The sequence below is a fragment of the Streptomyces sp. NPDC054887 genome, assembly GCF_053610585.1.
The window spans coordinates 1-56,897 of sequence record NZ_JBSGYQ010000004.1; the positions used below are offsets into that span (position 1 = coordinate 1).

Annotated in this window: 50 protein-coding genes (1 of these 50 running past the window's edge); 22 read left to right on the forward strand and 28 right to left on the reverse strand. The window is 70.5% G+C overall.

Features of this window, described 5'->3' with window-relative positions; translation table 11 throughout:
- Positions 1–125 precede the first annotated feature (125 nt).
- From ACWGH0_RS03285 to ACWGH0_RS03295, 3 genes are all read left to right on the forward strand, one after another.
- Complete coding sequence (locus ACWGH0_RS03285) at positions 126–272, forward strand: ion channel (RefSeq protein WP_453402401.1); 147 nt, start codon at positions 126–128, stop codon at positions 270–272.
- A 117-nt stretch (positions 273–389) separates the two neighbouring features.
- Positions 390–1,769, forward strand: coding sequence for a chloride channel protein (locus ACWGH0_RS03290; RefSeq protein WP_453402402.1), 1,380 nt, complete (start codon positions 390–392; stop codon positions 1,767–1,769).
- Between the two features lie 378 nt (positions 1,770–2,147).
- Positions 2,148–2,561, forward strand: coding sequence for a DUF7144 family membrane protein (locus ACWGH0_RS03295; RefSeq protein ID WP_453402403.1), 414 nt, complete (start codon positions 2,148–2,150; stop codon positions 2,559–2,561).
- Between the two features lie 311 nt (positions 2,562–2,872).
- Here ACWGH0_RS03295 and ACWGH0_RS03300 read toward each other — a convergent pair whose 3' ends face one another.
- Positions 2,873–4,924 (reverse strand): pectinesterase family protein, encoded by a 2,052-nt coding sequence (locus ACWGH0_RS03300; RefSeq protein WP_453402404.1) that lies wholly within the window; start codon positions 4,922–4,924, stop codon positions 2,873–2,875.
- Between the two features lie 1,045 nt (positions 4,925–5,969).
- On the opposite strand from ACWGH0_RS03300, the gene ACWGH0_RS03305 reads away from it, so the two are divergent.
- The 3 genes from ACWGH0_RS03305 (at position 5,970) to ACWGH0_RS03315 (ending at position 9,410) form a co-directional block, all read left to right on the forward strand.
- Positions 5,970–6,491: a DUF485 domain-containing protein gene (locus tag ACWGH0_RS03305; protein ID WP_453402405.1), complete on the forward strand. Its 522-nt coding sequence runs from the start codon at positions 5,970–5,972 to the stop codon at positions 6,489–6,491.
- A complete protein-coding gene (locus ACWGH0_RS03310) occupies positions 6,488–8,107 on the forward strand; it encodes a sodium/solute symporter (RefSeq protein WP_453402406.1) in 1,620 nt (539 codons plus the stop codon). The genes ACWGH0_RS03305 and ACWGH0_RS03310 overlap by 4 nt, the downstream gene beginning before the upstream one ends.
- A gap of 259 nt (positions 8,108–8,366) precedes the next feature.
- On the forward strand, positions 8,367–9,410 hold the full coding sequence (locus ACWGH0_RS03315) for a PP2C family protein-serine/threonine phosphatase (RefSeq protein ID WP_453402407.1): 1,044 nt from the start codon (positions 8,367–8,369) through the stop codon (positions 9,408–9,410).
- A gap of 65 nt (positions 9,411–9,475) precedes the next feature.
- Here ACWGH0_RS03315 and ACWGH0_RS03320 read toward each other — a convergent pair whose 3' ends face one another.
- Positions 9,476–10,741, reverse strand: a complete 1,266-nt coding sequence (locus ACWGH0_RS03320) for an MFS transporter (RefSeq protein WP_453402408.1) — start codon at positions 10,739–10,741, stop codon at positions 9,476–9,478.
- Between the two features lie 440 nt (positions 10,742–11,181).
- On the opposite strand from ACWGH0_RS03320, the gene ACWGH0_RS03325 reads away from it, so the two are divergent.
- The 6 genes from ACWGH0_RS03325 (at position 11,182) to ACWGH0_RS03350 (ending at position 18,041) form a co-directional block, all read left to right on the forward strand.
- Positions 11,182–12,801, forward strand: coding sequence for a SpoIIE family protein phosphatase (locus tag ACWGH0_RS03325; protein ID WP_453402409.1), 1,620 nt, complete (start codon positions 11,182–11,184; stop codon positions 12,799–12,801).
- Positions 12,798–13,931, forward strand: coding sequence for a cobalamin B12-binding domain-containing protein (locus ACWGH0_RS03330; protein WP_453402410.1), 1,134 nt, complete (start codon positions 12,798–12,800; stop codon positions 13,929–13,931). The genes ACWGH0_RS03325 and ACWGH0_RS03330 overlap by 4 nt, the downstream gene beginning before the upstream one ends.
- The gene (locus tag ACWGH0_RS03335; protein WP_453402411.1) at positions 13,928–14,287 is read left to right on the forward strand and encodes an STAS domain-containing protein; all 360 of its coding nucleotides are present in this window, start codon (positions 13,928–13,930) and stop codon (positions 14,285–14,287) included. Before ACWGH0_RS03330 ends, ACWGH0_RS03335 begins: the two co-directional genes overlap by 4 nt.
- Positions 14,288–14,524: 237 nt before the next feature.
- Positions 14,525–15,670, forward strand: coding sequence for a S1 family peptidase (locus ACWGH0_RS03340; protein WP_453402412.1), 1,146 nt, complete (start codon positions 14,525–14,527; stop codon positions 15,668–15,670).
- 326 nt (positions 15,671–15,996) lie between these two features.
- A complete protein-coding gene (locus tag ACWGH0_RS03345; protein ID WP_453402558.1) occupies positions 15,997–17,262 on the forward strand; it encodes a PP2C family protein-serine/threonine phosphatase in 1,266 nt (421 codons plus the stop codon).
- Between the two features lie 365 nt (positions 17,263–17,627).
- Positions 17,628–18,041 carry a hypothetical protein gene (locus ACWGH0_RS03350; RefSeq protein WP_453402413.1) on the forward strand — a complete coding sequence of 138 codons (414 nt, stop codon included), beginning with the start codon at positions 17,628–17,630 and terminating at the stop codon, positions 18,039–18,041.
- Positions 18,042–18,204: 163 nt separating this feature from the next.
- Here the strand turns inward: ACWGH0_RS03350 and ACWGH0_RS03355 are convergent, their stop codons facing one another.
- The 15 genes from ACWGH0_RS03355 to ACWGH0_RS03425 all read right to left on the reverse strand — a co-directional run bounded on the left by ACWGH0_RS03355 (position 18,205) and on the right by ACWGH0_RS03425 (position 33,548).
- Positions 18,205–18,954, reverse strand: coding sequence for a phosphodiesterase (locus ACWGH0_RS03355; protein WP_453402414.1), 750 nt, complete (start codon positions 18,952–18,954; stop codon positions 18,205–18,207).
- Entirely contained in the window at positions 18,951–19,937 is a 987-nt protein-coding gene (locus tag ACWGH0_RS03360; RefSeq protein ID WP_453402415.1) for an EamA/RhaT family transporter, read from the reverse strand. Before ACWGH0_RS03360 ends, ACWGH0_RS03355 begins: the two co-directional genes overlap by 4 nt.
- Entirely contained in the window at positions 19,927–21,186 is a 1,260-nt protein-coding gene (locus tag ACWGH0_RS03365) for an ATP-grasp domain-containing protein (RefSeq protein ID WP_453402416.1), read from the reverse strand. The genes ACWGH0_RS03360 and ACWGH0_RS03365 overlap by 11 nt, the downstream gene beginning before the upstream one ends.
- A gap of 124 nt (positions 21,187–21,310) precedes the next feature.
- Positions 21,311–22,657 carry a cation:proton antiporter gene (locus ACWGH0_RS03370; RefSeq protein ID WP_453402417.1) on the reverse strand — a complete coding sequence of 449 codons (1,347 nt, stop codon included), beginning with the start codon at positions 22,655–22,657 and terminating at the stop codon, positions 21,311–21,313.
- Complete coding sequence (locus ACWGH0_RS03375) at positions 22,644–23,171, reverse strand: dCTP deaminase (protein ID WP_453402418.1); 528 nt, start codon at positions 23,169–23,171, stop codon at positions 22,644–22,646. Before ACWGH0_RS03375 ends, ACWGH0_RS03370 begins: the two co-directional genes overlap by 14 nt.
- Positions 23,168–23,728: a hypothetical protein gene (locus ACWGH0_RS03380; protein WP_453402419.1), complete on the reverse strand. Its 561-nt coding sequence runs from the start codon at positions 23,726–23,728 to the stop codon at positions 23,168–23,170. The genes ACWGH0_RS03375 and ACWGH0_RS03380 overlap by 4 nt, the downstream gene beginning before the upstream one ends.
- Positions 23,725–24,819, reverse strand: a complete 1,095-nt coding sequence (locus tag ACWGH0_RS03385) for a hypothetical protein (protein WP_453402420.1) — start codon at positions 24,817–24,819, stop codon at positions 23,725–23,727. The genes ACWGH0_RS03380 and ACWGH0_RS03385 overlap by 4 nt, the downstream gene beginning before the upstream one ends.
- 17 nt (positions 24,820–24,836) lie before the next feature.
- A complete protein-coding gene (locus ACWGH0_RS03390) occupies positions 24,837–25,271 on the reverse strand; it encodes a type II toxin-antitoxin system RatA family toxin (protein WP_453402421.1) in 435 nt (144 codons plus the stop codon).
- Between the two features lie 19 nt (positions 25,272–25,290).
- Positions 25,291–25,890: a DUF6031 family protein gene (locus ACWGH0_RS03395; protein ID WP_453402422.1), complete on the reverse strand. Its 600-nt coding sequence runs from the start codon at positions 25,888–25,890 to the stop codon at positions 25,291–25,293.
- Positions 25,887–26,996: a DUF6001 family protein gene (locus tag ACWGH0_RS03400; RefSeq protein WP_453402423.1), complete on the reverse strand. Its 1,110-nt coding sequence runs from the start codon at positions 26,994–26,996 to the stop codon at positions 25,887–25,889. The genes ACWGH0_RS03395 and ACWGH0_RS03400 overlap by 4 nt, the downstream gene beginning before the upstream one ends.
- A 2-nt stretch (positions 26,997–26,998) precedes the next feature.
- Positions 26,999–28,675, reverse strand: coding sequence for an alkaline phosphatase family protein (locus ACWGH0_RS03405; RefSeq protein ID WP_453402424.1), 1,677 nt, complete (start codon positions 28,673–28,675; stop codon positions 26,999–27,001).
- A complete protein-coding gene (locus ACWGH0_RS03410; RefSeq protein WP_453402425.1) occupies positions 28,672–29,454 on the reverse strand; it encodes an HAD-IIA family hydrolase in 783 nt (260 codons plus the stop codon). Before ACWGH0_RS03410 ends, ACWGH0_RS03405 begins: the two co-directional genes overlap by 4 nt.
- Positions 29,451–30,704 carry a hypothetical protein gene (locus ACWGH0_RS03415; RefSeq protein ID WP_453402426.1) on the reverse strand — a complete coding sequence of 418 codons (1,254 nt, stop codon included), beginning with the start codon at positions 30,702–30,704 and terminating at the stop codon, positions 29,451–29,453. Before ACWGH0_RS03415 ends, ACWGH0_RS03410 begins: the two co-directional genes overlap by 4 nt.
- Positions 30,705–30,706: 2 nt before the next feature.
- Positions 30,707–33,208, reverse strand: a complete 2,502-nt coding sequence (locus tag ACWGH0_RS03420) for a dCTP deaminase domain-containing protein (protein WP_453402427.1) — start codon at positions 33,206–33,208, stop codon at positions 30,707–30,709.
- A gap of 202 nt (positions 33,209–33,410) precedes the next feature.
- The gene (locus tag ACWGH0_RS03425) at positions 33,411–33,548 is read right to left on the reverse strand and encodes a hypothetical protein (RefSeq protein ID WP_453402428.1); all 138 of its coding nucleotides are present in this window, start codon (positions 33,546–33,548) and stop codon (positions 33,411–33,413) included.
- Between the two features lie 228 nt (positions 33,549–33,776).
- On the opposite strand from ACWGH0_RS03425, the gene ACWGH0_RS03430 reads away from it, so the two are divergent.
- Positions 33,777–34,724: a LuxR C-terminal-related transcriptional regulator gene (locus ACWGH0_RS03430; protein ID WP_453402429.1), complete on the forward strand. Its 948-nt coding sequence runs from the start codon at positions 33,777–33,779 to the stop codon at positions 34,722–34,724.
- Positions 34,725–34,872: 148 nt separating this feature from the next.
- Here ACWGH0_RS03430 and ACWGH0_RS03435 read toward each other — a convergent pair whose 3' ends face one another.
- Together ACWGH0_RS03435 and ACWGH0_RS03440 are read right to left on the reverse strand one after the other, a co-directional pair.
- On the reverse strand, positions 34,873–35,289 hold the full coding sequence (locus ACWGH0_RS03435) for a carbohydrate-binding module family 20 domain-containing protein (RefSeq protein ID WP_453402430.1): 417 nt from the start codon (positions 35,287–35,289) through the stop codon (positions 34,873–34,875).
- A gap of 381 nt (positions 35,290–35,670) precedes the next feature.
- Positions 35,671–35,811 (reverse strand): hypothetical protein, encoded by a 141-nt coding sequence (locus ACWGH0_RS03440; RefSeq protein WP_453402431.1) that lies wholly within the window; start codon positions 35,809–35,811, stop codon positions 35,671–35,673.
- Positions 35,812–36,128: 317 nt separating this feature from the next.
- On the opposite strand from ACWGH0_RS03440, the gene ACWGH0_RS03445 reads away from it, so the two are divergent.
- On the forward strand, positions 36,129–36,773 hold the full coding sequence (locus ACWGH0_RS03445; protein WP_453402432.1) for a dihydrofolate reductase family protein: 645 nt from the start codon (positions 36,129–36,131) through the stop codon (positions 36,771–36,773).
- Between the two features lie 159 nt (positions 36,774–36,932).
- Here ACWGH0_RS03445 and ACWGH0_RS03450 read toward each other — a convergent pair whose 3' ends face one another.
- The gene (locus ACWGH0_RS03450; protein WP_453402433.1) at positions 36,933–37,907 is read right to left on the reverse strand and encodes a threonine/serine dehydratase; all 975 of its coding nucleotides are present in this window, start codon (positions 37,905–37,907) and stop codon (positions 36,933–36,935) included.
- 361 nt (positions 37,908–38,268) lie between these two features.
- On the opposite strand from ACWGH0_RS03450, the gene ACWGH0_RS03455 reads away from it, so the two are divergent.
- Positions 38,269–39,294 (forward strand): LacI family DNA-binding transcriptional regulator, encoded by a 1,026-nt coding sequence (locus tag ACWGH0_RS03455; protein WP_453402434.1) that lies wholly within the window; start codon positions 38,269–38,271, stop codon positions 39,292–39,294.
- Here ACWGH0_RS03455 and ACWGH0_RS03460 read toward each other — a convergent pair.
- Positions 39,249–39,800 carry a hypothetical protein gene (locus tag ACWGH0_RS03460; protein WP_453402435.1) on the reverse strand — a complete coding sequence of 184 codons (552 nt, stop codon included), beginning with the start codon at positions 39,798–39,800 and terminating at the stop codon, positions 39,249–39,251. The two genes, ACWGH0_RS03455 and ACWGH0_RS03460, sit on opposite strands and share 46 nt — an antisense overlap.
- A 70-nt stretch (positions 39,801–39,870) precedes the next feature.
- On the reverse strand, positions 39,871–40,587 hold the full coding sequence (locus ACWGH0_RS03465) for a hypothetical protein (RefSeq protein WP_453402436.1): 717 nt from the start codon (positions 40,585–40,587) through the stop codon (positions 39,871–39,873).
- Between the two features lie 689 nt (positions 40,588–41,276).
- On the opposite strand from ACWGH0_RS03465, the gene ACWGH0_RS03470 reads away from it, so the two are divergent.
- Positions 41,277–42,410, forward strand: a complete 1,134-nt coding sequence (locus tag ACWGH0_RS03470) for a GH12 family glycosyl hydrolase domain-containing protein (RefSeq protein WP_453402437.1) — start codon at positions 41,277–41,279, stop codon at positions 42,408–42,410.
- Positions 42,411–43,809: 1,399 nt separating this feature from the next.
- Here ACWGH0_RS03470 and ACWGH0_RS03475 read toward each other — a convergent pair.
- The 3 genes from ACWGH0_RS03475 to ACWGH0_RS03485 form a co-directional block, all read right to left on the reverse strand.
- On the reverse strand, positions 43,810–44,349 hold the full coding sequence (locus tag ACWGH0_RS03475) for a hypothetical protein (RefSeq protein ID WP_453402438.1): 540 nt from the start codon (positions 44,347–44,349) through the stop codon (positions 43,810–43,812).
- A gap of 202 nt (positions 44,350–44,551) precedes the next feature.
- Positions 44,552–45,556 (reverse strand): NADP-dependent oxidoreductase, encoded by a 1,005-nt coding sequence (locus ACWGH0_RS03480; protein WP_453402439.1) that lies wholly within the window; start codon positions 45,554–45,556, stop codon positions 44,552–44,554.
- A gap of 299 nt (positions 45,557–45,855) precedes the next feature.
- The gene (locus tag ACWGH0_RS03485) at positions 45,856–46,542 is read right to left on the reverse strand and encodes an SDR family oxidoreductase (RefSeq protein ID WP_453402440.1); all 687 of its coding nucleotides are present in this window, start codon (positions 46,540–46,542) and stop codon (positions 45,856–45,858) included.
- A 107-nt stretch (positions 46,543–46,649) separates the two neighbouring features.
- On the opposite strand from ACWGH0_RS03485, the gene ACWGH0_RS03490 reads away from it, so the two are divergent.
- From ACWGH0_RS03490 to ACWGH0_RS03510, 5 genes are all read left to right on the forward strand, one after another.
- Entirely contained in the window at positions 46,650–47,210 is a 561-nt protein-coding gene (locus ACWGH0_RS03490) for a TetR/AcrR family transcriptional regulator (RefSeq protein WP_453402441.1), read from the forward strand.
- Between the two features lie 403 nt (positions 47,211–47,613).
- Positions 47,614–48,675 carry a PP2C family protein-serine/threonine phosphatase gene (locus ACWGH0_RS03495; RefSeq protein ID WP_453402442.1) on the forward strand — a complete coding sequence of 354 codons (1,062 nt, stop codon included), beginning with the start codon at positions 47,614–47,616 and terminating at the stop codon, positions 48,673–48,675.
- 96 nt (positions 48,676–48,771) lie between these two features.
- The gene (locus tag ACWGH0_RS03500; protein WP_453402443.1) at positions 48,772–51,171 is read left to right on the forward strand and encodes a bifunctional serine/threonine-protein kinase/ABC transporter substrate-binding protein; all 2,400 of its coding nucleotides are present in this window, start codon (positions 48,772–48,774) and stop codon (positions 51,169–51,171) included.
- A 731-nt stretch (positions 51,172–51,902) separates the two neighbouring features.
- Entirely contained in the window at positions 51,903–52,490 is a 588-nt protein-coding gene (locus tag ACWGH0_RS03505; RefSeq protein WP_453402444.1) for a TetR/AcrR family transcriptional regulator, read from the forward strand.
- Positions 52,487–52,864: a hypothetical protein gene (locus tag ACWGH0_RS03510; protein ID WP_453402445.1), complete on the forward strand. Its 378-nt coding sequence runs from the start codon at positions 52,487–52,489 to the stop codon at positions 52,862–52,864. Before ACWGH0_RS03505 ends, ACWGH0_RS03510 begins: the two co-directional genes overlap by 4 nt.
- 80 nt (positions 52,865–52,944) lie before the next feature.
- Here the strand turns inward: ACWGH0_RS03510 and ACWGH0_RS03515 are convergent, their stop codons facing one another.
- The gene (locus ACWGH0_RS03515) at positions 52,945–53,559 is read right to left on the reverse strand and encodes a helix-turn-helix domain-containing protein (protein WP_453402446.1); all 615 of its coding nucleotides are present in this window, start codon (positions 53,557–53,559) and stop codon (positions 52,945–52,947) included.
- A gap of 95 nt (positions 53,560–53,654) precedes the next feature.
- Here ACWGH0_RS03515 and ACWGH0_RS03520 point away from each other — a divergent pair, with 95 nt between their 5' ends.
- Positions 53,655–55,064, forward strand: coding sequence for an MFS transporter (locus ACWGH0_RS03520; protein WP_453402447.1), 1,410 nt, complete (start codon positions 53,655–53,657; stop codon positions 55,062–55,064).
- A gap of 130 nt (positions 55,065–55,194) precedes the next feature.
- Here ACWGH0_RS03520 and ACWGH0_RS03525 read toward each other — a convergent pair whose 3' ends face one another.
- Both ACWGH0_RS03525 and ACWGH0_RS03530 read right to left on the reverse strand, forming a co-directional pair.
- Positions 55,195–56,619 carry a cellulose binding domain-containing protein gene (locus tag ACWGH0_RS03525; protein ID WP_453402448.1) on the reverse strand — a complete coding sequence of 475 codons (1,425 nt, stop codon included), beginning with the start codon at positions 56,617–56,619 and terminating at the stop codon, positions 55,195–55,197.
- On the reverse strand, positions 56,616–56,897 hold the final stretch of the coding sequence (locus ACWGH0_RS03530) for a beta-N-acetylhexosaminidase (RefSeq protein ID WP_453402449.1). It continues 1,233 nt past the right edge of the window; only the last 282 of its 1,515 coding nucleotides appear in the window; its start codon lies beyond the right edge, outside the window — the gene reads right to left on this strand; the stop codon is at positions 56,616–56,618. The genes ACWGH0_RS03525 and ACWGH0_RS03530 overlap by 4 nt, the downstream gene beginning before the upstream one ends.

Sequence of the window (56,897 nt, forward strand, 5' to 3'; positions counted from 1 at the left end):
GTGGTCCGCCTGCGCCCCAGGCGCGGTGGACCACACCGTCACCCGTGGCACGACGGGCGTACGCGGTGTGGCGTGGCTCGGGTCGCGGGACCCGTACGGAACGCCTTTCATGGACTGACGGCGGGGTGCTCCGCCGCCCGCAGCCACTGAGTAGGAACGACGCCCTGTGCTTCACGGTGACCGTCTTCGCCACCGTCGCTTTCGGTGACATGGTGCCGGTCCCGCAGACCGCGCGCTGCGCATGGTTGCCAACCTCGTCCTGGTGGGGCTGAGCGCGAAGGTCATGGTCGCAGTGGTACGGCTCGGACTGGAGCGGCGTCAGACCACTGCGGCGCCGGAAGAGCCTGAACCGTGATGCCTTCGTCGACGGCCCGGAAGGACTGCACCGGATGACTCCGCCGAAAGCCCGCCCGGCCCCGGCCCCCACGGCTGAGGAACCCGACGAGGCCGCACGGCTGCGGGCTCTGCTGCGCACCCCCGCGTACCGCAAGGTCCTGGTCTTCAGCGCGCTGATCGGTGTCCCGATCTCCCTTGCCTCGTTCTGGTTCCTCGTCGCCCTGCACGAGCTGGAGCACGTGCTGTGGGCGGACCTGCCGCAGGCACTCGGCTGGGACACCCCGCCGGCCTGGTGGCCGCTGCCCCTGCTCGCCGTGGCCGGCGTCGTCGTGGGACTGGTGGCGACCCGTCTGCCCGGCGCGGGCGGTCACATTCCGGCGTACGGGCTGCACGCGGTAGCGCCCTCTGCGGTCGCTCTGCCCGGGGTGATCATCGCTGCGACCGCCAGCCTGCCGCTCGGTGCCGTTCTCGGCCCGGAAGCGCCCCTGATCGCGCTCGGCGGCGGTCTGGCCCTGCTCTTCGGGCGCCTGGTCCGGGCGCCCGCCACCGCGCAGAGCACCGCGCTGCTGGGCGCGGCCGGCGCGGCGGCGGCGATCGCCGCCGTCTTCGGCAATCCGCTCATCGGCGCCGTACTGCTGATCGAAGTGGCCGGCGTGGGCGGTCCGCAGCTGTTCGTCATCATGCTCCCCGCGCTGCTGTCGAGCGGTGTGGGAGCTGTGGTGTTCACCGGTTTCGGACGCTGGACCGGCCTCCGGACGGGCAGTCTCCACGTGCACTTCCCCACGTCGCCGCCGCGTCTGGACACCGGCGACGTGGTGTGGTCGGTCGTGCTGGCCGTGGGCGTCGGCGCGCTGGTGCACCTGGTGATCGTCGGCGGTCGGCTGACCGCCGCCTTCGTGGCGTACTCGCCATTCGTCCGAACGGTGGTGTTCGCGGTGGCAGCCGGAGGCTGCGCCGTCCTCTACGCGCTGATCACGGGCCGCGACCCCGCCGAAGTCGCCTCGTCCGGCCAGGCGACACTGGGCGGACTCGCCGCCGATCCGCACGCCTGGGGCGCGGGCGCCCTGCTGGCCGTCCTGCTGTGCAAAGCCGTCGGGTACGCCCTGTGCCTGGGCAGCCTCCGCGGTGGCCTGGTGTTCCCCGCACTCTTCCTGGGCGCGGCGGCAGGTGTGCTGCTCGCACCGCTGCCCGGTCTCGGTGTGATCCCCGGCGCTGCCGCGGGCATGGCCGCGGCAGCGGCGGCCGCTCTGCGACTGCCGGTCAGCAGCGTGGCGCTGGTGGTCCTCGTACTCGGTAACGCGGAGACGATTCCGGTGGTGATCCTGGCGGCCGTGACGGCCTTCGTCACCGCCGAGCTGCTGCCACCGGGCCCGTCGGCCGCGCCGCCGCCCGCGCGCGAGAAAGCCGCGGGCGGTGCCAGCCGTGAGGACTGACCGGGCACGGCGAGCGGGGTCCCGCCGTCAGTAGCCGTCGTCCGCCGAGCGGTTCCGCTGCACCCAGCCGCGTATCCGGGTCCGGACGCCCGGCGGCGTCCATGAATGGGTGACGGCCGTCTGGCCCGTCAGACCGGCAGCCAACTGAGCCGCCGAAGCACATCGGCCCACGCCGCAGGCGTATCGGCGGCGGAACACTGCCCGAGTGGCCAGGCGGGCGCAATGGGTGTATGCGCGCCGTGGCTTTCCGCGTCGCGGCGCGGTGCGGCTCGTACGGCCGAAGTGGCGCCGGGGAGTGGCTCGGGTCAAATTGGAGGTATCCGACTCACCGGACGGAAACGCCTCGGCGGGCAGGCCAACGAACTGAAGGAACCTGTCATGACAGCACACGTGAGCGAATCCGGCCCGCGAAGGGCTACGCACGGCACCGGCTGGCTGGTGTTCGCCGCCGTCATCATGATCTTCAGTGGCATCATGACGCTGCTCGGAGGCATCTCGGCCATCGCCGAGGACGATGTCTTCCTCGCCACGCGCAACTACGTCTACGAGCTCGATCTCACCGGGTGGGGATGGATCCACCTCATCCTGGGCATCGTGATCACGCTCACCGGTTTCGCGTTGCTCAGGGGGGCCACCTGGGCCAGGGTGGTCGGTGTGGTGCTGGCCGGACTCAGCATGATCGCGAACTTCATGTGGCTGCCCCACACGCCCTGGTGGGCGGTGCTGATCATCGCGATCGACGCCTTCATCATCTGGGGGCTGTGTGTCGCTCCCTCGCCGTCGGACAGGTGAGTGCGGGACTGCCGGGAGACAGCGGTCGGTGACATGTAGAAGCCGACCTGCTGTCTCCGGCATGTCCAGCGGTACGAACTTCCCACGCCGGAGCGCCTCCGTGAGCACACCCCGGTTCGACGACACCACGGACTTCGAAAGCGCGGACCGCGGCTTCGTCGCGGCGCTGTGGTCCTCACCGACGAGGGACGTCGGCGGGACTCAAGCTGACCCTCACCAAGCCCCAGCTGATCGGCCTTCTCGCGGGTCAGGGCGTCGACGCGGTCGAGCACACCGGTGAACTGAATCTGCTCGGGCGCCTGTTCTCGCGCTTACGGGGTCCAGTCGCCCAGCCAGTCCGAGACGTCCTGGGCCGCGGCCTGGGTGTCGGTCAGATGGGGCCGGTCGATGCTCTTCGGGCCGGCGCCCGGACCGGTGTTCATGTACTCGGCGAAGCGGTCGTCCTTCCAGGAGAAACCGCCCATGTCGGTCCAGGGAGTCCGCTTGATCGCGGCGCTGAGGGTGGAGTTGCGGACGGTGACCTGCGGGTCGGCCGTGGTATCGCCGCCCGGATGCCAGTTCCGGCCGAGATGGAACGAGGACGCGGTCACGTCACCGTTGACCGTTGAGCGGTTGATGAGGATGCCGTTGCGGCCCGCGGGCGTGCTCGGGGCGGTGATGTAACCGGCCGAGGTGCCGTTCCACCGCTTCTTGAGGGTGATGACCGACCGGTCGATCACAGCGGTGGCTCGGCCGAAGAGGAAGTCGACGTTGCCGACGATGTAGGAGTTGGTCACGTAGACGCGGCCGGGCTTGTCCTTCGCCGCGGTCTCCAGCTCCAGGGTGTCCTGGTCGCCGGTGACGATGAGGCCGTCCAGCACGATCTTGTCCGCGGTCGTCAGCAGGGCGACCGCCTGATGACCGTTCAGGGACTGGTTCGCGGCCTCGTCGAAGTCGTTGGAGACGGTGAGGTTGCGGAGCCGGGAGTCGTCCGACCGGACGGCGACCGTGGCGCTGCCCGGAGTGCCGTACGTGCCCGAACCGTCCGGTTTCCGCATGCCGGCCGCGTTGCCGTACACGATGACCGTGTCCTTGCGGCCGGCGCCCGAGCCCTGGATGGTGACGTGCGGCTTGTTCGCCGGAACGTCCACGGTCTCGCGGTAGGTACCCGGCTTGACGGAGACGACGACGCGGGACGGGTTGCCGATGGGTACGGCGTCCACCGCCGCCTGGACCGTCCGGTACTGGCCGGTGCCGTCCTTGGCGACGGTGAGGGTCCGGGTGGCGGCAGCGGCGGTCGCGGTCGCCGTACCCAGGGCGGCCCGTGGGCCGGCTTCGGACTTCACCAGTGCCGGCACGCCGCGGGTGGCGTCCAGGCTGTAGCCGTAGTACTTCTTCGGGTCGAAGGCCGTGCCGCCGCTCTCGTTGCGTCCGCTCGTGCCGGAGAAGATGTTGCCGCGCTGGGCGAGAGCGGCGGTCGCGTCCCTGATCACGGGGTTGTTCATGCCCTGGAAGTAGGAGTTCTCCAGCAGCATCCGCGTCCTGCCGCGTGCGTAGTTGCCGTAGGCGGACGTGATGGACGTGCCCGGTGTGTCTTCCATGAAGTTGTTGTAGAGGTGCGCGTGTGCGGCGTTGTCCGTGGACGGGTTGCGCTGCTCCGTCTCCCGCATCCAGTTGTGGTGGATCGTGATGTCGGTGACGAGATTCTGCGTCCATCCGATGCCGAAGGCCTTGTTGGCGTTGCTCAGCCTGTTCCAGGACACCGTCACGTACGTGCTGTCCTTGCGGACGTCGATCAGCCCGTCGGCGGTGTGCCGCAGGTCGTTGTGGTCGATCCACACATGGTGGGCGCCGTCCATCTGGACGGCGTCGAAGTCGTGCTCCTTGTCGTTCCACAGGCCCTGGTACGAGTCGCGGATCGTCAGGTTGCGGATGATCACGTTGTGCACACCCTGGCCGAGGAAGAAGCCGCCGCCGACGATGTGCCCCCGGGTCCCGGAGCCGATGATCGTCTTGTCCGAAGCGACCTTGATCTCCTTGCCGACGGGGGCCATGTTGATCGTGCCTGCGACGACGACGACGTACGGCTCCGAGGCCGTGACGTACTTCTCGAGGTCGGCGAGCGTCTTGACGGTGACGGTCCTGCCGCCCCGGCCGCCGTACGTACCGTTCTGCCCGAGAGCGTCGACCGAGGCGAACCCGTCGGCGGCGGCAGTCGCCCAGGCCGGAGCCTCCGCCGCTGCGGCCCTCCGCGCTTCCCCGGGCCCCAGCCCGAACACGGACCCGTACGCCAGGACTCCGGAAGCGGCGAGCGCCAGCGGAACGCCGATGGCCAGGCCCTTGCGTTGTCTGCGGTGACGGGCCGTGCGGCTGGTTGCACTCATGCGGGGTTCCGTTCCGTGAAGTGAAGTCTGTGAAGGGGCGATCGATGCAGGGTTGCCGCTGCCGGCGAAAGGGTTGCCGTGCCCGTCGGGAAAAGGACGAGAGGTGCCTGCCGTCCGCCGGCGACAGGCGTCGTGGAACGAGGCCATTTGTGCGGCCGTCGCTGTTCGAGTCCGATTACCTCACTGTCGAACACGCGAAAATCTATGGTGACTGGAGTAGACATTGGTCTGTGGTGTGGTTACTGTTTCTCTCGTAACCCAGAGAGACCGCAGGGCCCGGCAGAGAAGAACTGCCGGGCGCAGTACCGCAGTTGCAGGTCGGTACGGTGGTGGAGTTTCGGAGCCAGGGCTGTTGCAGGACGGCGACGGGACTGACGACCGGACCGGGTGGCCCGCAGTGATCAGGGGCCGCCGCGAGCAGTACCGCAGTTGACGCGGTGGCAGTGCCCCGCTTGGTAAGAAGTTGAGAACCGAGGGAAGGAACGGAGGGACCGAGCGCCATCAGGATCGCCCGGGCGGAAGTCATGGGCCCGGGTACCGCAGGACATCGACAGTGAGGTGGTCTCCGGTCAAGCAACCGCGATCCCCGCGCCCCCGACGCAATCCCGGTCGGGTACGCGGACACAAGAGGCCGGCGCAGTGCGAGGGCCGGCAGATGGTGTAGCAGTTCCTTCGGGGCCCTGGTGCCGTACGGCGCCAGGGCCCTCCATGTGTGCGCCCGCCGCGACATCACACTCGACATCCCGCTCGTACAGCCCCGGCGCCTGGGTGCCCGGGAGCTGTCGTCCCGTGTCTCCAAGCGGATGGTCCACCGCGCGCCGACGGTCACCTTTGCGGGCGGTACGGACACTTCGGGCACCGCGGCCCAGATGGCCGAGAACCGGAAACGGCCGCCTCCGCGCTCGCTCCTCGCCGCCCGCCGGCCTCCGTCGGCCTGCCATCCAGTCCGTGGAACGTGTCTTACCCCATGGCTCTACCGATGAGTAACATGCGCGCACCACCCAGCACCACACACCGCCTCCCCCCGGCGGCAAGGAGCAAGTCGATGTCGTACCAACGCCCCTTCCCGGACCCCCCTCCGCCGCGCGGCGCCTGGAGTGACGGGCCCGTACAGACCTGGGACACACCGCTGCCGGCTGCCGGCCGGGAGGAGCGGTCGCACCCGCACACCCCGCGCGGGGACCTCGACGCGCTGCGCTCCGGGTACCGCAGACTGCGCCGCGTCTCGACGTTCACGGCACTCGCGTACTTCGTCCTCTTTCTCATACTGTCGGCGTTCGCGCCCGATATGATGACGAGCCAGATCACCGGCGGGCTCACCGTCGGCCTGGTGCTGGGTCTCTGCCAGTTGCCGGTGGCGCTCGGGGCGATCGCCCTGTACGAGCGCATCGCGCGCAACCGCATCGACCCCCTGTCTGCCACCATCCACGAGCAGATCCTGCGAGTGGCACAGGAGCCCCGCAGCACCCGGGCCCGCCGCGGCCCCCGCGGGGACGCGCCCGCGCACCCCGTGGGGCAAGAGCAGTGGCAGTGGCCGGACGGATCCGCGGGAGGTGCCCGGTCATGACCGAATTCAGCTCCGGCGCTCAGACGATGTCCCTCATCGCGTTCATCGCGGTCATCACGGTCACACTGCTGGTCTGCGTGACGACCGGACCCGATCACGACGACCTCGGCGAGTTCTACACCGGCTACCGCTCGTTGTCGCCCATCCAGAGTGGCCTCGCCATCGCCGGTGACTACATCTCGGCCGGCACCGTGCTCGGCACCATCGGCATCATCGCGCTCCTCGGCTTCGACGGCATCACGCTCACCCTCAGTACCGTGCTCTCACTGGTTCTGATGATGTTCCTGCTCGCCGAACCTCTGCGGAACGCCAGCCGGTTCACGATGGGCGATGTCTTCACCCACCGCGCACCCGGTTCCCTCGTGCGGATCACGGCGTCCATCGTCACCCTGGCCGCGCTGCTGCCGCTGGTCATCTTCCAGCTCGCCGGCGCGGGCGACCTGCTGTCCGTCGTCCTCGGCTTCGACTCCGACGGCTTCAAGACCGGAGCGATCGTCTTCCTCGGTCTCCTGATGATCGTGTACGCGGCCATCGGCGGCATGAAGGGCACCGCCTTCATCCAGATCGTCAAGACCGTCGTCCTGCTCGGCGCGGCCACCGCCGTCGCGGTGCTCGTTCTCAAGCGGTTCGACTTCAGCCTGCCCGCGCTGCTGGACGCCGCCAAGGAGGGGAGCGGCGCCGGGGACGCGTACCTCGCCTCCGGCCTCCAGTTCGGAGGTGACGACTTCGACATGATCGGCACCCAGCTGACAGTCGTGCTGGGCGCGGCGGTGCTGCCGCACATCACCATGCGCATGTTCAGCTCGCGCAGCGCGACCGCCGTGCGGCGGTCGCTGTCCTGGGCCGTCTCCACCGTCGTCGTGACCTGTCTGCTGCTCGCCGTCATCGGCTTCGGCGCGGCCGCCGTCGTCGGGCACGAAGGTCTCGTCGCCGGAGACCCGCAGGGCCAAACGGCGTTCCTGATGGTCAGCCAGGCTCTCAGCGGTACGGACCCGAACACGGTCGAGACACTGCTGTTCACGGCGGTGGCCACGGCGGTCTTCCTCACCCTGCTCGCCTCGGTCGCCGGGATCACCCTCGCCTGTGCCAACACCCTGGCGCACGACCTCATCGCGCACGGTCTGCGGCGCAAGGCCGCTCTGAAGCACTCCACGGAGATGGCGGTGGCCCGTACCGCGGCGGCCGGAGTGGGGCTCGTCGCGATCTCGTTCGCTGCCGCCGCCCGGCACCTGAACCTCCAGGCGCTGCTGACCCTCTCCTTTTGCGTCGGCGCGTCCGCGATAGCCCCCGCGCTCGTCTACAGCCTCTTCTGGCGCCGCTACACCCGCGCGGGCCTGATCGCCACCCTCGTCGTGGGCACGGCGGCAAGCATCGTGCTGACCATCGGCAGCAAACTGGTGTCCGGATCGCCGCAGTCGGTCTTCCCCGACCACGACTTCAACTGGTTCCCGTTCACGACGAGCGGCATCGTCTCCGTCCCGCTCGGCTTCCTGGCCGGCTGGCTCACCACAGTCCTCTTCGACCGCGACGCGGCCGACCAGCGACGCCGGTACGAAGAGCTGGAGCCGACGATCCTGGCAGGCACTCCGGCAACGGCGGGCGACAGAACCTCCTGACCGCGACAGCCCCACCGGAAGCGGACGCCCGGCAGGTCAGGAGCCGGGCGTCCGCCCTCCAGCGCGTGACGAGTGCGCGCGGGGAGGGCCTTTGCTGTGGACGGTCCGCGGCGAGCGCGGACGGCGAACCGTATGACCGATTGGGGTGCTAGATGTTCCATCTGCTCCCGATATGATGCGCTTCGTGATCACTTCAAGGCAGCTTCGGCGCCGTCGTCCTCACCACGGCGGCGGGTGGGACGCTGCCTTGCTGTCACCGGTGATCCTTACGATCCTCATCGCCGGGCTGGCGTTCTCCACCCCGAGAGAAATCGCCTTCAGCCGCCTGCTGCCCGCCGCGCCCGCCCTGGCCGCCGCGATGTGGCCCGTTCTCCCCACGATCCTGCTGGGGGCGTTCTGCCTGCTGGTCATGATCGGCCTCAGCTTCGCCTACACCGACCTGGGGACTCCGTACACGGCCGCCGCGATCATCACAGTGACATTGGCGGCCGCGTACGCGAGCCATGTCCGGCTCCAGCGGGAGGAGGCGTTCATCCGCCTCCGACTCGTCGCCGACGCGGCCCAGAAGGTGCTGCTGCGGCCCCTGCCGAGCCGCATCGGGGGAGTGGGGATCGAGTCGCTGTATCTGGCGGCCCAGGAGCAGGCCCGGATCGGCGGCGACTTCTACGAGGCCGCCGACACACCGTACGGAGTCCGGCTGCTCATCGGCGACGTACGCGGCAAGGGCCTGTCCGCGGTGGGCGCGGCCTCGGCGGTGATCAACTCCTTCAGGGAGGCGGCGTACGACGAACCGGATCTCAGGGGCATCATCCAGCGACTGGAGATCAGCATCACGCGTTACAGCGCGGCCTTCCCCGCCCAGGATCTGCCCGAGCGCTTCGCCACCGCCGTACTCGCCGAAATCCCCCACGGCGGCGGCCAGGTCAGGCTGCTCAACTGCGGCCACCCGCCACCGCTGCTCGTGCACGGCGGTGAGGTGCGCGTCGTGGATCCCACCACCGTCTCGCCGCCGCTCAACCTCGCGACACTCCTCGGCAACCAGTACTGCGTGGACACCGTCGCCTTCGTCCCCGGCGACCAGCTGCTGCTCTACACGGACGGCGTGACGGAGACCCGGGACCGCACAGGCGAGTTCTTCCCGCTCCCTGACTGGATGCGCCGCCAGGGCCCGACGCCGCCCCGAGAGGTGCTCGACCGGCTGCACCGGGACCTGCTCGCCTACAGCGGCGGTAACCTCGACGACGACATCGCGGCCCTCGCCGTACAGTCCTCACGCCCCTGGGTCCAGGAGCATCTCGCGTAGTCCGGCGTCGGCGTCTGAGCACGGGCCCCGAACGAATGGGGCGACCTGGAGCAAGACGCTCGGCTTCACGGCGGCCCGGCCCCTGCGGCAGTGCGGGCCTCACCACCGCCGCTCGCAGTCGCCGACACGTGCGCCGGGAGGCGGCGTACGGACGGCACGCAGAGAAGCGCCAGAGCGGCGGGGACCGCGACGAGCGTCATCGCGTACAGAGTGGGCCGCACACCGACGGACTCGGACACCGGACCGGCGAGCGCCAGGCCCAGCGGCATGAGTCCTGCCGACAGCAGGTAGTCGTACGAACTCACCCGGGACAGGGCCGTTTCCGGCACGTGCGTCTGCAACGCCGTCTCCCACAGGACGAAGAAGAGGGAAACGGCGACGCCGGTGACCGCTTCGAGAATCGCGATCCAGACGAGCGGGGCGCCGGATCCGATGACGACCGCCTGGCAGGAGGCCATGGCGAGCGCTGCCGCGGCCACGGCCATGGGCCGCGCGACCTTGAGCCGGTAGGCGCACACGTCACCGGCGATCGAGCCGACGCCGAAGGCGGCGACCACTACCGCCCAGCCTGCCGCACCGCCCCACTCGCGCTCGGCGAGGACGGGGCCCAGCACGAAGACGGACGGCAGCACCACGACGTGATAGACCGCCATGGCAGCCATGCCCGACCTCAGCCAGCTCCGGCCGCGCACCTGCGCCCAGCCTTCGCGCAGATCCCTCCAGAACGTCTCCCCACCCGTGACCTTCCGTGTCCCGGGGGGCGTCTCGCGCGGTCTCAGCCGTGCCAGGAACGCGGCACTGACCGCGAACGTCAGGGCGTCCAGGGCCAGGGCGCCCCCCGGGCCGGCCAACGCGACCAGGCCACCGGCCAGCGCCGGACCCAGCACCAGCCCGGACGACTGGACGAACCCGCGCAGGGCATTGGCCTCCCGCAGCCGGCCGGGCGCGACGACGAGGGGCATCAGCCCCGTGGCGGCGGGCATGAAGAACGCGTCCGCCGTGCCGAAGAGAATCATCAGCAGGGCCAGATGAGGCACCTCGGCGACGCCGGTCAGCAGCAGCACGGCGATGAGCCCCTGCACCACGCACCGCACCACGTCGGAGACCAGCATGATGCGGTGCCGGCGGAAGCGGTCCGCCCACACCCCGCCCACCAGGGTGAACAGGAGCATGGGCAGCAGACCGGCGGCCGCCACAAGCCCGACATCGGCGGCTGACCCGCCCACCGAGAGCACCGCGAAGGGCACGGCCACGAACGACACACGGTCGCCCAGCACCGACAGCGACTGTCCGGCGAACAGGCGGGCGAACTGCGGCTCATCACGCAACACGCCAGGGACCAGGGATTTCATGCGGTCGCCGTTCAGGGCCGGGAGAGCGGGATGTGCAGCCGCCCGATGGTAGAGAAGGGCGTCCTCGCCAGTCACCTGGATTTCCTCCGGGCCGGAGCCCGTCAGGCATTCTCGTCCGGGAAGTCCGGCGCGACCCGGACCCGGACCGGCGCTCGCCGTGGGAGGCCGCATCACCGGTCAGGTGACCGGGACGTGGGCGTGGTGTGGACGGTGTGTGAATCTTCGTGCGGTCCGGCGGTGCTCGTCGAGCGGGCACAGCCCTCGTTCTCCGGTGGCAGCCACGGTTCTCCGGGGGCCCCTCGCCGGGCTCGTGGCGGACGGGCTGGTTGCACGATGTCCGCCGACTGCGGGACTGTTGTCATCCGACATCTGTTTTCTTCGCTGAGTGAGGTGAGGGTCACGCGTAGGGGCCCCGTTGCATGACTTCGACCCCCGCCGGTCCCCGTACCGGTACTGCCGGCACGGTGAGCGCTGCGAACGCCCCCTACCCGGTAGTGGTGATGGACGCGGACGGGCGCGTGACGGACCTCAACGACGCGGCCCGTCAACTCTTCCCCGCCGCGCGCACCGGATGGCTCCTGCCATCACCTTCCTGGCTCGCCTCCGCCGGCAGGCGTCCTGAGCCGATGCCCGTGAGCGGCGCGGTGGGCGGGCGCTCCTTCTCGGCGCACCCGTCCGTCCTGGCCGGCGGCGCCACGGCGTGGTGGCTCGTGGACGAGACCGACTACACGTCGGCGATGGGGGAGTTGGAGGCGGAACGCCGGCGCACACGGTTCCTCACCGAGGCGTCCGGTGCCCTGCTGGCCTCGCTGAACCTGCACCGGTGCATGGAAGTCACCGCGCGTCTGGCCACGGAACACCTCGCCGACGCCGCGCTGGTCATCGCGCCCACCCCCGCCAGGCAGATGCCGGTGGTCGTCTGCGACCACCGGGGCGAGATCATCCACGACACGGTCTCCGAGGCGCCGGACACCGTGCCGGGCCTGGCCGAGGCGCTGCGGGGCTTCCCACCGGTGCCGTCACGGTGGATAGACCCCGCCACTGCCCCCGACTGGATGGTCCCGGCGGGATTCGGCGAGGTCGGATCGCTGGCGATCACGCCCCTGCCCGGCCACGGCGTACCGGCCGGAGCGCTGATCCTGCTGCGCCGCGCGCAGCAGGCCGCCTTCAGCGACGCGGAAGAGGCGCTGGCCGGGCTGTTCGCCGCCCGGGCCGGCGCGGCGATGTCGGCAGCCCGCCTCTACGCCGAGCAGAACGCCATCTCCGACACCCTGATGCGGGAACTTCTTCCCCCCGCCCTCCGGCAGGTCGAGGGCGTCGAGTTCGCCGGCGGCTACCGGCCCAGCGTCGACGCCGAGCGCATCGGCGGCGACTTCTACGACGTCCACCCGCCCGGCGAGGACTGCCCCGAAACCCTCGCCGTGCTCGGGGACGTGGCCGGCAAGGGTCTGGAAGCCGCGGTGCTCACCGGCAAGATCCGTAACACACTGCACGCCCTGCTGCCCATGGCCGACGACCACGCCAAGATGCTGCGCCTGCTGAACAACGCCCTGCGCAACAGCCACCACACCCGCTTCGCGACCCTCGTGTTGGCCTCCGTACGCCGTGAGGGACACGACGTCGTGCTGCGGCTGACCTCGGCGGGGCACCCCGCGCCGCTGCTCGTGCGCCGCGACGGAACCGTGGAGGAGGCGGACACCCGCGGGACACTGATCGGCGTACTGCCGACCCTCACCTCCCGTACCGCGCACGTCCGACTCGCGCCGGGAGAGACCTGCCTGCTCTTCACCGACGGCGTCACCGAAGCCAAGGGCGGCCCGCTGGGCGACACCATGTTCGGGGACCAGCGCCTCAAGCGCGCGGCGGCCGAGTGTGCGGGCATGCCGGCCGCGGCCGTCGTCGAGCGGATCCAGATGGTCGCCTCCCAGTGGATCGGCGACGGACGCCACGACGACATCGCCGTTGTCGCCATCACCGCACCTCGCGGTACTCACCTCAGTGCCGTGGACGGGACGACCCGGGGCAGGTTCACGGCATGACCACCCACATCACCGACCTCGGCAAAGAGCCGGACCGGCTCAGATCCGGCGCCCGCCCCACCACGCCGCACCGTGACGAGACCGCCCTTCCATGGGCGGACAGACTCTGGGTCGCCGTCCGCGCGGGCGACGAGTACGCGGCCGTGAACACTGTCACCGACGCCGTGCGGGCCGGCCTCGATCCCGAGGCGGTGCTGCTCGACGTGATCGGCGCGGTCCAGCGCAAGGTCGGCACCGAATGGGCCGCCAACCGCATGAGCGTGGCCGACGAGCACGCCGCCACCGCCATCAACGACCGTGTCATCGCCACCCTGCCCATCCGCCGGCCCGACGCGGCGTGCGGAAGAGTGACGGTCGCCTGCGTGGACCAGGAGTGGCACGCCCTGCCCGCCCGCCTGGTGGCCGAGACGCTGCGGCTGCGCGGCTGGCAGGTGGACTACCTCGGCGCGCAGGTGCCCACCGCTCACCTGATCAGCCACATACACCGCACCGGACCGTCCGCGGTGTGCCTGTCCAGCTCGCTGCCCACCCGCCTGCCGCTGGCCCACGCCGCCATCACCGCGTGTCAGGCCACCGGCACCCCCGTCATGGCCGGCGGTCTCGCCTTCGGGGCCGACGGCCGCTACGCCCGCCTGCTGGGCGCCGACGCCTGGGCGCCCGACGCGCGCGCGGCGGCGGACCGGCTCGCCGCCGGCCCGCTGCCCAAGCCGTCGGTCGCCCACCGGGCGATCGACGACCTGCCGCACTTGACCGACCAGGAGTACACCATGGTCGCCAAGTCCTCCAGGCACCTGGTGCGCGACACCTTCCAGCGCCTGGAACAACGCTTCCCGGCCATGAGGCACTACAGCGACGAACAGCGCGAACGCACCGCGGAAGACCTGGCCCACATCGTCGACTTCCTGACCGCCGCCCTGTACGTCGACGCCACGGAGGTCTTCACCGGCTTCCTCACCTGGACCGCGGAAGTACTCACCGCCCGCGAAGTGCCCGCCCACTCCGTCCTGGCGGGCCTGGACCTGCTCGAAGAACAACTGCGCGACTTCCCACGTGCCCGCCGCCTCCTCGAAGCCGGGCGTACCGCGCTCGCTTCCCACCCCCGGCCCCGAGACGCCGGACAGAATCCGTGACCACCCCGCCCGACGCGAACTCCGTCGTGCCCCAGTCGCCCGCCGGTCCGCGCACCGTGCACCTCGCCCTCACCGGCGACCTGGACTACGACACGTGCGGCGAACTGCTCCTGCAGGTACGAGCGGCCCTCCACGACTGCGAGGAGGCCGAGAACCTTCGCATGGACTGCCAGGAGCTCGGGGTGGTCGACTCCATGGGGCTGTCGACACTCCTGCAGATCCACCGTTCCGCCTGCGGGAAGGGCATCAGCTTCCACCTGCTCAACATCGGCCCAGCACTGGAACGCCTGCTCCGGCTCACCGGAACCTTTGACCACCTGACCGCGCCCGGGCCGGTTCCCCCACCGCTCGCTTGACGATCCCAGCCCGGGGCCGCACTGCCTGAACCGTCTACGGCCGTGCGGCTGGGCCCGTCAATCCGCCTAGGGCGAGGCCGAGTTGTTGGCAGTGCGCGCCGACCGACCTCGCGGCGCCACATGGTATGGACCTGACAATCGTCGACGGCTACGCTGACCGGACTCGCACCTGAGAGCGCTCTCAGACATCGTCGCCGTACCCGCGACCACCATCCACCGCCTCTTCCCGGAGGAACCATGAGACGCCTTCCCGTCCTGCGTGCCGCCTTGTCGGCGTTACTGATCACCGCTGCTCTGAGCACAACCGGTGCCGGAGCCGCAGCCGTTGCCCCCGCGGAAGGGCACCGCCAGTCCGCGTCCGCGGGCCTCCTCGACGCCATGCGCGAGGACTTGGGCCTGACACGGCAACAGGCCGAGCAGCGCCTCGCGGCGGAGCGTGCGGCGGTGCGGACCGAGCGCAAGGCCGAAAAGATCGCCGGACCCGCCTACGGCGGCTCGTGGTTCGAGCCGGCGAGGGGTCGGCTCGTCGTGGCCGTCACGGACGAGAAGCGGGCCGCCGGGGTACGCGCGCTGGGCGCCGACACCCGACTCGTCCGCCACAGCGCGGCGCTCCTCGACCGGGCGAAGAGCCGTGTCGACGCCTTGGACGCGCCCGCCGGGGTGGCCGGCTGGCACGTCGATCCCCGGGCGAACCGGGTGGTCGTCACGCTGGTGCGCGCCGACCGGCACAGCCGGGCCGTACGGGCCTTCGTGGACCGGGCCCGTCGCGCCGGGCCCGTCGTCGTCGCCGAGACGCAGCGGGCCCCGGTCACCTACGCGGCGGGCACGGTCGGCGGCGACCCGTACTACACCGGAAACGTCCGTTGCTCGATCGGTTTCTCCGTGCACGGCGGGTTCGTCACCGCCGGCCACTGCGGCCGTGCCGGAGCCGCTGTGCGCGGCTGGGACGGGAGCGCGATGGGAACGTTCCAGGGCTCGTCCTTCCCCGGCGACGACTACGCGTACGTCAGCATTCACAGCGGATGGTGGACGGTCCCGGTGGTACTCGGCTGGGGCACCGTGCCGGACCGGCTGGTGCGGGGCTCCGCGGAGGCGCCCGTCGGCGCCTCCGTCTGCCGCTCGGGCTCGACGACGCGGTGGCACTGCGGCACCGTCCTGGCGAAGAACGAGACCGTCAACTACAGCCAGGGCGCCGTCCACCAGATGACGAAGACCAGCGTGTGCGCCGAGGGCGGTGACTCCGGAGGCTCCTTCATCAGCGGGGACCAGGCCCAGGGCGTCACCTCTGGCGGATGGGGCAACTGCTCCACCGGTGGCCAGACGTGGTTCCAGCCCGTCAACGAGATCCTCGGACGCTACGGCCTCACCCTCCACACCGCCTGACGCGCACCGCACGGCCCCGATGCCGTAGCCCGGTGTCGCCGCTCCGGCGGCGGCACCGGCATCTCCACAGGCGCACGCCGTGGCCCGACCGCGTCCCGGAGGACCGCCCACCCCGAGCCCTCGCTAAGCGGGAAACGTACGCTCTCCTGGATGATCGCGGCGGCGCGGGAGGGCGGAGACGATACGCGGTCTGCAAGGATGTTCCACATGGATGTGACACCGGGAACTCGGCTGATCACGCTGAACGCGACGGGACAACGCGCCCGGCTCACAGCTCCGCAGGGGACCGCAGCGGCGATCGCCGCTCGCACCGGAGCGGCCGGATGATGTGCGGGACCAGCGACGAAGAAGATGGCCGCGCGGACGAACACCACGGGCCGCAGGACGAGCACGCCCGATTCTCCTCATTGCTGGAGGACAGCGCAGAGGACCTGTACGAGCACGCGCCCTGCGGCTACCTGTCCACCCTGATGGACGGCCGGATCGCGAAGGTCAACGCCACACTGCTGGACTGGCTCGGCTTCGAGCGCGGTGACCTGGTGGGCCGCAGGCACTTCTCCGATCTGCTGACCGTCGGAGGCCGGCTGTACTACGAGACACACTTCGCCCCTCTGCTGCAGATGCAGGGCGAGATCAGCGGCATCGCCCTGGAACTCAAGGCTGCCGACGGCTCGCGCCTGCCGGTCCTGATCACCTCCACGGTCCGCACGGGCAGCGACGGGCAGCCGCTGCTGATCCGCACCACCGTCTTCGACGCCCGCGACCGCCGCGCCTACGAGGCCGAGCTGCTGCGCGCCCGCAAGGAGGCCGACGAGGAACGCGACCGGCTGCAGCGCCTGAACGCGACCCTGCAGAAGACGCTGCTGCCGCCGGCGCTGGCGAACGTTCCGGGCCTGGACGTGGCCGCGCACTACCACATCGCCTCCGTCGACGAGGTCGGCGGCGACTTCTACGACCTGTTCCCTCTCGCGGCCGGCACCTGGGGGCTGTTCCTCGGCGACGTGTCCGGCAAGGGCGCCGCCGCCGCGGCCATCACCTCCCTGGCCCGCTACACCCTGCGCGCCGCCGCCGTCTACGACCCTGACCCGGCCGCCGTCCTCACCAACCTCAACACGGTCATGAACCACGAGTACCAAGGGAGCGACCCCCGCTTCTGCACCGTCATCTTCGGCCTCCTCACTCCCGACCACGACCAGGGCGGCTTCCGCGTCACCCTCGCCAGCGGCGGACACCCCCCGGCCCTGCTCATGCGCGCGGACGGCACCGCCGACTACCTCCCCACCCCCGGCGGGCAGCTCATCGGTGTCCTGACCGACGTCGACATCGCCACGGCCACCGTTCACCTCGGCCCCGGCGACACTCTTCTGCTGCACACCGACGGCCTGACGGAAGCTCACACGGCCGCAGGCGGCGACGACCGGTACGGCGACGAGGCCCTCCTCGGCTTCGGCCGGGCTCTGGCCCCCGCCACCGCATCCGGCACCATCCGTGCGGTCCGCGACCTGCTCGACACCTTTGGCTCCGGCGTGGACGACGACACCGCCGTCCTGGCCATCCACGTGCCCGGCCCCACCGGTCAGGAGCGGCACTGACCCAGTGGCCGGCCACCGCTCCCGGCCCGCTTGCCAGGGCCTGGCCGGGAGCGGCCTCTGGCACCCCTCACCGAGGAAAGGGTGCCGCAGCGGCGCCGAAGGGCCGCCCAACATCCTTCCCGGAATCTGCTTGCGACGGAGGCACTCCCTTGGAGTGGGGCCCCGAGACCACTCCTCAGAACAGCTCGCCCGAACTCCTGATCCCACGGGCCCACGGGGACGGTTCGCGGGTGGCCGTCCGGCGAGGGCTGCCTCCGGTGGATCGTCCGGCGTGTCCGCCGCGTACGGGCCGACGCCGCCGCGCACAGTGAACGTGTCGGCAGCCGCCCCTCGGCGGCCTCGCTTCACGACGGATGGAGATGCCAGTGACCGTGGTCAGTGACAGCACGACGGGTGAGGAGCTTGCCGAGCGCCTGCTGGAGGGGGTGGTGAACGAGCCGATGCGCGCGGCGACGAAGCTGCTGGGCGCCCATGGCGACGGTTACTGGCTCAGGCGTCTGACGCACGACCAGGAACTCGCGGCCCTGGTCGAGCTTCCGCTGATCGACCCGTCCGGCCGTTGTCCCACCGTCGACTGGGACGCCGTCGGCCGCCTTCTGAAGGTCCCGGGGTGGTCCCGCGGGGCGTCCAGGAGCCAGACGGCGGTGCTGGAGTTCGCCGCGTCGCTGCTGAGCCGGTGCCCGGTGCAGCTGGGGCGGGTGAGCCAGGCCGTGGACGACGCGGAGTTCCAGCTGCTCCTCGGGGCGATGGAGGAAGCCTCGTACGGCGATCCCCGCTGAGCCGTGCGGACCCCTCGACCGCACTGAGTGCGCGCCGCCACCGGCTGCCCTCATGCCGCCACGCCCGCCGGATGCGGCTCGCAATCGGCACCCTGCCGGAACTTCGGCCGCATGCGGAGCGGCCGGGCGCCTGTCCGGGCCCGGCCGCTGTGCCGCAGGGGCCTCACAGAGCCCTGACGTGGCTGGTGAGCCTGCCTTCCTCGTACCAGTGGAAGGTGAGGGCGAGCGGGGCGTCGTGGGTCTTCCAGGAGTCCTCCGGCCCCTGCTCCCACGGCAGGAGCGCGGTCGAGGCGATCCCGGGCGCGCACAGCAGCGGCAGGCCGGCGAAGACGGTGGCGGCGGCTGTGTGGGCGTGGCCGCACAGCACGGCGGCGACCTGGTCGTGGCGGGCCAGCACGTCGGCGAGTTCCTGCGGCTCGCGCAGCCCGATCCGGTCGATGTACGGCACCCCGAGAGGTACGGGCGGATGGTGGAACGCGACGAAGGCCGGCCGGTCGGGGGCGGCCGCGAGCGTCTCCTCCAGCCACCGCAGCGTCTGCGGCTCCAGCAGCCCCTCCGACCGCCCGGGGACCGAGGAGTCGCACATGAGGATCCGCACGCCGCCGATGTCGCGCACCTGGTTGACGGGAGCCGTGCCCGGGCGGCCGCCCAGCAGTACTTCCCGGAACTCCGGGCGCGCATCGTGGTTCCCGGGGCACAGCAGGACCTGGTGACGCTCGTGGAGCGGGGCCAGTGCCTCCACGGCCTGGCGGTACTCCCGCTCGGTGCCGCGGTCGGCGATGTCCCCGGTGATCAGGACGGCGTCCACGACGCCGGTGAGCCCGGCGAGGTACTCCACGGCCCGCCGGACGCGGGCCGCGCTCCGCGGGCTCCCGTCGAGGTGCAGGTCGCTCAGGTGGGCCAGAACGGTCATGCCTTGGCCTCTGCCGCCGCCTGCTCCTGCGCCTGCTCCCGTTCCTGTTCCCGGGCGGTGCGCCTCCCGGCGTGCCAGCGGGCCCACGTCCCCAGGCACATGGCGGCGGTCAGCCCCAGGATCCCGATGAGGCTGTGCTGCGACTGGTGCAGCCTCGGGTCGAAGAACTGGGCCAGGTACGTGATCACCAGGTTGGTGCCGAACAGCATCGACACGGTGATCGGCTCGGTCCGTACGATCCCCTGCTGGAGCAGATACAGCGAGACGATGACCCCGACGACGCTGATGGCCAGGATCGCCCCCACGTTGCCGGGCGAGTACGCCTCGAAGCTGTCACGGACGACGAGGATGGCGAGGGTCGCCACGATCAGGGCGACGAAACGGGAAGCCATCATCTGCCGGACCGACATGCCGGCGTCGCCCAGCCGCTTGGTGTAGTAGGTGACCCCCGTCAGGGAGGTCGAGGTCAGTACGCACATCACGACCCCGAAGACCAGCTCGCCCGTCGGCAGGTCCCCGATGGCCGTGGACCCGTTGGACGCCATCGCGAGGAGGTAGCCGATGGCGGCCAGCATCGCGCCGGCGGCCACCAGTTCCAGCGGAAGGGCCTTTGTGCCGGGACGGAGTTTGAAGCCGAGGACGATGGTGATCGTGGGGCCCAAGCCAATGATCATGGAGTTGGCCATGGCCGGCTCGAAGACGGTGAACGCGTACAGCACCGCGATCCAGCAGACCGCTGTGGAGACGTTCAGCATGATCACGTCGGGCAGACAGCGGCGGACCACGGCCTTGAGGGCCTGCTTGTCGCGCAGGGTGAAGAAGTAGAAGGCCTGAGCGACGACGAAGGAGTTGAAGGCGATGAACTCCGGCGAGAGGTCTTGGACCAGGGCGCCCTCGAAGACCGACTTGGTCGAATTGATGACGCAGTAGCCGAGGACCAGCAGCGGGCCGGCGGCCAGGGCGAGGCGGCGGCTAGACGACATCGTAGAAGCCCTCGCCGTCCAGGTGGCGGGCCGTCATGTAGTCGTGCGTGACAATGCCTTCCACCTCGTGCACGAGGTGCACCAGGAGCGGGTAGGTGAGGTCGTTGACCGTTTGGGATATCTCCTCGCCCGGCTGCACCTTCACGAGGACGTCGTGGAAGCTCTCCAGGGCCCGCAGGGCGGGCAGCTTCGGGTAGTCGACGAGCTTTCCGGCCTCGGGCGCGACCATGTTGACGCAGACCGCGTGCCGGGCGACCTCGTAGTCCGTGTGCCGACGGGCCTCGAAGCCCTCGGGGTCGGTGTAGGCGAGCACCGTCCACTCCAGCTGGCTCTCACCGATCGCCGCCCGGGTGAGCAGCGGCAGCATGGCCCCGCAGACACGGGCGCCGGTCTCGACCAGCCGCGGTCCCTGCGGGGTGAGCTTCAGTTCGGTGTGCGCGGGGCCGTTGCTGATCCCCAGGGCGTCGAGTACGGAGAAGGCGTACGCGGCGAGGATGTCCTGCTCGGGGCCCCGGCGGACCATCAGCGCCGACCCGCCGAGCAGGTCGCGGACCCCGTTGACCCCGAGGTGCTGGGTCTTCCAGATGTCGCACACGTAGTGCTTCCCGTCGAGGCTGACGGTGTTGACGTAGTACTCGGCTCCCACCAGGTACTCCTGGGCGACCACGGCGTCGTTGCGCAGCCCGAGCGCGCTGTCCGCGCCGACGAGCGAATCGAAGGCACCGCGCACCTCATCGGCGGTGCCGCAGAAGAACACGCCGTCGTTGAGCGCGCTGCGGACCGGCTTGAGGACCACGGTCCGCCCGGTCTCCCCGTACCAGGCCAGCAGGGTGTCGAGGTCGGTGGCGAGGATCTGGTCGGCGGCCGGTACACCCGCGGCCTTGACGGTCTCCACCATCTGGAACTTGTCGCGCCGGGCGGTGCTCAGCGCGGTCCCGTTGGTGCGCAGTCCCAGGGCCTCGCTGAGGACGTCGGCGAGCTCGACGCCGATCTCCGCGCCGGCCAGCAGTGCGACCGGTGCGTAGGGGGCGATGGCGGCCAGCGTCCCGGCCACGTCGCCGTGGTGGACCACGGTGGCGAGGAAGTCCTCCGGGCGGAAGGACGCGCCGAAGACCGCGGGCGGCTGCGGTGTGCTCTGCACGTGCAGGCAGTCGTAGCCCCGGGCGTGGAAGAGCGGTGCGAGATGGCTCGCCGTGGAGAACGCGTCGACGATGGCGACGACGGGGCGACGGCCCTGAGGGGTACTCATGTGGGGCTCCTTCACTGCTGAGCGGTGGTGACCGCGGAGGGGGGTGATGGTGTTGATCGACGGCGGTCTGCCCCCGGCCCCTGAGCAGGGCGGGGGCGAGACGGAGCCGGGCGCGACGTGCGGGTCAGCCCGGCGCGGCGTGCGCGGCCCCGGCGGGCCGGCTCTCCGTACGGGTGTCCTCGTCGTCCCGGTCGGGCGAGAAGGCCCCGCGGGCGACGGCCCGCGCCAGCCACCAGCCGGCGAGCTGCGAGGTCACGATCGCGGTGAGGACCAGGGTGGTGAACAGCGAGGCGTTGATGATGCCCGCGTCGAAGGACACGGTGGCGAGCACGATGCCCGGCCCGCCCCGCGCGTTCAGCGCGACGGCCAGGTCGAGGGACTCGGACTCCGGGCGCCTGGCGAGCCGGGCCCCGCCGTAGACACTGGCCGCCTTCGCGGCGCAGGCCACCAGGACGAACCCCGCGGTGAACCAGGGGTCGAAGGAGTGGACCAGGTCGAGCTTCAGGCCGACGACGGCGAAGTACACGGGTATGAAGAACCCGGACGCGAAACCCCTCAACTGGCCCAGGGAAACGCTGTGCGGGCTCTGGCCGGTCATCCCGGACAGCAGGCCCACGACGAACGCCCCGAACATGGGCGCGACCCCGAGGAACACACAGCTCGCGGACACCGCCAGCAGGACGGCCATCCGTACGGCGAGCGCGACCGGCGGCCGGCCCGCCGGACCGGAGGGGGCGCCGGCCCGGCGGCGCAGCGCCGCGGCCGCCAGCACCATCAGCCCGAAGAAGGCCACGGACGCCGCGCAGTGGTAGGCGGCGGACCCGTTGGCCGAGGTGACGCCCAGGACGTGGGCCAGACCGAAACCGTCGTCCCGGCCGCCGGCGACCATGCCCAGGGCCACGGACAGGATCACGTTGAGGACGATGTCTTCCAGGACCGCCACCGACAGCACGATCCGTGCGAACCGGGTCCGGATGATGCCGAGGTCGAGCATGATCCGCGAGATGACCGGGATGCTGGTGACGGCGATGGCGCACGCGATGACCAGGGTCAGCGCCTGCACGTCGGCGGCAGGGCCCAGGACGTCCCGGGTGTCGATGACCTTGACCGTGAGCAGGCCGAGCGCGAAGGGCACGACCATGCCCGCCGCCGCGATCACGGCCACGGACCGGCCGTCCCTGCGGGAGAAGACCGTACGCATCTCCACGCCCGCCGTGAACATCAGCAGCAGCATGCCGATCTGGTACACCAGCGCCAGCCCGGAGGCGGCCGGGCCCGTCCCGGGAAAGAGCCAGGACTGCGCCTGCGGGAGCAACTGGCCCAGCACGGTGGGCCCGAGGAGCAGCCCGCCGAGGATCTCTCCGATCACCGGAGGCTGCCGCAACCTGGCGAAGAGCCGGCCCACCAGGTGGGCGGCGGCCACGAGCAGGGCGAGCGCCGCCAGTACGCGGAAGAGGTCAATCTGCGACACGGGCGTCCAGACTGAAGCGGGAGGCCACGGCAGAGGACGAGCCGGTGTACTTGCCGTCGTAGCCGACGGCCTCGCCCTGCATCGACCAGAACGCCAGCTTCCCGATCATCATGCCGGGGTAGACCCGCACCGGATGGGCGACCTTCATCTCCAGGGTCCAGGGGAAGACGGCTCCGCTGTGTCCCAGCGGGGCGGAGAACTGGATCCAGATGCCGAGGGTCGAGGCGGACCGGCAGGCGTAGAGGGTGGCGGCGTAGTGCGGGCTGCCCATCGCCTCCATGGTGCCGCCCAGGTAGAAGCGGCCCGGTTCGAGGACCATCCCCTCGGGGCCCATCTTCACGTGCTGGGCCTTGGGCGGCTCGAAGCAGTCGATGATGCCGTCCTCGTACCAGAGGATGTCGTCCGCGAGCCGGAAGCCGTAGCTGTTGGGCTCGATGCGTTCCGCGTCGAAGTCGTCGATGTGGATGCGTCCGGCCCGTACCTCGGACAGGATCTCGGGTCCGCTCAGGATCACAGCCAGCTCCCCAGCAGGTCGTGGACGGCGGCGCGGTACTCGTCCAGGCCCGCTCCGTTGTCGATGACGGCGTCCGGTGGGATCCGGTCGATCTCCCGGGTCGAGCGGTCGGCACGTGACGGGTCGCCGCGGCCGGCCAGCCGCACCTGGCGCAGCTCCTCGGCACAGGTGATCCGCAGGACCCGGAACCCGCGGGCGCGCAGCGCCGGGGCGTCCACGTGCGGGTCGCGCAGGTCGTCGTTGACGACCAGGTCCGCGTCGACCGAGTCGAGCCGGGCGACGAAGTCGTCGGCGAGCGATTCGGGCCGGATCCGGCGCATCGCGTCGGCGAGGGCCTCCATCAGGACCTGGTCCTGGGCGCCGTCGTGGAGCGAGCCGCCCGCTGTGCGGTACACCTGCTCCTGGAGGTCGTACAGGGGTTTGGCCAGCTTGATGCGGGCGTGGGTCAGCCCCTTGTCCTGCGCGAACTCCTCGATGAGGGTGGCGCAGGTGGACTTGCCGGCCCCGGCCAGGCCGACCACCGATATCCGCAGGGTGCGGCGGGCTTCGCTCGTCATCGTCTGTTCTCCTGCTCGGAGGTAGTGGAGGCGCCGGCGGGGGAGCGGCCGAGGACGGCGTCCGGGTCGACGTCGAGGGTGCCGCTCAGCCGCACCATGGCCACGGAGTCCAGGACGGTGCGGAGTTCGGACAGCGACCGGTAGAACGCGGTGTAGTCGGGGACCAGGTAGGACTGCCAGGTGAAGAAGGTGGTGTCGACCTGCCGGTCCACGATCTTGTTCAGGTGGGCCCAGCGCTCGTTGGGGTCCGTCAGGTGCCGGACGGTCAGCGGCTCGCCGGGCTTGACCTCGGGGAGCAGCAGCGCGGCCAGTTTCTTGGGTTCGGCCGTGAACTCAGCGCCGAGCCAGGACTCGAAGACGTCGGGGTCCATGAGGATCTTGTGACCGGGCTCGTAGGTGTCGACCTGGTCGTCGACGCCGTCGCGGACCATCTTCTCCAGCGCCGCGTCGGCCCGGATGGTCCCGACGCCCACGTACGGGTAGTCGCGCCACGGGTGGACGAGGATCTCGCCGTCCTCGATCGTGCAGAACAGCTTGTCGCCGGTGAAGTACTGCCAGCCCGGGCGGCGCAGGGCCGAGAGGAGGGTGGTGGTCTTGCCTGCACCCTTGGGCCCGGCGATGATCACAGCCTCGCCGTCGCGGTGCAGGCCGGAGGCGTGCAGAACGACGGTGCCGAGGTTCTCCTCGTGCCGGATCACGAGATCGCGTACGAAGTCGAGGATCTGGACGGTGGACTTCTCCGTCATCCGGATCGTGAAGGTGTTGTCGTCGGCGGTGTCCACGGGCGCGTCGAGCAGCGTCGCGCGGTTGATGTACCGGCGCCGGTCCGCGCTGTCCACGATGTGCGCGTCGAAGTTGAACTCGGCGGCGTTGCTGCGGCGGACGACGGACTGGGGCAGGCTCCACACCTCGGGTGCGACGTCGGTTTCGGGGGCGTAGGCGTGCACGCCGATGCGGAAGGTCTCCGCGCGGGCGGGCTCGGCGGATATGAGGTGCCGGAAGAAGCGGTGGACCGGCTCGAAGACGCCTTCGGCGTCCGAGGCCACGTCGAAGCGCACCGTCGTGTGCAGGAAGTTCAGGTACAGACTCATGTCGGGGTCTTTCTCGGTCACACGGCGCGGGCCGCGACGGAGCGGAGCAGCGCGTCCGCATGGGCTTGGAAGGACTGGGACCAGATGGGTTCGAGCAGGGGGGCGAGACCGTCGATGCCCAGCTCGAAGCGGATCGAGAGCGCGACGCGGGTGCCGCCGGGCGCGGCGGTGACCGCCCACTCGCCCGACAGTTCCTCCAGGTCTCCCGTGGTCTGTTCGAACCGCAGGCGCAGACCGGGCCCGGTGGCCTCCCGCTGCACCCAGGTCACCTCGCTGCCGTTGAGGCGGACCTTCCACTCGTTGAACCGGAACGTCTTGTCCTGCTCCGACCGGGGGGCGACGGCCACGACGTGTTCCGTCCGCGAGGCGACCTCCCCGCTGTCCTTGACGAGCGCCCACACCTCGTCGGGCGTCCGTCCCCCGACGAGCGTCTGCGCCTGAATCTCGGGCATGTTCACTTACCTCTCTGCTTCAGGCGGCCTTCATGAAGGGAGCCAGGAATCCGATGTCGAGCCCGGCCGCGCGGGCCAGGCGGGCCCAGACCCGCAGGGTCCGCAGCATGTCCCGCTGTCCCTCGGCGACGAGGCGGTCGGGCAGTTCCCCCGGGAAGGCGTCCAGCAGCCGTTCCCACAGGACGTAGATCTCCCCGACGGCGCAGCTGTCGCCGCCGAACTCCTCGTGCAGGCCGAACACCTCGGCGAGCTCGGGACCCGTGGCGTCGACCACCTCGCGCATCCCGTACTCCAGGGCGACCGCCAGGCAGTGCGCGTCGTCGACCGCGGCGCGGCCGGCCAGCCGCTGGTCGATGTCCAGCAGCTGTTCGAGGAAGCGCAGCTTCGCGGCCTGCTGCATCTGCGGCTGCTCCGCGCCCCCTTCGAGGTCCTCGATGTACGCACGCCCCTCGGCCAGCATCAACCAGGCGGTCTGCACCCAGATTTCGACTGCCTGCGGGCCCGCCATGACGTGCCCGGCCCGCACCGAGGGGAACGCCGTCATCTCCCCGGCCGTCCGCGATGCGGGCGGCCTGCGGCCTTCGCTCATGTCGTGCTCCTTGTCCGTGTACGTGCTCATCGGCGGTTCTCCGCGCCGGTGTAGCCGACGCGCAGCCGGGCCGCGCCCGCGCGCAGCGCGCGCAGCAGCGAGGCGGCGGCCCTCGGGTCGAGTCCGGCCAGCTCGTCCAGGGCGACCGGGGCGCCGGTGAGCGGCAGGTCCCTTTCCGTACCGACCCCGGGGAGGACTACGCCGTTCCCGGAGCCCAGCAGGAGGGAGGCCCCTTCGAGGTACGGCTGTACGGAGCCGGTGATTTCGGCGCCCACGGTGACCGACTCGGCCGTGCCCGTGGCCCGTACGGCGTCCAGGACCAGCGCGGCGAACGATCCGGCCAGGGGCTCGTCGGCCGCAGTGGGTCCGAGGGCGGCGCTGACGCCCTTGCGCAGCCGCTCCACCTCGGAGGCGACGGCCTGGAGCCGCTCCCCGTGCCAGCTGCCCGCGGCCATCAGCCGACTCCAGCGCAGTACGTACCACTTGCGGGTGGTGTAGACGTCGCCGTGGTGCGAGCCCAGCGCGTCCATCAGGTGCAGCAGCACGTTGTACGCGTAGCCGACGCGGCCGCGGGTTTCTCCGGCGGCCTCGGCGAGCACGCAGTGCACCGCCTGTTCCACGGCGGTGTGCAGGGCGGCCCGGCACCAGACGCGGCTGAGCGCGGGCAGCCACTCCAGGTACGGCGCGGCGCCGTCCAGGGTGAGGCCGTTGACGATGCGCTCGGTCTGCTTGCGCCGCGGCTCGCGCTGCTTGTCCCAGGCACGGAAGCCGGCCACGGTCTCCTCGGCGGTGAGACCGGCGAGCCGGTTCAGCTCCTCGAGGTTCGAGGCGAGTTCGGCCCGGCTGAAGGAGACGACCTCCAGGTGGTGCCCGTCTTCGAAGATCTTGGTCGAGATCCGGGGGCCGTCGATCGCGGCCTCCTGGATGCGGATGAAGTCCAGGTCGCTGGTGGGGTTGGCCAGGCCGTGGACGGGGGAGCTGGTCAGCAGCAGCAGGCCCTCGCCCACCTGCTCGCGCATCAGGCCCGACAGCCACTGCGCGTCCAGGGCGCGGCTGCTGAGGAATCGCGACACGTGGGCGTGGCGGCGTGCGGTGAGTTCGTGGGGTGACAGGGCGTGTGGGAAGCCGGACGGCATGATCAACTTTCGTCGGTGGAATCGGATGTACCGGCGTACGGGCCCGCCGTGTCCCGGTCCACGCCGAGCCGGCCGAGGACCAGCGCCGCCGGCCAGGTGTTGTCGATGACGCCCGCCTCCTGACCGGCCTCGATGCCCGGGCCGAGGGCCGCGTGGACGGCATGGAGCCGGCTGTCGCCCGTGTAGACGACATGGGCCCCGGTCTTGGGAACCCGCCGTACCACCGCGCCCTCGCCCAGCAGCTCGGCGGTCGGCTGGTAGTCGTCGGTGAGTGCCACGTAGGCGAGCGTGGGGTCGGCGTCGAGGTCGGCGGGGTGCAGACCGTCCCGGTCCAGGAAGCCGGACACCACGGGCCGGCCCGTGTCCGGGTCGGTGAGGGCGCTCAGGGCCGCGAAGGCCCGCGCCATGGCCGTGCGGGCCCGTACCGGATCACCGGCCGCAGCCGGACCCGCCCACAGGGAGCCGTTGTTCGCCGGATGGTAGAAGACCTCCGACCGCTCGGCGTCGAGCTCGCCGCCCGGACGGGTCCGGGCAAGGCCGGCGCGCACCAACGCGTCGTTCAGGTGCACCAGATGGGTGCTGCCGACCATGCCGTGGTCCGCGCCGAGCACCACGGTGTCCTCGGCCCCGGCCCGGTCGAGGACCCGGCCCAGCACCGCGTCGGACCACTCGTAGCAGCGGCGGACGTACGACCACACGGTCTCGGCGATGTCCGCGCGGTAGGCACCGCTGCGCTCGTCGCACCACCCCAGCAGCTCATGGCCCACGTCGTCCGTCATCGGCAGGTAGACCACCACCAGATCGGCGTCGTGCGTCTCCAGCACGGCGTCGGTCGCGGCGGCGAACGAACGGGCCACGCACCGCACCGAGGAGAGGAACACCTCCTCGGCGCCGCCGTCACCACCCTCCGCGAGCCGGGGGCCGAACACCCCCTTGCGGTAGAGCGGGCCCACACCCTCGCCGGCGAAGGGCGGGCACTCGGTGAGCCGGCGCAGCGACCCGCGATTGCGCCCGGCGACGCGCGGCCGCCACACACCGGTGTGCACCAGCAGCAGCCGGCCCCCGACCGGAACGCAGCGGACCCACGTGCCCTGCTCCGCGTCCAGCCGCAGTGGCCGCCAGTCACCGCCGGGTACGAGCAGGACGCCGTCGGCGCCGACCCCCACCCGGACCTGGTCGTCGCCGACCTCGACCTCGGTGCGGAACGCGCCGATCTGCCAGTCCTGGCGCCCGGTTCCGGCCTCGACGACCTGCACGCCGTGTCGGGTCGAACGGCGGCTGTACGCCTCCACCGCCCCGTCGATGTGCGGGCCGACCCTGTCCTCGTGGTCGAAGACCCACGGGACGTGCACCAGGGCACTGGTCAGGTCGTGTTCCGAAAGCGTCTCCCAGACCGGCTCGGCCGCCGGGAACCCGGGTGCGAACCCGCTGACATGGCTGGCGAGACCCTCGCCCGCACCGGGCACGGTGTACCCCGTCACCCGGTGCTCACTGGGCCAGGTCCCCGTGAACAGGGTCGCCAGCGACGGCGGGGTCTGGCAGTTGGGGTGCGCCGGCCGGGCACTCGCGAACGTACCCCGCCGGCGCATCCGGCTGACCGAGGGCAGCGCGCCCTCCCGCTCCAGCCGGTCCACGACCCAGTGCGCCCCGGCGTCCCACACCACCCAGTACACCGTCATGGGCCGACCAGTCCGCGCATCAGCCGGGGCAGTTCGGCGACGGACTCGATCTCGTGGGCGGCCCGGCCGGTGAGCCCTTCGGCCCGCTGGTCCGCGTACTTGCCGGTCCGTACCTGCACGGTCCGCAGTCCTGCGGCCAGACCGCCGGCGATGTCGGTGGTGGCGTCGTCGCCGACCACCACGCACTCCTCGACCGGCACGTCCAGGGAGTGTGCCGCGAGGGCGAAGAAGTCGGCGGACGGCTTCCCCAGCACCCGGGCGGTGGCTCCCGACGCGTACGCCACGGCCGCCACGACCGCGCCGGTGTCCAGATGGTCCCCGTCGGCCCGCTTGAAGTAGCGGCCGGTCTGGAGCGCGAGCAGCTCGGCCCCGTCCCGCACCGCCCGGAAGGCCCCGTCGAGCGCCGCGTAGTCCAGCGTGTCCCGGCAGTCACCGATCAGCACATGGCTGTACGGGGGCTCGGCGACCAGTGTGGGCAGCGCGGCGCGCAGCTCGCGCGAGACCAGCGGATACGTGCGGGCTCCGGCCGCGCTGAGCAGCCGCGCCGCCGCCACCACCGGCGTGAACAGCTCGTCGGCGGCCACGGTGAGCCCGTACTCGACGAGTTCGCCCCGAATCCGGTCCGCCGGCTTGGAGTCGGTGTTGGTCAAAAACCGCAGCCCGATGCCCAGGTCACGCAGGGCTGCCACCGCTTCCACCGCGCCCTCGACGACGGCTCCCCTCGCGTACAGGGTGCCTTCGAGGTCGAGCAGGACCGCGCGCACGGGGGAGTCCGTCATCGGCCCACCGTCCGGGCCAACTCGGGACGGGCGGCCACGGCGTCCTTGAGGAAGGTCCGCTTGGAGTAGAAGCCGCGCTCGTCGCTGAGACCGCGCGCCCGCAGGAACGCCTCCAGCCAGGCGACGATCTCGGTCATCTCCGCCAGCACTTCGGCTTCGTCCGGCTCAACGGCGACGCGGCTGCGCAGGTACTCCAGCTCGCACTGGTTGAGCGTCACCTCGCGGGCCTCGACCAGGCTGCAGTGGTCGAAGAAGATCCCGTAGACGTGTCCGGTGCGCACCGACTCGAAGTTGACGTCGTAGCGGACCCGGCGGAAGGACGGCAGGCGCACGGCCCGCACCTTCAGCTCCTCGCGGATGTACTCCTCGAAGCGGCCGTCGTCGGCGAGGTCGAGGCCGTACGTGTGGCTCTCGCGTCGCTCGAAGGCGTCCTGCGCGTACCACTTGCGCTTCAGCAGGTGCTTGCCGTCGGTGGTGGGGATGAAGGAGACGTAGCCGCGGTCCTCCTCGGGACCGGTGACCTCGAAGAGGTGGTTCAGGTAGTCCCAGGCCTGGAACTCGTCCCGGTACTCCATGAGGTATCCCGGCAGCCCGCCGGCCAGCAGGTCCTGGTACAGCTCGACCGTCAGCGTCCAGGAGTCGACGGGCGGGGTGAGCGTGTACTTGTACTCCAGCTCCTTGCCGCCGAAGCACTTGCGGTAGTAGCGCTGGTGGTTGTTGAGGAAGAGGAACTGCTCCGCGTGCAGACGCACGGCCTCGGCCAGCCAGCCCAGGTCCTCGACCTGCGAAGTCGCCACCGGCTCCGGTGTGATCCGGATGAAGCAGGCGTCGTCGGCGAGGAAGCGGACCTGGCTGTGCACGTGGGCCCGCTCGCCGTCCGCCGTCACGTAGAACAGCGGCACCAGCGGACCGGACGCGTCACCGGTGACCGCGGTGACGGCGGCGCGCAGCCCGGATCCGGCCAGCATGCCGGGGAAGAGTTCGTCGCCACGGGCCTTTACGCTGTGCCGGCGGGTCCCGTCGACCGTGCGGGCCGACAGCTCCAGCGCGCCGAGGCGGTCCCAGCGCAGCACGACCGTGTTGCTGGGAAAGGGCTGCTCCACCGGGGCGTCGAGCTCCACGAGGACGATCGCGTCGGAGCCCGACAGCGGGGCCGTGCCGTTGAGCAGGTGGATCCCGCCCAGGGCCAGCCAGGCGCGACGATCGGGTCCGTGCGCCGCCGGCGCCTTGGGTGCGTGGGTGTCGCTCACGTTCATTCTCCCTTGCCGCCGGTCGTGGCGACCGTGCCATCGCTGATCACTGCTTCGGCTCCGCTGATCCCCGGGGCGCTCACCGCGGGAACCCCGGCCTCGCGCAACAGGATCGCCAGGTGCCCGAGTGCCGATCCCTGGTCGAAGACGAAGCCGGCGACGTGCTCGATGAGGACCGAGAGCACGGCGTACGGCCGGGAGGCGCTGATGACCGGCTTCTCCTCGTAGGACGCGACCAGGTCGAGGATCCGGGCCAGGCCCTCGTGCTCGCTGACGTCCTTGGACTTGTCGATGCTCACGGCCGGGCCGATGGAGAGCCGGCGCAGCAGCGCGTCCTCGTCGAGCCGCAGCAGCGGCCCACGGGCCGTGCCCGGGGAGATGCAGACCTCGCCGTGGGCGACGGTGACGGTGTCGTCCCCGCCGAGGACCGAATAGTCGACGAAGTAGAGAGTGCCCCGGTCGAGGACCCACTCCAGCGTCACCGGCCCGTGCTTGGCGTGCATGGCGGCGGTGAGGCGTGCGATCTCGTCCATGTGCGGGCGCAGGACGGCTCCGGTGGCCGGGAAGCTCGCGTTGTCCCCTTCCTCGTAGCCCGCGCGCACGTCCTGGACGACGATCGTCTCGCCGCCGGCGGTGCCGCGGTTCAGGGCCATCAGGCCCTCGTCCGTGTACTCGACGACCAGGCCGGCCTCGCCCGCCCGGCGGGAGATCACACCGAGTTCGCCGCGGATGAAGTCGCGTACGACCACGGTGTGCAGGGTGGTGCCGTCCTCGGTCACGCCGGAGGTGACGGCGAGCTGGCCGAGCACCTCCTCCTTGGGCACGACGATCTGGCGCAGGGTTTCACCGAAGTCCAGCACGCACTCGTCGGTGCCACCGGCCAGGGTCCGGCGCAGGAACGCGGAACCCGAATCCCCGTGCAGCCCACGCCCGTTGAAGCGGACGACCCAGCCGGCCCCGGTGGACACCCCGTGCTCGTGGGCCATCCGGTGGGCCGGGCCGCGCTTGGCGGTGTAACCGCTGTAGACGGCGGCCACCGCACCGAGGTTGAACCCGGCGGGCAGTTCGTCGACGTACAGGCGGTGCGCCTCGGCGACCGGGTCCGCGGCGGTGGCGGACGCCTCACGGGCGGCGGTCAGCGGCCGGACCTGCACGAGATGGACGCCCTCGGCGTCGGCGGCCCACTCGACGTCGACGTCGTGGCCGCGGCTCTCGCGCAGCCGCCGCACCAGGTCCACGACCTCGACGAGGACGGAGTGTTCCGCCGCAGCCTCCTGGGTCTGCCCGGCGTCCACCTCGGCCGAGTCGGTGCGGCGGGGAACGGCGACACCGGCCACCAGTTCGTCCGCGAGCCCCTCGACGTACTCGACGGACACGCGGTCGTCGTCGGTGCCGTCGAGCCCGGTGAAGGCCACTCCGGCCAGCGTCGGCCGGACCAGGCGCTGCACGATCACCGCGAGGCGGGGGGCCGCGGCGAAGTTCCCGGCGCGGATCCGGGCGGCGACCGCCGGAGCCTCGTAGTACGAGCGCCAGCACTGCTCGATGGCTTCGACGACCGCGTCGGTGCCCCGCACACCGAGGACGGACTGGTGCACACCGGCGAGGCTTGAGCCCTCGGTGTCCTCGTCCAGGCCGGAGGAGCGCACCGCGAGCTCCACGTCCGAGCCGCCGAACAGCTCGCTCAGCCGGGCGGCGAGAAGGGCGCGGGCCTGCTCGGGCACACGGATCTCGGCGCCGGTCTTCTGGATGCGCGCGACGGTGTCCTTGAAGAAGGCGCCGACGGTGGCCTTGAGGTCGGCGAAGGCGTCGGCGAAGTCCGCGTTCTGCTCGTCGGTGAGGGCGTCCGCGAACTCGCCCGCTGTGACGCAGAAGGCGCTCGGAACACGGAACTCCCGGCTGGAGACGCTGAGCTGGGCGAACTTGGGACCCACCTCGTCCGGTTCGAAGGTGGCGCCGAGGCCGGGGAACCGCTGACGGGCGAACTGCTTGTCGAAGTCGACGTGGATGTCGCTGGAACGGGGGCCGACGGAGCCCTGGTACTTGCCGTCGTACAGGACGATCTCACCCTGTGGGCGCCACCACATCATCTGGCCGATGTTGATGCCCGGGTACACTCGCACGCGGTTCATGCTGTAGAGCTGGAGGGTCCACTGACCGGTGTAGCCGATGTCACCGAGGCTGGCGGACAGGTTGATGAACAGGCCGAGCCGGGCCACCGAGGAACGCGCCGCGAAGGTGGGGGCGTAGTGCTCGCTGCCGAGCGTCTCGATGGTGTGTGCCAGGTACAGGCGGCCGGGTTCCAGGACGTATCCGTCGTCCGGGATCTCGATTTCCTCGAAGTCGTTGGTGCGCCGGGCGTCGAGCGGCATGTCCTGGTACACGCGGAGGGCCTTGCCCAGACGGAAGTTGTAACTGTTGGGGTTGACCTGCTCCGGCGTGAAGGGCTCGATGGTGATGCGACCGTTCGCGCGTTCCCGCTCGATTTCGGTCCCGGTAAGAATCATGCGTGGGGTCACCTGTTCGCTGGATCCCGATGAGAGGGCGCGCCGACAAGGCGACGGTTGCCGCTGAGGGGCGCACCCCGTCGGTTCGGGGGACGTGTGAGGTCTCCGAGGCCGGCTTCCGGCGCGGGCGGTGTGGACACGCGGTCGCGCCGGGCGGGCAGGGAGAGGGCCGGGGAAGGCGGCGGGGGAGAAGCCCGCCCGATCAGCCCCAGCCGGTGTCGTGTCTGGAGGCGCCGCTCGTGCCCGTACCGGCAGGTGTGACCTCGCCTGCGCCGATCACGGCGCCCGCGGCGACGGCCAGGGCCCATCCGAGCAGAACTGCCTTGTGCAAGAGCTTCATGGGCCGCCTTCTTCTGTGCGTGGATCGTTGTTCAACCGGCCGCCACGGAAGCTCCCTTGCATCTATGGGGGCGAGGTGAATGACCATGCCAGAGTCCGCATGCCAGAAAGGATGATTTAGTGGATCATCATGTTGCGTGGCAGCATGCTGACACTTCCGCATAGCGGACATCCGGGGGCGAGGTAGTGCAAGGTGATTGAGGATTTGGACCAGACCACACTGCGGCGAGTGTATGAGTATGCACTGGATCACAGTGTCGGACGGACCTTCACGGCATCGGCGGCTGCCGCGGAAGCCGGTCTTCCGGACGCGCTCGCCGACGCCGCCGTGGAGCGGCTGCTCGAAATGGGACTTCTCCGCGGCCGCCGGGACGGCGAACTGCGCGCGGTGGCGCCGGAGGAGGCCGTGGCCGGGATCGTCAGCCCACTCGAACGGGAGATCCGGGTCCGCAGGGCCGCCATCGAGGAGGCCCGCGAATCGGTCATGTCCTTCCTGCCCGTCTTCGAAACGGCCCAGTCGTCACGGCGCAGGCGCAACCAGTTCGAGCTCCTGGACGACCTGGCCGCCGCCCGGGGAGCCATCGCCGACCTCACCGACCGGGCCCGCGACGAGATCCTCACCGCCCAGCCGGGCGGTCCCCGACCCGGGGACGTCCTCACCGAGGCCGCCCCGCGGGACCGGGCCGCCCTCGAACGGGGCGTATCGATGCGTGTGCTCTACCAGCACACGGCCAGGTTCAGCCCGGGCACCGGAGAGTACATCGACCGCATGTCCGGGCTGGGCGCCCAAGTGCGCACGCTGGACGACCGGTTCAGCCGCTTCCTCGTCTTCGACGAGGAGACCGCGGTCATCTCCGTCCCCGGCAATCCGCGCGGCGCGGCCATTGTGCGGGAGGCGTACGTGGTCGCCTTCATCAAGGAGACGTACGAGCGGCTGTGGCTGTCGGCCGAACCGTTCTCGCTGGTCTCCAGCGCCCGCAAGAAGATCGCGGACGACGTCCGCCAGGCCATCCTCCGCCTCCTGGCGGAGGGCATGACGGACGCTTCCATCGCTCTGCGCCTCGGCATGTCCGTACGGACGTGCCGCCGGCACATCGCGGACATCATGGTCGAACTGAGCGCCCACAGCCGCTTCCAGGCCGGCTACCTCCTGGCCACCCACGCGCGGAAGCACTGACGCGGGGCGAACCCCGTCACCGCCCCGAAGCCTGCGAACCCAACGCCCGGCGGGCTACCTTCTCCCGTTTCCCGGGCGTGACGCGGATCGTGGGGCCGCCCGTGGAGGGCCGGGCGGTGGGCCCGCCCAGCCCTCCTTGGGGGGTCGGTCAGTTACGGAAGGTGTCGTGGGTGATGTAGGTGCCCGTCGGCGGGGTGATCGTGGTGCGGTTGGGGCCGCTCTCCCATACGACGGGGCTGTTGGCCGCCTTGACGATGTACTTGAACTCCACGCTGGTGTTCGCCGGCAGAAGCACGGTCGCCGACCAGGTCGGGTAGGAGGCGGAGGAGAGCGGCACCGCCTTGTCCGGATTCCACGACCCGAGCTCCGGGCGGTTGCCGGTCACGTAGACCTGCTGGCCCCACTGTGTGTACTTGGTGACGTTGAAGGTGGCCACGACGGAGCTCTGATGCGTGCCCGCGGTCGGGGCGGCCAGCGCCGGCGGAGCGACGAGGGTTCCGAGGAGCAGGGCGAGTACGGCGGTGAAGCCCAGGCGCAGGCGGGCTCGAGAACGGCTGCGGTCCATGAGATGCGTCCTTTCGCGTGATGGCGGAAACGACTGTCAGGCCCTGACGGACGCCATCCTTATGACGTGTGCACGCCTTGCGCAAACGAATGAAACGACTTTCAGACGTAGTGGAAGACTCAAGAAAACTGCCTGTTCACGAAGGTGTAGCCCGCATGAAAGGCTTGCAGAGCACCTCCCGCAGATGTCGGCTTTCCTGAGTGCCGTCCAAGGGGTGGCCTCTGGGGCGTTACGGTGCCGCGCATCCGGTTTCGCCCGAGAAGCGCCGAGTCGGTGACACTGGCCGGCCGTGCACCCAGCGGCTGCCGGCCCCACTTGGCAATGTCTCGATATGCGTGCGACGAAGTCGGCGGCCGAGGTGCCGAAAGTCCTCGGACGGTGTCAGCGCGGGGAGGCGCCGAGGGCCTGGTCGGCCGTCGTGAAGCGGTGCTTCATCTGCCTCGGCGCGTCGTAGAGGTGGCTGAAGTGCTCCGTTTCCGCCGTTCCTGTGAGCACGGCCAGCAGGAAGGCAAGGCACCCCATGCCGTGGTGCCGGCGCCGTACGTCTCGACGAGCTGCTTGTAGTAAGCAGGCAGAGCCGTGTCCAGGCCGCGCTCGATCCGTGCCCAGTCCACCGCGGGTGGCGGTTCGCCTGGCGGTGGGCAGAGGCGGACGAGGGTATCGAGAGCGATCATGGAAGTGGACGTTACCGAAGCAGCGGCCGGTGGCCTCGGACGGGCCGACAGGGCAGGCGACAGCCCGCACCGGAGCTGGACAACGTGCCGTCGCGGCGATGAGCCTGCGGGCATCCGCAGGTCTGTCCCTTGTAGGCAAGGAAACCGACTCACCGGGAGCAAGCCATGGGCCTCATTCACATCGAGATGTTCGCGACCCTCGACCTTGTCGGGCAGGCGCCCGGCGGCCCCGACGAGGACCCTGTGGGATTCCCGTTCGGCGGCTGGCAGGCGCCCCTGCTGGACGAGGTCGCCGGGGCGCAGATCGGTGCCGCGTACGAGGGCACGGACGCCCTTCTGCTCGGCCGGCGGACGTACGACATCTTCGCCGCCTTCTGGCCGCACCAGGAGGGCGGAGAGGACAACGACATCGCCACGCTCTTCAACAGCGTTCCGAAGTACGTGGCCTCTCGCGGCAGGCCAGATCTGTCGTGGGCCGGCTCCACGCAGCTCGGTCCCGACCTCGCCGAGTCGGTGCGTGAGATCCGTGACCGGCACGAGCACGTGAGGGTCGTGGGGAGCCTCAACCTGGTGCAGACCCTTCTGCGCGAGAAGCTCTTCGACCGACTCGACCTCTGGGTGCATCCGATCGTGCTCGGCGTCGGGAAGAAGGTGTTCGACAACGGCGCGGTACCCACCAACGTCACGCTCCTCGCGCCTCCGGTGGCCAGCCCTAAGGGCACCGTGTACCTGCGTTACGGGCTCGCCGGCGGCACTCCGGCGACGGGGGACATGAGCGCACCCGATCGAGGTGTCGGCAGCGACGACTGAGGCCACCCGCTCGTCGTAGGTCCGTCCGCCCGAGGAACGCCACCGCGACGGCAGCCGCCCAAGACGCCACCCTGCCCGGGCTCGCTCGCCGACCCTGCCCGGGCTCGCTCCCCGACGTCGATCAGCACGACGCGCGGTCAGACTGACGTGTACGAGCCGTCACCGCAGGCCGAAACGCTCCGCCCAGCGGAAGATGTCGTACGTGGTGGCGTTCCCGCCGCACAGCACCAGGCCCAACCGCGCATCGCCGCCGACCCGCTCCAGTACCTGCCGGGCGGCCGGCAGGAGGCAGCCGGCGGCCGGCTCGGCCCACACCTTCGCGTGATGTGCCAGGTCGAGCGTGCCCTGTACGGCATCCGCGTCCGGCACCACGAGCACGTCGGTGACCAGGGCGGACACGTGGTCATACGTGATCTGCGAAGCACTCGGCGCGCTCAGCGTGGTCACGATCGACGACAGTTCGACCTGCCGAGGGCCCCCGGTGGCCAGTGCCTGCGACATGGCCTCCGCGCCCTCCGTCTCCACACCCCAGACCCGTACGCCGGGCAACCGTGCGTGCAGCGCTGTCGCGACGCCCGCGATGAGTCCGCCGCCGCCGATGCTCACCAGCACGTCGGTGAGCGCACCACTGCCCCCCGCGCCTGCCGCAGCCGCGTCCTCGGCGAGTTCCAGGCCCACCGTGCCCTGGCCCGCGACCACGACGGGGTCGTCGAAGGGGTGCACCAGGCTCAGTCCGTCCGCCTGCAACCGGGACATGAGGGCGAAGGCAGCGTCCATCGTGTCGGTCAGGTGCACCTGCGCCCCGGCAGACTCCGCGGTTTCCACGGCATGCGCGGGCGCCGACTTCGGCATGACGACAGTGGCCTTGACCTCCAGGGCCTGAGCCATGAGCGCCACAGCGATCGCGTGGTTTCCCCCGCTCACCGCGACCACCCCCGACGCACGTTCGGTCTCGTCGAGCGAGAGCAGCTTCGCCGTCGCGCCGCGCGCCTTGAACGAGCCGGTGCGCTGCAACAGTTCGAGTTTCGCGGTGACGGGCACGCCGAGCAGCGCGGACAGTCCCGGGCTGGCCACCGTCGGCGTACGCACCACATGTCCGGCGATCTGCCGCGCCGCCGCCTCGACATCCTCCATGCCAATCACTTCGCACAACCCCTTGCTGATTACGTCGTGTCGACCCGGCCTCCGGACCCCCGTCGGGAGCCTGAGACGTGGCGCTGTCATGCAGACCGTACAGCGATCAACGTATCTGCCGGGGTCGATGTGTCCTCTTGCAGGCCTGCCCGGGGGGCCGACAGAGGGCGGTGGGCGTGAGGGCGGCGGGCACCGTGGGGAGCGGGGCGCGACGATCCTCCTCCTCGGCACGCCGCTCTCAGGCGGGGCGCGGCCGATCAATGTGATCAACCGGTTGGGGCGGGGGTGTTCCGATGATTCGATATGCCTGTCCTCTGCCAACAGGCGCCGGAGGACCGGCTATCCCTGGAGGTCGCGCACGATGGTGACGAACGGACGAACTGGCCCGCCCACGCTCGAGGAAGTAGCCGCGTTCGCGGGTGTCGGGCGAGGCACGGTCTCCCGTGTCATCAACAACGCGCCCGGGGTCAAGGCCAAGACCCGCCTGATGGTGGAACGGGCGATCGCCGAACTGGGTTACGTTCCCAACCAGGCCGCCCGCGCCCTGGCCGGCAGCCGCACCGACGCGGTGGCACTGGTGATCCCCGAGACGGAGCGGCGCTTCTTCGAGGAGCCGTTCTTCTCCGACATCATCCGCGCCGTCGGCGCCGGACTCGCCGACACCGAGATCCAGTTGCTGCTCACGCTGGTGCGCACCGAGAAGGAACGGCAGCGGTTCGTCCAGTACGCGCGCGCCGGCCGGGTGGACGGGGTGCTGATGGTGTCCGTACACGGTGACGACCCGCTGCCCGACATGCTCGCCGAACTTGAGCTGCCGACCGTACTCAGCGGCCGGCGCTCCAGCGACGAGTCGGTGTCGTACGTCGACTCCGACAACGTGGGCGGTGCCAGATCGGCGGTCCGCCACCTGCTGGACACGGGGCGGCGGGCCATCGCCACGGTGACCGGCCCGCCGGACATGTACGTCGCGCAGTGCCGGCTGCGCGGCTACCAGGAGGAGATCCGCAACGCGTTCGGCGCGGTGGATCCGTCGTGGATCGCCCAGGGGGACTTCACCGAGCAGCGGGGGCGCCTGGCCACGGCCGAACTGCTGGACCGCCATCCGGATCTGGACGCGGTATTCGCCGCGTCGGACACCATGGCGGCGGGCGCCCTGCACACCCTGCGAGCGGCGGGCCGTCGGGTTCCCGAGGACGTGGCCGTAGTGGGGTTCGACGACTCGCCGCTCGCGCAGCACACCGATCCCCAGCTCACCACCGTCCGCCAGCCGGTGGAGGAGATGGGCCGTGCCATGGTGCGTCTGCTGCTGGAGGACATCGCCGACCGCAGCGACGCCTGGCGTCATGTCATCCTTCGCACCAGGCTGGTGCGGCGCGCCTCGGCCTGACGAGCGTCGCATTCACCACGGCGGCGCAGTGCGGAGACCGCCGCTTCCCGCCCGTTCTCGTACGGACGCAGTTGCGCCGGGGCGGGTGCGACACGCCACTCGCCCCGCTCGGACACCATGCGCAACGTTCCGGAGTCGCCACCGCCCTGCCAGCCGATCTCGACCGTACGCCGGTCGAGCGCGTGCGCACGTACGGTTTGCAACGGCACCGCGAGCAGCGGGTGGCAGACGCGGTGTGTACGGACGTAGGTGTCCCGGGGGACGTGGCGTTGGGCGCCGCTGCTCCAGCCGTCCCATGCCGCGCCCCAGTCGCCGCCCGAGAGCAGTCCCAGGTGGGTTCGTGCGGCGGACAGGGCAACCTCGCGCGCCGGAGCCGTCACGTCCGGCGCGGCTCCGCCGGAGGCCGGCGAGCCGGCGGTGTCCTGGGCGCGGCTGACCAGCGCAACGGCGATCAGTGCTGCGATCACCGAGAAGAGCCTCAGCAGGTGAGCGCGGGGGGCGCGCATGGGGAGTCTCCCTGGCAACGGGCTGCGAGGACCGGGGGCAGCAGCCGCCCGGCCCTCGCGGCGGTCGGGGTCAGTTGGCGTAGCGGACGGTGCCGTACTTCTTCACCAGGTCGGTGTTGGCGGAGACGTTCAGATCGGCGGTGAAGCGGACGGAGTCGCGTGTGGTCTCCAGGCTCACCGCGCCCTGGTTGGGCCCGCCGAGCTTGTACACCCAGGTGTGACCGGGGTCGATGCCGCGCTGGGGCAGCGACACGTCGTGGAAACCGAGACGGGCGATGTAGAACGACGTACCGTCGCCCCGCTTGACCTCGAGGAAGTCCTGCTGCGGGTGCCCGAACGCCTGGGAGGCGCCGTAGTGGTGCTGATCCGAACCGGACGGAGCGCGGAAGATCAGTACGCCGCAGTCGAGGTGGACCGGCTTGTTCGAACGGTTGGTGAAGACCAGTTCGCGGAGGCCGTACCCGGTGGTGCTGTCGGCCCGCACGCTGACGGAGAGCGGGACGTTCGAGGTGAAGGCGGTGGTCAGCGGCTCACTGAGGATGGGGTTGGCGCTGGACAAGGGGTAGCTGGGACTGGTGTGACAACGCTCGAGCGGGGTGGTGTACTGCGAGGCTCCGCCGGTCGGGAGCTGCTGGGTGAAGCTGTCGGGGCCGCCGTTGACGGCCGTGGTCTGGCCTGCGGCGGCTGTGGCCGTCCGAGAGGTCGTCAACTGGACGGCCACGGTGGCGAGCACCAGGGCCAAGGCGGCAAGGCCGGCCAGGGTCAGTTGCAACACGGGTCTGCGCATGGTCATTTCCTCCTGAGCGGGCGGGGCGTGGGGAAGAAGTGGGGCATGGGGCGTGGGGCGTGAAGCGTGGGGCGTTCTGGGCATGGGACATGGGGCGTTCTGGGCGTGGAGCGTTCTGGGCGTGGAGCGGGGAAGCGCCCTCGGGAGGTGTGCGGTCTGCCGCGGGGTCGCCGTACCCCGCCACCGAGCAATCCTCGGGAGCGCTCCCAAACGGAACGCCGCCCTCTCCCTGCTCTTCACTCTGGGGATTTGATGCGCTCTCGTCAATCACGCTCGCCTGACGTAAACCGGCCAAAGAATACGACCGTCGCGCGTCCGCCCCACCTCGGCCGAGAGGGGGACCGGGCCGCGCCCGGACATGCCGTCAAGGCGGCGGGGCAGAGGCAGTTGCCTGGTCGGCCGCCTGCCGGGAGGCGTGCCGGGCCCTTGCGCCGCACGGCCCCGATGGGGCCAGATGGCTTCTAGCCGGGCGGCCGGCACGCTGCTACGGCTGCACGGCACCCGTGGTCGTGTCCCGCGTGCGCGGCGCACCTTTTCGGCGCCAACTCGCCCCAGGGCAAACACCCGACGAACGCCTTGCCAGCGCCTCGGGAGGTCCCTACAGTCCCACCGGAGCAAGTGGGAGCGCTCCCAGCCTTCCGACTCCGGGAGCGCTCCCATCGTCCGTACGCTTCTCCCGAAGGAGCACCATGAGACTGCTGTCCCGCCGTACCAGGTCGTTCCGTACCGCCCTCATGACGATGTTGGTGGCGTTGGCGTCACTGGCCGCGCTCGTCACGACGGCAGGCCCCGCGCAGGCCGACACCCTCATCTGCGACCAGTTCGGCTCCACGACCATCCAGAACCGGTACGTAGTCCAGAACAACCGCTGGGGCACCAGCGCCACACAGTGCGTGAACGCGACCGCGACCGGCTTCGAGCTCACGCGCGCCGACGGATCCGTGCCGACCAACGGAGCTCCCAAGTCCTACCCCTCCGTCTACAACGGGTGCCACTACACGAACTGCTCACCCGGCACCGCACTGCCGATGCAAGTGAGCTCGATCAGCAGCGCACCGAGCAGCATCTCCTACGGCTACGTCAGCGACGCGGTGTACAACGCGTCGTACGACATCTGGCTGGACCCGACGCCGAAGAAGGACGGCGTCAACCGTACGGAGATCATGATCTGGTTCCACCGCGTGGGTCCGATCCAGCCGATCGGCTCGAAGACCGGCACGGCCACGGTCGGCGGTCGCACCTGGGAGGTATGGACCGGCAGCAACGGCTCCAACGACGTCATCTCCTTCGTCGCGCCCTCGGCGATCCCGAGCTGGAGCTTCGACGTCATGGACTTCGTCGACGAGACGGTGGCCCGTGGGATGGCTCAGCCCTCCTGGTACCTGACCAGCGTGCAGGCCGGCTTCGAACCCTGGCAGAACGGGGCCGGCCTCAAGGTCCAGTCCTTCTCCTCCACGGTGAACGGCGGAGGCGGCGATCCGGGCGGTCCGGGGACGCCGACGCCGGGCTCCTGCCGCATCGCCTACGGCACCAACTCCTGGCCCGGCGGCTTCACCGCCGACGTGACCGTCACCAACATCGCGGCGACGCCCGTCGACGGATGGAAGCTGGCCTTCACCCTGCCGGCGGGTCAGACCGTCGGCAGCGCCTGGAACGCCTCCATCACCCCTTCCTCGGGCACGGTGACCGCGACCAACACCGCGTCCAACGCCCGCATCGCCGCCAACGGCAGCCAGTCCTTCGGCTTCCAGGGCACGTACACGGGCACCTTCACCAAGCCGACGCAGTTCAGTCTCAACGGGGTCGCCTGCACGGTGGCCTAGGCACTGTGTGACCGAACAGGAACTGCTGCTGCCGGCCTCGGCCGGCGGCAGCATCGTCCCGGTAATGGCCCGCCTGGTCGCTGCCTCCGAACACAAGGGATCCCCTGCCAACGCTGGAATCGAGGTCAGGAGGGTCGACAGAGGAGCGGGCGGGAAGCGGGCGCCCCAGGAAGCCAAGAAGTGTCGCGATGACGACATGCCCCTATTCCGTGGTGAGCGCACCAGGGTACGGGCTGAAGGCTGCCCAGAACGGCGGCGTAGGCTGATTCGCCCCGGGGCCCGGCAACGTGGATCGGTTCTCCCTGTGCTGCTTGGCGGTGGACTGCCGTGGCCTGGCCATGGAAGAGGTGGCCCGCAGGCTCCTGGCGGAGTTCGACGTCGACATCAGCAATTCCCGAGGGCGGGAGCCGCTTTTCGAGGCGGTCGCGAAAATTCGCCGTAATGCGATCGTGCTGCTTTCCAACGTGCAATGGTCCGGTTCATTGTTCACATCGGGTGAGCCGGATCGTATTGCCGGCCCACTGGCCACTACGATCGGCGTGCACAGTCGCGGACGCGTGCGTGTCGTCGTCGAGGCCGACGCGGCCCGTCAACGCGTGCACATCAGCCGCCACGAAGAGATCCTCCTCGATGAGGAATCCAACGGTCCGGGCGTCGCGAGGCTGCTCAACTCGTACCCCCGCTACGCGCACTTGCCGCAGCCGAAGTACGTAACACCCCTCTGTTGGTATGGGCGTTTTTCCCCTCGAAGGCTGCCTGCCAACGCTCGGAGGGCCCTGCGGCCGGGTCGAGCCGATGGGCCTGTCCGCCCGGCCGGTACGGCGGCCGGCCGGACGGACAGGGGCCTGGGGGAGGGGGAAGGGGTGCGCAGCTCAAGACGGTGGAGCACCCCAGGTGAGCGTGCTGCCGATGTACGCCGGGATGGCCGGGGCATCGGCGTACGCGGTGACCGCCGAGCGGCTGTAGTAGTCGGTCTCGTCGAAGGCCGACCAGTCGGACCGTCTGGCCGACCACCTCGACCTCGCGCTGGCCCCTGGTGCGTCACGTGCGGTCTCCCTGAGACGAGAGTGCGGATGGGGAGCTTGGTGGCGCCCCCCGCCGGTAGCGGCATGGGAGCGCTCCCAACGCGGTGCAACCTCAATGAAGCAGTGGACGCCACACCCTGTCAATGGACATGACAGGCTTGCTCGTTCGACGGCCTGAGCGGCATATTCGACGATTGCGATACGGGAGGCGAGCCCCGAGCCGAGCCGAGCTCAAGCCAAGGTGAGGGTGAGGTGCGCTCAGGGGAAGCTGCAGCCCGCGTGGGGCCTTGGACGCTGTGCTGCCGTGGTCGCGGCAGAGGCTCCGGCCCGTGCGGTGCAGAACCGCACATGGACCTACGAGGCCCGTGGCGCACTCACACCGTTCGTCCGCTCGATGCCTGTAGGGCAGAGTCCATGGAGCGGAGGCGTTCCATGGAGCGGCGACGCATCCACAGCACCCAGAAACAGAACCCGATCACACCGACAGCGAAGACCATCGGGAACACCAATGAGCCGGTGGCCGCCCCAAGAGCGAGCATGCCTACCGCCGCCACGCACATGAACCCCAGCCAGTACGGCAGCCACCGGCCTCCACGCTCCATTTGCCTCAGCTGCTGGGTGACCAGCCGCCGCATGGTCGCCTGCTCCTCGGGCTCCCTCGGCACCTCACGATGCCGGATCTTGCGGTTGAGCTCGGCGAGCGCGCGCGGGTCGGCCCCGATCGCACGGCTGATTCTGCGGCGCTGCAGGGCCAGCACCATGATGGCGACGGCGGCGTAAAAGGTGCCCTGCACGAGCCACCAAACGGGATGTTCGTGCCGGCGGTAGAGGGCGGCGACACCTATACCGATGAGAAGAATCAGCACGGCTTGCCCGGCAAGACTGCGATCAAGCCACCTCTTGAAGTTGCCCACAGTGCCTACCCCTCCTCGACCGCTACCGACCACCTCTACTGGTGCTCCAATACCCCGTCGCAGGTGGTGTATTGGCGGCGTTGTCCGCTGCGGCGGAGACCTGTGGCTGCGGCGCATCGGCCTGTAGCGGGAGCAGGTCATGCACCACCCATGTGGGCAGTTGTCCGCTGGCGCGGGCTCGGGCGTGGTGGGCTCACAGGAGTCATGGCATCGTGATGACGACCTTGCCGGCCTTCGCGCGGCCGTTCTCGACGTACTCCATGGCCTCCAGGGTCTGATCGAAGGGGAAGACACGGTCGACGACCGGCCGGATCTTCCCGGCGTCGATGAGCGTCGCGAGTTCGCGCAGTTGGTCACCACCGGCCTGCATGAACAGGAACGAGTACGTCACGTCGCGGCGCCCGGCACGGCGCCGGGTCCTGAAGCTGAGTGCGCTCATCGCCAGTCGCAGGGTCGGGTTCGCGCCCAGCTCGCGGGCGAAGGCGGCGTCGGGCGGGCCTGCGACGCTGATGACCTTCCCACCGGGCTTGAGTACCCGCAGGGACTTTTCCAGCGTCTCGCCGCCGAGGCTGTCCAGGACGACGTCGTAGCCGTCGAGCAGCGTCTCGAAGTCCTGCTTCCTGTAGTCGACGACGACGTCCGCGCCGAGTTCCTTCACCAGGTCGACGTTGGACGTGCCCGCGGTGGCTGCCACGTGCGCGCCCAGGTGCTTCGCCAGCTGGACGGCTACGGTGCCGAGGCCGCCGGAACCCGCGTGGATCAGGACCTTCTGCCCTGGCCGCACCTGCGCCCGCTCGACCAGCGCCTGCCACGATGTGAGGGCGACCAGCGGAAGGGACGCTGCCTCCTCCATGGTGAGCGTGGCCGGTTTGATCGCCACGTCGTCCTGGTGGACGGCGATGAGTTCGGCGAAGGTGCCGATGCGGTCCTTGCCGGGCCGGGTATAGACCTCGTCGCCCACCGCGAAGCGGGTGACGGCAGGCCCGACCCGGGTCACCACCCCGGCGAGGTCGTTGCCCAGGACCAGCGGGAGACGGTAGGGCAGGATCGTCTTGAAGTCTCCGTCGCGGATCTTGAGGTCGAGCGGGTTGACGCTCGCCGCGTGGACGCGGATCAGGACGTCGTCGGCGCCCACCTGCGGCTCGGGCGTCTCGCCGGCGCGCACCCCGGCTTCGGCGCCGTACCGCTCAAGCAGGAAAGCCTTCATCGTCGTTTCCGTTTCTCGTCCGCGAGGGGACGGCCTGGGGCCGGCCTCCATCGACGCGACCATGTTCGTGCGGCTGTTGCCCGTCCTGGAGGCGCCTGGCTGCGGCGCGGCCCCCAGTGCGAACTTGGTGGCGAGGACGGGGTGTCCGGGTCGGCGGCGCCGACTTCCCGGCAGGTCGTGCAACGCATCACGGGGTTTTTGCTTAAAGGGGTGACAGGGGGAGACGGGGGGAACTGCGACGGTTTGCCGGCACTCACCCGCTCCGTGGCCGTCGATGCGGTGTGGCGTACGTGCGCGCCTCACGCTGCGTGGGGCGAAGCGGCCAGGCTCCGCCTGACGTACCGGGTGGTCTCGTCGGCGAGGATTTCGGGCAGTCCCGCCTCGATGCCGCGCAGGGCCTGTGCGGCGACATCGGCGGGGGCTGTCTTCTGATCGGCGGGAACGCCCGCGGCCATGTCGGTGTCCATGTAGCCGACGTGCAACGCCGAGACGGTGATGCCGCGAGGCGCCAGTTCTTCTCGTGCCGCGCCGGTCAGCGCCCATGCCGCGGCCTTGGCGGCTGCGTAGGAACCGAGGCCGGCCGGGTGCAGCCAGGACAGGACCGAGAGGACGTTGAGGACGGCGCCGCCGCCGTTGCCCTCGATGACGGGGGCGAATGCCCGCGTGACGACGAGCGGGCCGAAGAAGTTCGTCTCCATCTCGCTGCGCACGGAGTCCAGGCCGCCCCCGATCAGCGGCGTGGCGGTGGAGATGCCGGCGTTGTTCACCAGCAGCGTCGTGTCGGACGCGGTGCGGGCCGCGGCCCGGATCGACTCCTCGTCCGTCACATCAAGCCGCAGCGGGGTGACGCCCGGCAGGTCCACGGCCTCCGGGCGGCGGGCCGCCGCGTACACCTTCGCTCCGCGCTCAACGAGCTGGGCGGCCAGATGCCGACCGAGCCCCCGGTTGGCGCCGGTGACCACCGCTACCGCGTCCTTCAGTTCCATGCCTACTCCCAGCGCTGCGGGCGCCCAGCGCCCTTAATTAGATTACGAGTGCAATCTAAACATGCCCTAGAATAGATTGCAATCGACATCCAATAGGGAGGTGGCTCATGGGCCGCGTATCGCAGGCGCAGGCGGAGGAGAACCGCCGACGGGTCGTGGAGACCGCTTCCCGGCTGTTCCGGGAGCAGGGCACGCAGGTCAGCGTCGCCGATCTCATGAAGGCGGCCGGTCTCACCCACGGCGGCTTCTACAAGCAGTTCGCTTCCAAGGAAGCGCTCATCGACGAGGCCACCACCCACGCGTTCGGCGAACTGACCCGGCTCCGCGACGACGGGCTCGAACGGCACGCCGGGCAGCGCGACGCCGCCCAGCAGGCACTGATCGACACCTACCTGTCCGTGGAGCACCGCGACAGCGCGGCGGACGGTTGCCCCGCTGCCGCACTCGCCGTCGACATGGCGCGCGAAGCCGGAGATCCCGAGGCTCGCCGCGTCTACACCGAGGGCGTGGGCGACTTCGCCGAGTGGCTGGCGACCGAGGACCAGGACGGCATCACACGGCTGTGCACCATGCTCGGCGCACTTGTCCTGGCCCGAGCCACCAAGGGATCACCCCTCTCCGAGGAGATCCTCACCGCCGCGCGGGCAGCGCTGGCGGCGACCAACTGATCGACATCACGGCGCCGGGCACCACACGGGTCCCCGAGCGAGGGATCTGCTCGCCGTCGGCCTGTACGGCCACATACGTACGGGGGGCCTGGACCCGGGTACCGGGAAGCGGAGAAGTCAGCCGGCTGCCCGCCCCGGCAGCCTCACCGACCGCGCCCGTACCAGCGCCGGTCACTGGACACACCGTCTACGCCGATCTCGTGTCCGGCCCGGTGGTCGCCCGTACCGGCCGTGACGCACCGGCCACAAGGAGATCCGGCCTGTGGGCGGGCCGCTCCGGTCCCGGGGGAACCTTGGGAACCCTCCGTCATGCTGGGGTGCGCGCCGGGCACGGCAGGTGTAGAGAGGAGGGGTGTCGCAGCGCCTCGTAGGTCTTCGCCGGTCGGCGCGAGCGGGTAACGCGATGGTGGCCGTCCCGATCGCACTGATGGCGGCGGTCGTCGTGATCGACGTTCTGGCCCCGCCCGACATTCACCTGGGCCCCCTGCTGGTCGCCGCACCGGCGATCACGGCGTCGTTCGCCGGCCCCTGGACGACGGGGCTGGTCGCCGCCCTGGCGGTGGCGGCTCAGGCGGTCATCGCGGTGTTGCGCGACCGCGACGAGCTGTTCTCGGCGAACCACCAGGCACAGATCGCCGCCCTGGTCCTGGTCGGGTCGAGCCTCGTGATCTTCTGCGTGGTGCGCGAGCGCCGTGCCAGAGAACTGACGCAAGTGAGGTACGTGTCCGAGACCGCGCAGCGCGTAGTCCTGCGACCACTGCCCAAGCGGATGGGACCGCTGCGAGTCGCGTCCCTCTATCTGGCCGCCGAGGTCGAGGCGCAGGTCGGCGGTGACCTGTATGCGGCCACACGCACCAGCTCCGGCACCCGGCTGATCGTCGGCGACGTACGCGGCAAGGGCATGACCGCACTGGGTGACGCCGCCCTGCTGCTGGGCGCCTTCCGGGCCGCGGCCCATCGCCAGGCGAGCCTGCCCGAACTGGCCGCCTACCTCGATGGAAGCGTGTGCTGGAACCTCGCCGAACCCGGGGAGACGGACCAGTCCGGAGAAACGTTCATCACCGCGACCATCCTCGACATCCCCGACCAGGGCGCGACGGTCGAAATGATCGACTGCGGGCACCCACCGCCGGTTGTGGTGCGCAACGGTCGTACCGCGACGATCGATGCCTACCAGCCCGCGCCCCCGCTGGGCCTCGGCGAACTGGCGCACACCTCCTACCGCGTCGACACCTTCGCGTTCGAGGCGGGCGCCCTTCTCCTGCTCTACACGGACGGGGTCACCGAGGCCCGGGACGCCGCCGGCGCCTTCTATCCACTCACCGAGCGCATCACCGGCTGGGCAGAGACCGACCCCGACGCCTTCCTGCGTCGCCTGCGGCGCGATCTGCTCCACCACGTCGGCGGACGGCTGGGAGACGACGCCGTCGTTGTCGCCATCGAGCGCCCGGCCCTGTCCATGTGATGGAGCCCGGACGTACCGGTCCTCGCCAGTGCCGCCGCCGAGCATCAAGTCATCCATACGTCACCTGATCGGTTCAGCAGGACCTAAAGTGTGCGCGTGACCGAGCAGAATCCCGAACTCATCGCCGGCCGGTACCAGCTGGTCGAACGTATCGGCCAAGGCGGTATGGGCCGGGTCTGGCGGGGCGTCGACCAGCAGCTCTTCGGCCGCGAAGTCGCCGTCAAGGAGATCGTCTTCCCGCCGGGTATGGACGACGGCGACCGCGCCGAGCTGCTCCGGCGGTTCACCGGCGAGGCCCGCGCAGCGGTTACTCTCAGCCACCCCGGGATCATCACGGTCCATGACGTGGTGGAACACCACGGTGCCCCCGTCATCGTCATGGAGCTGATCCGCGGACAGTCCCTGGCCGCCGCCATCCGCAGCCGGGGCCGGCTGCCCGTGCAGCGGGTGGCCGAGATCGGCGCCGCCATGCTCGACGCACTGGCCGAGGCGCACGCGGCCCGGATCATCCACCGCGACATCAAGCCCGACAACGTCCTCCTGACCAAGGACCGCGTCGTCCTCACCGACTTCGGCATCGCCCACCTCGCGGACGCCACGACCAAGTTGAGCCACAGCGGCATCGTCATCGGCACGCCCCAGTACATGCCGCCGGAACAACTGGAGGGCAAGCGGCCGACCCCCGCCAACGACCTTTGGGCGCTCGGCGCCACCCTCTATCACGCCGTCGAGGGGCGCCCGCCGTTCGACGCGCAAGGGCTCCACGCCCTCGCCGTGGCCGTGTTCACCCGCCCGCACCTGCGGCCGGTCCACGCCGGCCCGCTGACGTCCGTGCTGGACGCGCTCCTCGCCAAGGATCCGGCGCAGCGCGTGGGCGCCGCGGACGCGGCCGAGATGCTCGCATCGGTACGGCGGTCGTTCCGGTCCCGGGCCGACGCATCCGCCGGCCACGAGCCGGAACCCGAGCCGGAACCCCTGCCTGACCCAAGGGCGACCCCCGTACCAGCACCGGACGCGGCGGCCGAGCACGCATCCGCTCCGACCGAGCCGGAGCAGCCACCGTCGACGCCGCCGTCACCGCGGACGCCCACTGTCCTGGACTCCGGGTCCGCAGGCGGCGCCCCGCGGCGCCCCGTGCCGGACCGGCCGACCGAACCTCCCGTGCCCCCGGCCGAGGACCTGGTGACGCTGGACACGACGGCCACAGTGAAGAACGGTGAGCCAACGTCCCCCCGTGGACGGGGCCTCACCAGGCGCTCAGCTGTCCTCGGCGTGGCGCTGGCCACGCTCGCCACGGGTTCCGTCCTGACGTGGGCCCTTACCGGTGACGACGACGCACCCGGCGGCGGGGCGGCCGGCAGCGGCCCGGGAGCTTCCTCCGTCACGGTGGTGATCGGGGTGGAAGCACCGCTCACCGGCGGTCTGTCCTCGATGGGTGTCGGCATGAGGAACGCCGCCGACCTGGCGGTCAGAACCGCCAACGAAACCCGGCACGTCCCCGGCGTGAAGTTCGAGATCAAGGCCCTGGACGACGGCGCCGACCCCGCCAAGGGCGGGCCGAACGCAGCCCGGTTCGTGTCCGACGAGAAGGTGCTGGGGGTCGTCGGACCCCTCAACTCCGGTGTCGCCCGCACCCTGGTGGCACCGCTCGCGCGTGCGGACGTGGTCAACGTGTCACCGGGCAACACCGATCCCGCGCTGACCCTGGGCCCCGACTGGGCCGCCGGCACCACGTCCCGTCCGCACTCCACGTACTTCCGGACCGTCGCCACGGACGTCGACCAGGGGCCGTTCGCCGCCCGGTACCTGCACGGCGAGGCGAAGAAGAGCAAGCTCTACGTCATCGACGACGCGAGCGCCCATGGCACCGCTGTCACTGCGGGTTTCACGGCCGAGTTCACGAAGCTCGGCGGGACCGTCGTCGGTACCGAGCAGGTCGATCCCGAGGAGCGGGCGTTCGCGGGTCTCGCCGCGAGGGTGCGGTCCTCCGGCGCCGACGCCGTCTACTTCAGCGGCTACTACGACACCGCGGCGCCACTCTCGCAACAGCTCAAGAAGGCAGGGGTGGACGTCCCCCTGATGGGCGACGACGGGATCTTCGACCAGCAGTACCTCACGTCGAACCCCAAGGCCGAGGGCGACCTCGCGACCCACATCGGCGTACCCGCCGAGGAGTCGGCGGCAGGGCGCGACTTTCTCGCCCGGTACCAAAAGGCCGGGTACCCGGAGGCTGCCGGGTGGTACGGCCCCTACGCGTACGACGCGACCTGGACCCTCATCGAGGGGGTGAAGGCCGTCGTGACCGCCAACGGCGGCTCCCTGCCCCGCGACGCCCGGGCGAAACTGCCGGGTACCGTACAGCGGCTGGCCTTCGACGGTGTCACGGGCCGCGTCGCCTTCGACGCGAACGGCGACACGGTCAACCGTCGGCTGACCGTGTACGTGGTCAACGACGGCAGCTGGACGACGGTGACGAGCGGCCCCGCCACCCGCTGACGCCCGGGGTGCCGCGGCCGTGAACGCAGTTGGCCTGAGCGCCGTGCTGCGGCCGGTCGCCCGCGCGCCATGGGCCGTACGGTCCCGCCCACCTGCCCGAGGGGGATCGCCGCCGCACCGGAGGAAGGCCGCCCGCCCGGCCGCGACCACGCGAGTGGCAAAGGGCCCTCCCACGCGCGGACAAGAGGGGAGAACTGTCCGGTGTCGTTCGCGCAGTTGAGGGGATCGGCCCCAGCCTGCGGTCATGAGGGCTTCAGCGGCGTCAAGCTCTGGAGTTGCTCAAGTCCGCTTCGGCTTCTGACGGCCGGGGACATGATCCATCCATGCGAGTAGCGAGTGCCTCGCTTCGGGGGTCGGAAGGACGGTGGGGCGCGTGAAGATCTTGGCTGTCGGCCTGGTGGTGATCGTGGCGATACTGATCGTGGGGTTGCTGGCGACTGTGGGAAGTCGGGTTGAGCGGCGACGGGTCAAAACCGGGCGCAGTTGGTGGGTGGGCAATCACCGGGGTGGCTCGTTCTGGGGCGGCGGCTCCTCCTGGGGAGGCGAAGGCTGCGGCGGTGGGGGTGGCGGTTGCGGCGGCGGGAGCTGACCCGTCACGTCAGAAATGGGCGAGCGACTGCCGCTGTTTGATTGCCTTTGACCACTGGAGGGTGGCAGCTCACCCGGACATTCACCTGGTCCACCGCTCCGAGCGCTATTAATCCAACGGGCCGTCCCGTATGGTAAATCGCATGACACTGCCCAGCGCCCCGCGTGGGCGTCCCCGCGACAGCCGTGCCCATCAGGCGATCCTGACCGCCACGACCGAGCTGGTGGCCGAACTCGGCTACGCCGGCACCTCCATCGGTGCCGTGGCGGCCCGGGCCGGCGTGGGAAAGGACACCGTTTACCGCCGTTGGTCGGGCAAGGCCGAGTTGGTGTACGAGGCGGTCTTCACCCAGGCGGAGGCGGCTCCGGTGCCGGACACCGGCAGCCTGACCGGCGACCTGGCGGCGCTGCTGGATGCCCTGATCCGGGAGTTCTCCGCTCCAGCCGCCGCGGCCGCCCTGCCGGGACTGCTGGCCGACTTCGCCGCTCAACCGGAATTGCAGGCCCGCATCCGCTCCCAGTTCTTGGCTCCGGCCAAAGAAGGTCTGGTGGCGGTGTTCGAGCGTGCTGTCCAGCGCGGGGAAGCCGACTCGAACGTGCCGGTCGACCTGGTCCTGGACACGCTGGCCGGGGCCGTCTTCTTCCATGTCGGCCTAGTGGGCGAGCGGCCGAACCCTCACCTGGCCGCTCAACTGGCGGCCGTCGTCGGCCGCGGAATCGAGACCCGATGAACGCGTGGTTTCTCGCCGCCGGCACAAGCGCCGGCGTGGTCGCCGCCATCCATGCCGTCGTGGGCGGTCGGGACGTGGTACGCCCTCTACTGGCTGCCGACCTCGCGGACGAACCCCGCCGCGTCCTGCACGCGGTCTGGCACATGGTCACTGCCGACCTGATATTGGCTGCCGCCGCCCTGATATGGCTGGCATCGGGCAACCGCCCTGGCGGCGGCACCATCGCCTGGGGGCTGGCCGTCCACTTCTTCGCCTATGCAGGCGTATTCCTTGTGGTGTCACTCGCGGCGAGCTGGTCCAAGCCGCTGCTTCGCCTGCCTCAATGGATGCTTCTGCTGCCGGTCGCGGTGCTGGCCGCGGTCGGCGCTGCCTGAGGCAACGCGCAGTTTGCGGCCGCGACCACGCTGAGCTTCCGTTGGCAGGCGCCCAGGCCCTTGCCGCAAGGGCCAGTGGGTTACGTGTGCTTCTTCGCGGGCCGGTTCGCAGTGCCCTGGCTGCTCGCCGTCGGGCCCGTGCGTACGACGGCTTGGTCGCCCTGGGGGCCGAACAGGTGGAGAATCTCCACGGCTTCGGCGCCGGCAGGGCCGAACCAGTGCGGTTCGCCGGTGTCGAACTCGGCCACCTGGCCGGGCCGAAGAGTGATCTCACGCTCCCCGAGGATGAGGCGGAGTTCGCCGGCGAGTACGTAGAGCCACTCGTAGCCGGAGTGCGACACCAGCTTTGGTTCGCGATGTGCGAGCACCTGCTTGAAGACCTGCACCCGCCCCGGGTACTGCGTCAGCGGGACCAGGACGCTGCCGGGCTCCCTGCTCCGCGGCCGCAGATGGATCCGCGGATCACCGGTGGGCGGAGGCGTCACCAACTGGTCCAGCGCGACACGGTGGGCCCGGGCGAGGGGGATGAGCAGGTCCAGTGTGGGACGACGCAGGCCCGACTCCAGGCGCGACAGCGTGCTCACGGAGATGCCCGTGTCCTTCGCGAGGGTTTCGAGGGTGAGGCCGCGGTCGCGGCGCAGGGCGCGCAGCCGTGGCCCGATGCTGTCGAGGAGTGCGGAGAGTTCGGCGTCCATCCGACCATTTTGCGGTTTCCGCAAGGGTTCTGGGCCCGGAGCTTGCCCCCGACCGAGTCTGGGCGGCATCCGATTCCGCAGAAGGGGGACTTCCCGTGCTCGCGACATCCCTGGCCGCCCCACCCTCCCCACCCTCCCCGCTCAACGCGCGCCGGCGCTGGACGGTGCTGACCGTGTGCGCGCTCAGCATGTTCCTGGTAGGCGTCGACACCACCATCGTCAACGTGGGCCTGCCCGAGATCGGAGAGGGCCTCGACGTGGGGACCCGCGGTCTCGAGTGGGTGGTCAACGCCTACACCGTGGTCCTGGCCAGCCTCCTCATCGTCTCCGGCGCGCTCGCAGACCGCTTCGGACGTCGCCGCGTCTTCCGGTGCGGCCTGCTGGTGTTCGGCCTGGCCTCCCTGGCGTGCGCTCTCGCGCCGTCGCTCGGCGTGCTCGTCGCCGCGCGGGCCGTCCAGGGGGTCGGGGCCTCCATGCTGAGCCCGGTGGCCCTGGCGATCGTGGTGAACGCGATGCCCGACCCGCGGGAACGTGCGCGTGCCATCGGCGTGTGGGCGTCGGTCTTCGGGCTCAGCATGGCGGCGGGCCCGGTCACCGGTGGCGCGCTCATCGCGGCGTTCGGCTGGCGTTCGGTGTTCTGGTTCAACGTGCCGGTCGTGGTCGCCGCCCTCGTACTGGTCGCCGTCTTCGTACCGGAGTCCCGCGCGCAACGCGCCCGGCGCCTCGACCTGCCCGGCCAGGCGCTCCTCACCACGGTTCTCCTTCTCTTCGTCGGACTGCTCATCGAGGGCCCGCGCCTGGGCTGGGCTTCGCCCGCGGCCCTCATCGCCTACGCCCTGATCGCGGCGGCGACGGCCGGGTTCGTCCTGGTCGAGCTGCGTCTCGGTGAACCGCTCATGGACCTCGGCCTCTTCCGCCGACCGCCGTTCGCAGCGGCGGTCCTCGGCGCCGTGGCGGTCTTCGTCGCGCTGAACGCAAGCCTGTTGCTCAACACCCTCTACCTCCAGCACTCCCGGGGCTGGTCACCGCTCGCCACCGGCGCGGCGACCCTGCCCATGGCGCTCGGGGCCATCGTGTGCGCGCCATGGTCCGGCGCCCTGGTGGGACGCCTCGGACCACAGCGTCCACTGGTCTTCGCCGGTGCCTTCACCGCGGCCGGCGGTCTGTGCCTGACAGATCTGAGTCAGGACACCAGCGTGCCGCTGATCCTTTTCGCGTACCTGCTGATCGGCATCGGGTTCGGTTTCGCCAACGCCCCCCTGACCAATACCGCGGTCAGCGGCCTCCCGTCCTCCCAAGCCGGCGTGGCCGGGGCGATCACGTCCACCGCCCGCCAGGTCGGGGCGGCGGTCGGGATCGCCGTCGCCGGGGGCCTCGTCGCCGGCACCGCCCCCACCGGCCTCGCCGCCGCGTCGCGTCCGGGATGGCTACTCGTGGCAGCCTGCGGAGTGTTCCTCCTCGCTGTGGCGCGCGCCTCCCGGTACACGGCCGTCCGTACCGGCTGACCCGAGATCGCTTCATCGAGGCGGTGTTGGCACCACGTACAGGACAACCCGGTGGGCGGATCCACCGCGAGTTTGTGCGTCGGGCTTGCGGCGGGCGGGCGCACAAGTGGGCTCCGCCCGCCGCGGGTGGTCACTGGCTGCTGGGCACCGTGTCCTCGAAGGTCGTGCCCGCGGCCCTGTAGGCGGCGATCTTCGTGGCGACCTGGGCCGGGGTGAGCACCTGGTCCTTGATATGCAGCACGTAGTCGACCTTCTGGTCGTAGGCGCGCGGTGTGGTGCTGGTCTGGCCCGCGAGGTCGATGAGCCACTGGTTGAAGTTGATGGACATCGGCCGTTCGGGCAGGTAGCGGGCGTCGTGACGGCCGAACTCCTGACCGTCGACGTAGTAGGTGATGTTGCTGTCGTTGATGGTGACGACGAGGTCGTGCCAGCCGGCGTAGCTGGTACGGGACTCCGAGTGCTGGTTGACGGCCTCCCAGGGATCGGGCCGGTAGGTCTCCCACGACGTGGTGTAGAGGATGTTGGCGGGCTCGCCCCAGCCACCGTTGGGCAGGTACTCGAAGTCGTACTCGGCGTAGTCGTCCGCCATCGGGGCCTTGAGATCGTTGATGGTGAAGAACGTCTGCACCACGCGGTCGCCGTCAGGACCCGACTTCGGCGCGTCGGAGAACCGCACCCGGGCCGCGTAGGTGCCGTTCTTGAACTTGGTCGCCTTGGTGAGGACCTCGGTGTGCTTCGTGGACTCCGGGGTGCCGGCGGTCGAGGTCTCCAGGTTCATGATGGAGTTGGCCCCTTCCTTGGCGAAGGTGACGTTCTGCGCCGCCCAGGTCGCACCCGGCACCCCGGGGCCGCCCGCGTTGGACCGTACGCTCCAGCCGTGGGCGCCGATCGCCGGATCGGTGTGCGAGGTGTAGTTGAAGTCGTCGAAGAGCGTGGCGCCCCCGGTGGGCGGGTCGGTCGGGTCGGGGCCCGGCCCCGGGTCGTTGCCCTCGGGCGCCGTTCCCCACACCTGCGTACCGCCGACACTCGCGGTGACCTTGGACCAGTTGCCGTACGCGGTCTGGGCGGGGCCGAAGGAGTAGTCGTCGTTCTGGTTCAGCGGCTGCCAGTTGGAGCGGTGGAAGCGCAACTGCATGTCGCCGGTGTCCGCGCCGGGCGCGAGGGTGCCGGCGCCGGCGGTGAAGCCGATCTCCAGGTAGCGGTCGGCGGTGGCGGTCGGCCTGGCGAGGGTCCCGAAGGTCCCGGTGACGTTCGCGCAGCCCTTGACCGCCCAGGAACAGGCGAAGGTGTACGAGGCTCCCGCGTCGGCCTTGAAGTAGTACCGGATCTTGACCTGGCTGAGGGAGACCGGGGTGCTGCCGGTGTTCACGGCCTTGAACCAGGGTTCGGCCTGGTCGCTGCCGGTGGCGCTCTGCCGGTACTGGACCGCCAGTGACTCGCCCGCGGCGACAGCGGGTGCCGCCGTCAGGGCGGCGCAGCCGAGGCCGGCGACGAGGGCGGCGGCCAGGGCCGCGCGTATGCGTGTCGTGTGCGCTCTCTTGCTGGTGCTGGTCACGTGGGGGTCCTCTCGGGTTGGGGGATCGCGGAGGGGCGGCTCGGCACTCCGAGGGCGTCGAGCCGGGTTCTGTGGTGGTGCAGTCGTGCCTGGAATCCGGGCCAGTCGCGGCCGCCGGACCAGGCGGTGTCGGCCAGTGCGCACAGCCTGGGGAAGGCGAGGTACTCGGCGTGCGCGGCGGTGGCGACGTACTCGGTCCACAGTTGCGCCTGGGTGCCGAGCACCTGCGCGGCGGCTGCCGCCTCCCAGTGGGCGGGGGCGGGGTCGGTCGCGTACAC

Bases quoted from the DNA above. Each gene is read 5' to 3' on its own strand.
- ACWGH0_RS03290 (WP_453402402.1), top strand. From the start codon at position 390: ATGACTCCGCCGAAAGCCCGCCCGGCCCCGGCCCCCACGGCTGAGGAA.
- ACWGH0_RS03295 (WP_453402403.1), top strand. From the start codon at position 2,148: ATGACAGCACACGTGAGCGAATCCGGCCCGCGAAGGGCTACGCACGGC.
- ACWGH0_RS03300 (WP_453402404.1), bottom strand. From the start codon at position 4,924: ATGAGTGCAACCAGCCGCACGGCCCGTCACCGCAGACAACGCAAGGGC.
- ACWGH0_RS03305 (WP_453402405.1), top strand. From the start codon at position 5,970: ATGTCGTACCAACGCCCCTTCCCGGACCCCCCTCCGCCGCGCGGCGCC.
- ACWGH0_RS03310 (WP_453402406.1), top strand. From the start codon at position 6,488: ATGACCGAATTCAGCTCCGGCGCTCAGACGATGTCCCTCATCGCGTTC.
- ACWGH0_RS03325 (WP_453402409.1), top strand. From the start codon at position 11,182: ATGACTTCGACCCCCGCCGGTCCCCGTACCGGTACTGCCGGCACGGTG.
- ACWGH0_RS03330 (WP_453402410.1), top strand. From the start codon at position 12,798: ATGACCACCCACATCACCGACCTCGGCAAAGAGCCGGACCGGCTCAGA.
- ACWGH0_RS03340 (WP_453402412.1), top strand. From the start codon at position 14,525: ATGAGACGCCTTCCCGTCCTGCGTGCCGCCTTGTCGGCGTTACTGATC.
- ACWGH0_RS03345 (WP_453402558.1), top strand. From the start codon at position 15,997: ATGTGCGGGACCAGCGACGAAGAAGATGGCCGCGCGGACGAACACCAC.
- ACWGH0_RS03355 (WP_453402414.1), bottom strand. From the start codon at position 18,954: ATGACCGTTCTGGCCCACCTGAGCGACCTGCACCTCGACGGGAGCCCG.
- ACWGH0_RS03360 (WP_453402415.1), bottom strand. From the start codon at position 19,937: ATGTCGTCTAGCCGCCGCCTCGCCCTGGCCGCCGGCCCGCTGCTGGTC.
- ACWGH0_RS03365 (WP_453402416.1), bottom strand. From the start codon at position 21,186: ATGAGTACCCCTCAGGGCCGTCGCCCCGTCGTCGCCATCGTCGACGCG.
- ACWGH0_RS03380 (WP_453402419.1), bottom strand. From the start codon at position 23,728: ATGACGAGCGAAGCCCGCCGCACCCTGCGGATATCGGTGGTCGGCCTG.
- ACWGH0_RS03385 (WP_453402420.1), bottom strand. From the start codon at position 24,819: ATGAGTCTGTACCTGAACTTCCTGCACACGACGGTGCGCTTCGACGTG.
- ACWGH0_RS03390 (WP_453402421.1), bottom strand. From the start codon at position 25,271: ATGCCCGAGATTCAGGCGCAGACGCTCGTCGGGGGACGGACGCCCGAC.
- ACWGH0_RS03395 (WP_453402422.1), bottom strand. From the start codon at position 25,890: ATGAGCACGTACACGGACAAGGAGCACGACATGAGCGAAGGCCGCAGG.
- ACWGH0_RS03400 (WP_453402423.1), bottom strand. From the start codon at position 26,996: ATGCCGTCCGGCTTCCCACACGCCCTGTCACCCCACGAACTCACCGCA.
- ACWGH0_RS03405 (WP_453402424.1), bottom strand. From the start codon at position 28,675: ATGACGGTGTACTGGGTGGTGTGGGACGCCGGGGCGCACTGGGTCGTG.
- ACWGH0_RS03410 (WP_453402425.1), bottom strand. From the start codon at position 29,454: ATGACGGACTCCCCCGTGCGCGCGGTCCTGCTCGACCTCGAAGGCACC.
- ACWGH0_RS03420 (WP_453402427.1), bottom strand. From the start codon at position 33,208: ATGATTCTTACCGGGACCGAAATCGAGCGGGAACGCGCGAACGGTCGC.
- ACWGH0_RS03425 (WP_453402428.1), bottom strand. From the start codon at position 33,548: ATGAAGCTCTTGCACAAGGCAGTTCTGCTCGGATGGGCCCTGGCCGTC.
- ACWGH0_RS03435 (WP_453402430.1), bottom strand. From the start codon at position 35,289: ATGGACCGCAGCCGTTCTCGAGCCCGCCTGCGCCTGGGCTTCACCGCC.
- ACWGH0_RS03440 (WP_453402431.1), bottom strand. From the start codon at position 35,811: ATGGGGTGCCTTGCCTTCCTGCTGGCCGTGCTCACAGGAACGGCGGAA.
- ACWGH0_RS03445 (WP_453402432.1), top strand. From the start codon at position 36,129: ATGGGCCTCATTCACATCGAGATGTTCGCGACCCTCGACCTTGTCGGG.
- ACWGH0_RS03450 (WP_453402433.1), bottom strand. From the start codon at position 37,907: ATGGAGGATGTCGAGGCGGCGGCGCGGCAGATCGCCGGACATGTGGTG.
- ACWGH0_RS03455 (WP_453402434.1), top strand. From the start codon at position 38,269: ATGGTGACGAACGGACGAACTGGCCCGCCCACGCTCGAGGAAGTAGCC.
- ACWGH0_RS03460 (WP_453402435.1), bottom strand. From the start codon at position 39,800: ATGCGCGCCCCCCGCGCTCACCTGCTGAGGCTCTTCTCGGTGATCGCA.
- ACWGH0_RS03465 (WP_453402436.1), bottom strand. From the start codon at position 40,587: ATGCGCAGACCCGTGTTGCAACTGACCCTGGCCGGCCTTGCCGCCTTG.
- ACWGH0_RS03470 (WP_453402437.1), top strand. From the start codon at position 41,277: ATGAGACTGCTGTCCCGCCGTACCAGGTCGTTCCGTACCGCCCTCATG.
- ACWGH0_RS03480 (WP_453402439.1), bottom strand. From the start codon at position 45,556: ATGAAGGCTTTCCTGCTTGAGCGGTACGGCGCCGAAGCCGGGGTGCGC.
- ACWGH0_RS03485 (WP_453402440.1), bottom strand. From the start codon at position 46,542: ATGGAACTGAAGGACGCGGTAGCGGTGGTCACCGGCGCCAACCGGGGG.
- ACWGH0_RS03490 (WP_453402441.1), top strand. From the start codon at position 46,650: ATGGGCCGCGTATCGCAGGCGCAGGCGGAGGAGAACCGCCGACGGGTC.
- ACWGH0_RS03495 (WP_453402442.1), top strand. From the start codon at position 47,614: ATGGTGGCCGTCCCGATCGCACTGATGGCGGCGGTCGTCGTGATCGAC.
- ACWGH0_RS03505 (WP_453402444.1), top strand. From the start codon at position 51,903: ATGACACTGCCCAGCGCCCCGCGTGGGCGTCCCCGCGACAGCCGTGCC.
- ACWGH0_RS03510 (WP_453402445.1), top strand. From the start codon at position 52,487: ATGAACGCGTGGTTTCTCGCCGCCGGCACAAGCGCCGGCGTGGTCGCC.
- ACWGH0_RS03515 (WP_453402446.1), bottom strand. From the start codon at position 53,559: ATGGACGCCGAACTCTCCGCACTCCTCGACAGCATCGGGCCACGGCTG.